This window comes from Acetobacter orleanensis (assembly GCF_001581005.1).
Lineage (GTDB): Bacteria > Pseudomonadota > Alphaproteobacteria > Acetobacterales > Acetobacteraceae > Acetobacter > Acetobacter orleanensis.
In genome coordinates this window covers 1-56,574 of record NZ_LHZV01000063.1, presented here as the reverse complement: position 1 = coordinate 56,574, position 56,574 = coordinate 1, and the positions used below count along the sequence as shown (strand labels likewise).

The following is a 56,574-nucleotide window of genomic DNA, read 5'->3' as shown; positions in this document are numbered from 1 at the left end:
CACTCGCTCCGCATACTGAATCGTCAGAAAAGACCAGCGCAGACGCAGACCCGCGGGGAACAGTCCATTCTGACGATGACGCCGATGATGACGCTGATCCTGAGGATACGGAAAGAGCGTCCCCCAGTGCCATTAAGGAACATCCCCCAGAAAAGAGGGATGTTCGGCAGGACGTGGAGCCCGACACCGATCAGGCGGAGGCAGAAGAGCCTGCACCCGAGCCCCTTACACCGGAAATGATTGCGCGTGATGTCTGGCTAAGAGGTTACCTGACCGAACGCGGGAGAGACGTATGACCTTTCCTGTTTTTCTGGCGGCTCTGGCGTTTGCGTGGCCTTTGCTGGGCGCGGCACTTGTTATGGCGGCACCCACGCCCCGTAGTCGTGAACTTGCCATCTGGATGGTGGGGGCTGGCTGTGTGCTGGCGGTCGCGGTGTTTTTGTTCCCCGCCACAAGTGCTGCTGCCGAGGGGTGGGATGATGACCCTGTCCAACGTGCGGGCCGCGTTATGCTAGCGTTTGGCTTGCTGTTGACGGTGATGGAAAATGGCACCCTGCAAGACCGCCTGCTGCGCGGACTACCGCATATTTCCACGGCGCTGACCGGGCTGGCCTGCGTTGCGCCGGACCCGATTATCGGGTTGGGGATTCTGGAAGCCGCACTGGCCTACGGGGTGTTTGTGTTCAGCCGCCCCGCCGGTCAGGCGCGGGCCGGGTGGGCGCTGGTGCGCACCGGGTCTGTTGGTATTTTCCTTGTTCTGTCCGGGCTGCTGTTGCCGTCTGGCTCCGCGCCTGCGGGGCTGATGATGGCATGTGGGCTGGTCATGCTCGCGGGTCTCACCCCGTTCGGGCAGTCATGGCGTGAGGAAAATGACACCTATCTGTTTCTGCCGTTTGCCGGGGCGGCGCTGCTGCTGTCCATGCGGATGCGCACGCATGGCGGGGAAGCGTTCGAGACGGCTCTGGTTGCCGCAGGCCTCGCCTCTGTCTGGCTGACGGCCTGTGCCGGGCGGTCTGACGGCGGGCAACGGTTGTTCCGCACCTTTCCTTCTGCGCTGGCGCTGATTGCAGTCGGTGCCGGGGCGGATGTGGCGGCCCTGCTGTTTCTGTGCGGCTGGTGTCTGGCTGGCGGTAATCGCTTTGGGCGGTCTTGGGCGGCGCGGGCGCTGGCCTGCTTCCCGCCGGGTGCGCCGTTTGTGGGGTGCCTGCTGCTGCTATCCATGCTGAGCGACTGGTCATGGAGTATCACGGTGCTGACGGTGGCAGGCATTCTCTGCGCGGTGGTGCGGTCTGTCCCCGTGGAAGGCTTTACGCAGGATTTGTGGCCGGAGGATGCAGCGGGCCGGGTGGCCTGTTCCGTGCTGGTGCTGACTGGATTTCTGGTGCCGCTGGCCATGATGCTGGGAGCGTTCTGATGGATGCCGTAAGCCTGATTCGTTCCGGGCAGGAGACGGAAACCCCATGGCGCTTCCGGCTGGATGAGCTGGGCTGGCGAGATATGGTGACAGCCCTCGGGCAGGACACGCTGCCCTTTGCCGGGTTGTGGTGTGATGGAGCCGATGTGCATGCCCTGTTCATGCCTTCTCCCACCCAGCCACTGGCCGCCACGCTGGCGCTGGAAAATGGACGCTATCCAGCACTTTCCCCCGCGCGCGCCGTCTCCAGCCTGTATGAACGCATGGCTTATGACTTGTATGGCGTGGAAGCCATGTGGGCGGTTGATGTGCGCCCGTTGGTGGACCATGAGGTCTGGTCCGCCACAGCGCCACTTGACGCTTCGCCCGGTCTTGCCGGAGGGCGCAAGGGGCAGATCAGCTTTCAACCCTCGGAAACTCTGTTAGCCGCAGGCGGTGTGACTGGCGGCGTTGGCCCGGCAACAGGGGGAACGGAAACGTCCTTGCATGTTGCGATGGCTGTTTCTGGTGAGACTATTGTGGCGGCGGAAACGGTATCCGGCTACGCGCATCGCGGGCTTGCGGCCCGTTGGCGGAATAGTCGGCTGGAGGATGCCTGCCGACTCAGCGGGCGCGTGGTGGCGGGCTGCTCTGTGGCGCATCAGGCTGCGTTCTCGCAGGCTGTTGAGGCCGCCTGCGGAAGTAAGGTCGGGCCGGAAACCGCGCTTATCCGCGTGGTGCTGATGGAACTTGAGCGTATTCTGCTGCATCTGCACACACTGGCAGGACTGGCGCGGGGTGCCGGAGCGCTGCTGGTGGCGTCCCGCTGCGCATGGTTCAGGGAAAAGCTTTTGGCGCTTTCCGCACCCGTTATCGGCTCCCGCCTGTTGATGGACCATTGTGTGCCCGGCGGCACCAGACTGCGTGAAGCAACGGGGCTGGGGGATTTATGCACCAGTCTGGCCAAGCTGGGGGATGAGATTTATCCCGGCCTCGCCACACTCTGGCAGACCTACCCGGCGCTGTCCGTGCGGTTGAGTGGCGTAGGGCCAGTGGATGCCGCTTTGTTGGACCGTGTGGGGCTGGATGGCCCCGTGGCACGCGCAGCCGGGCGGGACTGTGACGGACGGCGAACACAGCGCGTTTATCAGAGCCTCTGGCGGCTCACAGCCGGGCGGCAGGGCGGCACAGCGGAAGACCGCGCGCTTATTCTGCTGGATGAAATTGGGGAAAGCCTGCGGATGCTGGGTGAGGCTGGCCCCCGGTTGGGGCTGACCGCTGGCGGCCGTGTGGACCTCTCACCAGACGCAGGCGAGGGGCTGGGAATGGCGGAAGGCCCATGGGGCACCGTGCTGTATTGGGTGCGCCTGCACGCAGGCCGCGTGGCGCAGGTTTTTGTGCATGATCCCGCCCCAGCAGCCCTGATGGTGTTTGAAGCCGCGCTACCGGGGCAGGATTTGGCAGATTTGGGACTTTTACGGCAGTCCCTCGGCGTCAATGCGGCGGCTCTGGATGGCTAGAGAACAGGACAGGAAGGGTGTGCAGTCATGGGACTGATCCGCGCAGTATTTGATGCCGCGTTCCGGCAGGGTGGCACACGCCTGAAACCTGTCGGGCCGCGCTGGCCGCTGCTTCTGTTCCACATTGATACAGGCGGCTGCGGTGGCTGCGGGATGGAATTGGAAGCTCTGGCATCTGGGCCGTATGACATGGAAGGCGCAGGCTTTGGCTTTGTGCAATCCCCCCGCACAGCGGATGTGCTGCTGGTTACGGGTGCGCTTACCCGGACAATGGCTCCGGTAGTGGACGCCGCATGGCAGGCCATGCCGAAACCCAAGGGGGTGATTTGTGTGGGGGGCTGCGCCGTGGATGGCGGCTATTTCCCGGAAAATTATTCCGTGCTGGGCGGTCTGGACCGCAAGGCGGCGATAGACCTACAAATTCCCGGCTGCCCGCCGTCCCCCCAGCAGGTGCTGGACGGACTTTGTTCCCTGTTCAGGCAGCGGGTGCGCGGTGCGGGAGGCCCTCAGGCTGAGGGCTCGTCCTCAACGTCTTCCTGAAGGTCCTCGGCAGCTTTTTTCAGCTTGAGAAAGCTGAAATGGCTCAGCGGGAGCAAAACCATATAAATCACGCCAGCGGCAGCCAGAGCGGCCCACGGATCAGCCACCAGAACGGCGGTATAGGCTCCGGTGCCCAGCATAACGGGCAACACATACTGCGCCGGGACCTTAAAGTTTTTGAAGGACCAGACCCGCAGCGTGGACACCAGCAGAAACGCCGTGCTGATAAGGGTCAGGGTAGGGAGCCACGGCAAGCGTGTCAGCCGATAAAGCCAGTCTATGCCCAGTTTTTCAGCTTCCAGCCCCAGAAACATCGGGAACAGCGCCAGACCCGCGCCAGCGGGAGCCGGAACGCCAGTAAAGAAGTTGCTGGCGTATTTCGGTTTGTCTTCCTCACCGTCCAGCGTCGTATTAAAGCGAGCCAGACGTAGCGCCATACAGACTGTAAACATCAGACACGGCAGAAACGCGTAACGGCCCCCATCCTGCAACGCCCAGAAAAACAGCAGGAAGGAGGGGGCCACGCCAAAACAGACAAAGTCTGAAAGACTGTCAAACTCCGCGCCAAACCGTGTGGACCCGCGCAGCAGGCGCGCAATGCGCCCGTCCAGACCGTCAATAAACGCTGAGAGCAGCAGAGCTAGTCCGGCTGCCTGAAAGCGCCCTTCCACAGCAAAACGCATGCCGGTCAGGCCGGAACACAGCCCCAGCATGGTCAGAATGTTGGGGATGAGCCGGTTGAAGGACGGCCCGCGAATTTTGGTCCGCACACGTTTACGCAGCCGTTTGCGGCGGAGCCCACGGGGCGAAAGCGGAGCCTGAGAAGGGGGCGCAGCGGGGAGTTGCGCTGGGGTCTGCGGATCTGTCACGGGATCAGAGGCGCGCCATAACGGTTTCACCACCCACCATGGTCTGGCCGACGGACACCAGAGGTTCAACACCCGGCGGCAGATACAGGTCGGTGCGGGAGCCAAAGCGGATCAGCCCGAAGCGTTCGCCAGCTTCCATTTTTGCGCCTTCAGACACACTGCACACAATGCGGCGGGCAATCAGGCCAGCAATCTGCACAACCGCCATCATCCGACCGTCTGGCAGGGTCAGGCTAAGTGCGTTGCGCTCATTCAGTTCAGATGCCTTATCAAGGCTTGCGTTCAGGAACTGGCCGGGATGGTAGGCAATGCGCGTGACAGTGCCAGCGGCAGGCATCCGGTTGATATGCACATCCAGCACGGACAGGAAGGTGGCAATGCGCCACACCGGGGCGGTGCCCATACCCAGTTCAGCCGGGGGAGCAATTTTTTCTACAGACACAACGCGGCCATCCGCGGGGGCAACGGCAACGTCACTCCGGGCCGGGGTTGTGCGTTCCGGATCCCGGAAGAAATAGAGGCAGAAGCCAAAGAACAGGCCGCTGGCGGTGCCGGCATGGCGCAGCAGCGGGCAGGACAGCTTTTTGCCTAGAAAGCGGGTAACCAGTGTGGTCGCGCCAGAGGCCAGCAGGAAGGGTCTTGCTTCCGGATGGGGAGGGGCCAGAACGAGTTTGAAAGAGTCGATCAGGGACATGGTGGGGTCCTCATACAAAAAGCCGGGGTGTGGGAAGAAAACAGGGGAACGTGCCAGACGTTCCCCTGCGCCGGGGATGGATCAGACCAGACCGGCCAGAGTTTCCCGCACGGCAGCAAAAGCGGCATCGGCAGCGCTGGCATCCGGGCCGCCAGCCTGCGCCATATCACGGCGGCCTCCGCCACCCTTGCCACCCATGGCGACACTGGCTGCGCGGACAAGCGCCACGGCATCGACCTTGTCCGTCAGTGCCGGGGCCACAGCAGCGACAACGCTGCCTTTGTCATCAGCCGTGGAAATCAGCACCACAACATCCGCATTCCCCTGTTTGAGGATGGTTTCCGCCAGCCCCTTGAGTTCACGCGGGGCGGTTTCTCCCACATTGCGGGTGGATAGACGGGCTGCCCCTACCTGTTCCACGCCAGCAGCTTCAACAGAGCCAGCGGCCAGCTTGCGCTGAAGCGCGGAAATCTGCCGCTCCATAGCGCGGCGTTCTTCCAGCAGCAGGGACAGGCGTTCCGGCGCTTCGGTTACGCCAACTTTCATCATGGCGGCCATCTGCGTCAGGCGCTGTTCATTAGCAAGGGAGAGCGCTTCTGCTGCGGTGCCCGCCACGGCTTCAATACGCCGCACACCAGCGGACACGCCACTTTCAGACGTAATGCGGAAATGGCCAATATCTCCGGTACGGTCCACATGCGTGCCGCCGCAGAGTTCCAGAGACCATGCGGCCTTGTTCTCATCCGGGCCACCCATAGAAACAACACGGACTTCATCCCCGTATTTTTCGCCAAACAGGGCCATGGCGCCTTCTTCCACCGCCTGTTCCGGCGTCATGGAGCGGGTCACCACTTTTGAGTTTTCACGCACCCGGCGGTTCACTTCCGCTTCGATCTCTGCCAGTTCTTCCGGTGTAATCGGGCGCGGCTGGCTGACGTCAAAGCGCAGACGGTCCGGGCTGTTCAGGCTGCCTTTCTGGGCAACATGGTCGCCCAACCGGCGGCGCAGGGCTTCATGCAGCAAGTGCGTTGCGGAATGGTGCGCGCGAATAGCGGAACGGCGGTCATGGTCCACCGTAGCGGTCACGGCTTGACCGGGGCGCAGGGTGCCCTCGGTCACGGTGCCGTAGTGGACAATCAGGTCGCCCGCTTTTTTCTGGGTGTCCGTAATGGCAACGCGCAGGCCGGAGGCTGTCAGAAAGCCGGTATCTCCGGCCTGACCGCCACTTTCCCCATAAAATGGTGTCTGGTTGAGCAGCACAGCGACTTCCGTGCCAACGGGGGCTTCTTTCAGGAAGCTGTTCTTGGCAATAACAGCCTGAACTTCACCATCCGCCTGTTCCGTGGTGTAGCCAAGGAATTCGGACGCGCTGAATTTATCCCGTGCTTCAAACCAGATGGTTTCCAGTGCGGTATCACCAGAGCCGACCCATGCGGCGCGGGCGCGCTGGCGCTGCTCGTTCATGGCCGCGTCAAATCCGGCCACATCTACCGTGTGGCCGCTGCTGCGCAGCGCATCCTGCGTGAGGTCCAGCGGGAAACCGAACGTATCATACAGGCGGAAAGCAACATCACCCGGCAGAGCGGCTCCGCTGGACAGTCTGGAGGTTTCTTCCTCCAGCAGGCCAAGGCCACGGTCCAGCATGGCTTTGAAGCGTTCTTCCTCATTGCGCATGGTTTCACGGATCAGCGCTTCACCCTGCACCAGTTCCGGATAGGCACCGCCCATCTGCTGGATCAGGGCCGGGAGCAGCTTGTAGAAAACCGGCTCCGTGGTGCCCATCATATGCAGGTGGCGCATAGCGCGGCGCATGATGCGGCGCAGCACATAGCCACGGCCATCTTTGGAGGGCAGAACGCCATCCGCAATCAGGAACGCCGTGGAGCGCAGATGGTCGGCCACAACGCGGTGGCTGGATTTAAACGGACCATCCGCAGCCTGATGCGTGACCTCAGCGGAGGCTTGAATCAGGGAGAGGAAGGTATCGGTGTCATAATTGTCGCGCTTGCCCTGCATGATGGCGGCAAAGCGTTCCAGCCCCATGCCGGTATCAATGGATGGGCGGGGCAACGGGGAGCGTACACCCGGCGGGTCTTCAAAAAACTGCATGAAGACCAGATTCCAGATCTCCACAAACCGATCACCATCTTCATCCGGGGAGCCGGGCGGGCCACCGGGAACATCCGGACCATGATCATAGAAAATTTCAGAACAGGGACCGCAGGGGCCGGTATCTCCCATCCGCCAGAAATTGTCTGACGTGGGGATGCGGATAATCCGGCTGTCATCCAGTCCGGCAATGGAGCGCCAGAGCCCAGCGGCTTCTTCATCGTCCGCATAGACGGTGACGAGGAGCTTGTCCTTGGATAGGCCGAAATTGCGGGTAATGAGAGTCCAAGCCAGTTCAATCGCTTCGGGTTTGAAATAATCACCGAAGGAGAAGTTGCCCATCATCTCAAAAAAGGTGTGATGGCGGGCCGTGTAGCCCACATTGTCCAGATCGTTATGCTTGCCGCCAGCCCGAACAACCTTCTGCGCGGTTGTCGCGCGGGAGTAGGGGCGCGTTTCCTGCCCGGTAAAGACGTTTTTGAACTGCACCATGCCTGCATTGGTGAACAGCAGAGTGGGATCATTGCGCGGCACCAGTGACGACGAGGGCACGATCTGATGCCCTTGTCCGGCAAAATACTCCAAAAAGGTGGTGCGGATATCGTTTGTTGTGAGCATGGCGTGAGGCAGACGGTCCTGAAACTGGTTGGGCGCGTGATCTCCCTTGTCAGCAGCCTTCTACGGAGTAGTCCGGAAGGGGGATGACGCAGGAAAAGTCCTCACGGCCAGGCAAAAAGCAACAAAGCTTCCTTAACCCGCTGCCAGATGTAGCGCACACGGCGCGGCTCTGAAAGGGGTTAGCGCGCGGGGCGGGGAGATGTGGGTGTTATGGCTCCGCACTGGTGTTTTGGGGTGACTCTGGAAAGGCAATGGCGCTTTCCGCCAGTTCTTGCACGGAAGCTGGGGGCTTTTCCCGAAAAACCATTTTCTGGCTGAGGTTGAAATTGGCGAACATTCCCGCCAGAGAGCCTGCGGCCAGTGCCAGCACAGGATACGTCACACAGAGCGGCACAGTGTAAAACAGGGTGTAAACCGTGCCACGGTTAAGCAGAAAGCCAAAACTGTTGGCTAGCAGGAACCTTAGCCATTGCAGCACTGGATGGTCATGCTGGCCCGCCCCCTTGAAGGTCCATAGGCGGTTGAGCATCCAGTTGAGGGTTGCGGCCACAAAATAGGCCACCAGTGTTGCAGCTGTCAGCCCGATAACGGTGCGGAGTGCGTACACCGTTCCCGAATCCCACAAAAACCCCAGCCCGCCCACTGTGCCGAATTTCAGCAGGCGAATCAGTTTTGCCCGCGTGTCTGAATCGGAGGGTGAGGCCGGGTTGCCCGGCAGAGGGGATGATGGAGTGGAGGATGTCACGCAACAAAATCCCTCAGGCTGGACGGGGGAGTAAAGCAAAAAAAAGGGGCACCCGAAGGTACCCCTTTTTCCGATCACAAGGAACCGGTCGATTAGTGGAGGATGATTTCCACGCGACGGTTCTGAGGCTCACGGGTGTTCGGGCCGGTCGGCACCAGCGGATGGGCTTCGCCATAACCGTGGATGTCGATCGCGCTAGCCGGCACGCCGTCACGGATCAGTTCTGCCTTCACGCTGTTAGCGCGACGCATGGACAGACCCATGTTGTACTTTTCACCGCGGGGACCGGGGTGAGCAGCAGAGCTATCGGTGTAGCCGTTAACTTCGATGCGGGTCGTCTGAACGTGGGTGGAAGCCTGAGCAGCTTCTGCCACGATCTGGCGAGCGCGGGCAGTCAGAGCAGACTTATCCCAATCGAAGAACACCAGGTAGGAGCGAGCCGGCAGCGGAGCCGGAGCTGCTACAACCGGAGCCGGCGGCGGCGGCGGCGGAGCCGTATCGAACGCATAACGCAGGCCCAGGATGAACTGGTGGTTGAAGCGGTGATCGAAGTTCGTGTTGCCACGACCATGACGACCGTTTGCATAGTTAGCGGTAGACGTGAAAGCACCGTCAGAGAAGGAGCCCGGCTGACCGATCATGCGGTATTCCGTGGTCACCTGGAAGCCCGGGATGCCCGTGTCGTAAGCTGCACCGACGATGCCCTGATAGGCGAAGCCACCGTTCGTGCCGCCAAGACGGCTGGTGTTGCCGTTAGCGAAGTTGGTGGTCGTCGGGTTGTAATGCTGCCACAGGTAACCTGCACCAACACCAACAAACGGGGTGACCGGAGCGTCGATCCCGAACTGCTTCAGGTCGATGTCATACAGCACGTTGACGAAGCCACCGTAAGACTGGTCGCTGCCGCGTGTGCTGCCCGGAACTTTCGTGCCGCCCTGATGGTTAATCTGGGAGTAGTTGTAGACGCCTTCGATTTCAGCGCGCAGACCGTTGCCGAAGCCCCAGCCGAATGCACCGAAGCCGGTGAAGCCGTCATGGTGACGGAACTGAGATGCAGAAGTGTTCTGAGCACTGTCAGCACCGCCAGCAAAGCCAGAAGTGTGAGCGTGCTGGTTCTGCACCAGATTGTAACCACCGCCCAGATCAACATAAGGGCCTGTGATCGTGGTGGCGAATGCGGCCGCCGGAGCCGCTGCCATCAGTGTCGTTGCGAGTAACGCCGTGCGGAGACGCATTTTTTCGTCCTCAATTATTTCATCTGTTCGACCCTGCCGCCAACCATTCAGCGGGCAGGCCCAGCAAGATGCCTAAAGCCGTATAAAACGATCGGTTCCCAAATAGAAACCCGCAGCTTCGTGCTCTTAGTGATTAGAAGCCATAACCGTGTTTTATTTGCAACAGTTCATTTCGGTATCCCAAGATGCTTCTGCTGCATGTTTAACTATTCAGCTCAAGACTGCTTGCATTCAACATTGCCTGTTTGCAAATGCCGGGCCTGTCTCGTGTCTGAATAAGGCGGAATTGCGGCGCGTTTGTCCAAATGGGGCAGCGCGCCGCTCAAAGCGGCGGTTTTCTAGGCTTTGCAGCCATCTTCCACGAGCAAATCATGCACCGTTTCAGCCGGGACATCCCGGCTGGTGAAGGCCCTTCCGATTCCGTTCACAAGAATAAAAGAGAGGCGCCCATCCTGCATTTTCTTGTCTCGCTGCATGTGAGCTATCAAATCTGCCACGCGAAAGCTGTATGGCAGGTCAGTAATACTTGCAGGCATCTTCATGGCGCGCAGATGGGCTTCGACGCGGGCCAAATCTTCCGGTGGGCACAGGCCAAGCCGGACAGAGAGTGCGAAAGCCAACCGTAGCCCGATAGAGACGCCTTCTCCATGCAGCAGGCGGCCGTCATACCCTAGTTCCGCTTCCAGCGCGTGGCCAAAGGTGTGGCCAAGGTTGAGCAGGGCACGACCATTGCTGGCCTGAGACTCCCGCTCATCGGCCGCCACAACGCGGGCCTTGAAGGCGCAGGCCTGCCGGACCGCTTCCGTCAGCGTGTCAGGGTCGGCAGAAAGGACGGAGTCTCCGTTTTTCTCGCACCATCCAAACAGCGCTGCATCACCAATCAGGCCGGATTTCACGATCTCTGCATAGCCTGCCACCAGTTCCCGATGGGGGAGTGTGCTGAGGGCGGACACATCGGCCAGCACGCAGAGCGGTTGATGGAACGCCCCCAGCAGGTTTTTACCCCAGCGCGTGTTGATGCCGGTTTTGCCTCCTACCGATGAGTCCACCTGAGACAGCAGGGTGGTGGGGATTTGCACAAACGGCAGACCACGCAGCGTGGTTGCGGCCACAAAACCGGCAAGGTCCCCCACCACGCCGCCGCCAAGGGCGATGATGGTAGTGCGGCGCTCGACACCCTCTTTCAGAATGGCATCGGTCAGGGTCTCATACGTGCTCAGGCATTTGGACTGCTCACCGGGGGCGACTGTCAATGCGCGAGACTCTATGCCGGTTTCCCGCAAGGACTCCTGCAAGGCGGGGAGATAGAGGGCCGCGACATTTTCATCTGTGATGATAATGGCTTTCTTCTGCGGCAGCACCGGGGCCAGAAGCGCTCCGGCCCGGCTGATCAGATTGGTGCCGATCACCACATCATAAGCCGCATGTTCAAGTGTGACGGGCAGGCGCACGGGCCTGCGGGAAAGAGCAAGGCTTTCAATGACTCGGGTCGTGCTGTGGTCCACGTTGTGGTCTCCGCAATCAACAATCACATCGGCTTCGGCATAGATGGGGTGGCGCACCGTCATCAGGCGGGCCAGCACATCACGCGGCGAGGCTTCATTTAATAAAGGGCGATGCGTACGGCCCTGCACACGGCGCAGCAGCACCGGTAGCGGGCAGCGTAGCCAGACGGACATGGCGCGGGCACGGACCAGCGCACGGGTGCTGGCGTTCATAAACGCGCCGCCACCGGTGGCCAGTACCATGGGCGGGCCTTCTAGTAGACGACGAATGACCCGTCGTTCACCATCGCGGAACGCGGCCTCACCATACAGGCGGAACACATCGGCAATGGAGCAACCGGCGGCGCGTTCTATTTCTACGTCCGCATCCACAAACGGCAGGCCGAGCCGTGTGGCCAGACGGCGGCCAATGGTGGTTTTGCCGGCGCCCATCAGACCAACAAGAACAATGCTGCGGCCGGAAGGAATGAGGCTGGTTGCAGGCCAGCGCCCCACTCTTTCCAGATCAAGGGGAATCGGTGGGCTTTCCGCAGCGTCGGGGGGTGGGTACGAGATACGTGATGACATGAAACGCAGCTTACCATAGAGCAGGAAGAACGTACCTATTGAGTTGTTATGGAGCCAAAACATATGAACCGCGTGGTTCTTCTGGTTGCTGCCGTTATCTGCGTTGCTTTTGTTGGAGGGCTGACAGCCCTTGGTTTGTCCGGCCATCCGCCAGTGCCGCAGGCTGTGCATAGGGACATTCCGCTAGCCGCTGCGCCTGTTGCCTCGCCTGCTGCAGCACTTGTGCCCGTGCCGCCTGCCGGGCCTTCCGTAACCCCGGCCGGGACGGCTCCCGCCGCGGGCGCACAGCCTGCCACTTCGGCTCCGTCTGCCGCTGCTCTGGTTCCTGCTGGTCCGGCTGGCCCGGTTGTTACCGCGACACCCGCAGTGTCGGCTCAGGTGCCTGCTTCCGCGCCTGCTGCTGCGCCGGCCCCCGCACCGTCTGCTGGGAAAACTGCTCCGGCAGCGGCTCCCGTGCCTGTTCCGGCGTCTCCCGCGCATCCGTGAGCACGGACGCCCGCGGCACAGATCTGTTTCTGGAAATGCTGGCGGCTGAACGGGCCGCCGCACCCAACACTCTGGCCGCGTACACGGCGGACCTAACAAGCTGTGAGGAGTCTCTGGCTAGCCGGGGCGAGTCTCTTCTGCATGCCAGCGCCACAGGGCTGGCGGACTGGATGGCGGATATGGGCCGAAGCGGGCAGGCCCGCCGCACGGTGGCCCGCAGATTGTCCTGCATTAAACAATTCTATCTGTTTCTGCTGCGGGAAGGACTACGGGCCGATAATCCGGCAGCGCATCTCGATGCGCCTCGGCCTGAAGCTTCGCTGCCGCATTTCCTTTCCGAATCGGAGGTTGTAGCCCTCATTGAGGCCTGCGCGGTCTCGCCAGAGGCATCGGAGGCCAAGCGGCGGCGCGGTCTGGTCGCACGGGCGGCGCTGGAACTGCTCTATGCGTCCGGCTTGCGGATTTCAGAACTCCTCTCCCTCCCGCGAGAAGCCCTTGCCGGTGAACGGCAGATGTTGGTGGTGCGCGGGAAGGGCGGTCGGGAGCGGCTGGTGCCGCTGTCTGACAGCGCGCGTGAGGTCGCACAGGCTCTGCTGGCGCTGGATGCACAAAAAGCCAGCCCGTATCTGTTTCCGGGGCGTGACCCGAAAAGAGCACTGACCCGGCAGGCTTTTGATAAAATTCTTTATGAAGTGGGCTTACAGGCTGGGTTGGACCCGGCCCGGCTTTCACCCCACGTCCTGCGCCACTCCTTTGCCACGCATCTGCTAGCTCATGGAGCGGACCTGCGGGCTTTGCAAATACTGCTGGGGCACGCCGATATCGCCACCACGCAAATCTATACGCATGTGCAGACAGAGCGGCTGAAGCAGGCGGTGGAGTCTTTCCATCCGTTGTCATCTGAGAACGTCAGACAGGGCGAAAAAACGGCATAAACGACACACCATGCACGAAGTGGCTTGGTTTTACGTGTGGCTGTGCTATCCGCTTGGCCATGCGTCAGTTCCTGGATTTCGAGAAGCCCGTCGCCGAACTTGAAAACAAGATCGACGAGCTGCGGCAAATGACCGACCCCGACGGGGTCAATATCGCCGAAGAAACGGCTCGCCTTTCAGAAAAGGCGGAGAAGCATCTTCGTGCCATTTATGCCAAGCTCACCCCTTGGCAGAAAGTGCAGGTGGCGCGCCATGCGCAGCGCCCGCACGCTCAGGACTATATCAACACCCTGCTGACCGACTTCACGCCGCTGGCGGGGGATCGGCTGTATGGGGATGATAAAGCCATTGTCGGTGGCATGGGCCGCTTTGATGGCCAGCCTGTGGTGGTGATTGGCACGGAACGTGGTTCCGACCTTGAAACCCGTCTGGCCCATAATTTTGGCATGGCCCGCCCGGAAGGCTACCGGAAAGCCCAGCGCCTGATGAAGCTGGCTGGACGCTTTAACCTGCCGATTCTCACCTTCATTGACACCGCAGGCGCATGGCCCGGCATTGATGCCGAGCAGCGCGGTCAGGCGGAAGCCATCGCCACCTCCATTGCGGTCTGTCTGGAGGCCCCGGTGCCACTGATTGCTACCGTGATTGGTGAAGGCGGTTCAGGAGGTGCTGTGGCCCTTGGTGCGGGGGATCGGGTGATGATGTTGGAAAACGCCATCTACTCCGTTATCTCGCCCGAAGCGTGTGCCTCCATTCTGTGGCGTGACCCGAAACAGGCCAGCACGGCGGCGGAAACACTGCGGCTGACAGCCCAAGATCTGTCCCGCCTCGGGCTGATTGACCGCATTATTCCCGAACCTGTAGGCGGTGCGCAGCGTGACCCGCAGGCCGCTCTGGCCTCCGTGCATGATGCGCTGGCAGAAGAACTTAAGGCGCTCACTCCGCTGGCTCCGGCTCGGCTGAAGGAACTGCGGCGCGAGAAGTTCCTCGCCATGGGGCGTGAAAACCTGTCCTGAACGGACAGGCCTTAACGCTTTATGCTTTAAGATTTCAGGGCGGCAGTTCCCCTTCCACGGGAGCGCCGCCTTTTTCTTTGAGCAGATCATGAATAGCCTGCGCGGCTTTTTCCACGTCTGCCTTGTCCTGCCCTTTGGCGACCAGCGCCACACCCCGCCGACCATCTTCCCGGTGGAAAGGGTAGGAGCCGAGATCAAGGTCTGGAAAGCTGTTCTGAATTGCCTCCAGCCCTTCCGCCAGCGTGCCTTCAAACAGGGAAGTGGTGTGCCATGTGCGGGAAAAGACCGGTGCTCCCTGTTTAAGGGTTGGGGCAACGGCTTCAAACATGGCGCGCATGATACGCGGCACACCGGCCATCACATGCACATTGCCAATGGTAAAACCGGGCGCAATGGAGACGGAGTTGGGGATGGGTGTTGCGCCACGCGGCAATTTCGCCATGCGCTGACGGGCAGCATTGAAATTTTCCGCGCCAAAATGCTGTTCCAGAAGCGTGAAGGTCGGCGGGTGGATTTCCCATGGCACACCAAACGCCTCGGCCACGCAGGCGGCAGTAATGTCATCATGCGTGGGGCCAATGCCGCCAGTGGTGAAAATTTCATCAAACCGGGCGCGGAGTTCCGTCACCGTTTCAACAATTGTTTCACGAATATCAGGAATAACGCGGATTTCTCGCAGGGGAATGCCGAGTTCCCCAAGCCGGGTGGCCAGAAACTGAATATTGTCGTCTCGGGTGCGGCCGGAGAGAATCTCGTTGCCGATCAGAATGAGGGCTGCGGTGCGACGCATGAAAAACCAGTCCTTTCAGCGTGGTCCCGTGGGTGGGAGCAGGCGGCTTAAGGAAAAATGAGCCGGTGCTTGCTTGTGGTCAATGGCCTCATAACGATGCAGGCGCGCAAAGCCGTGCGTGTTTTTGGATTGACCGGGAGCGGTGCAGTTCATAGCTTCCGCACCATGTCCGAAAACCATTCAACCTCCGAACCCGTTCTTCCCCGCGCATGGCCTTTTGAGGAAGCGCGAAAACTTGCCGAGCATGTGGATGCCCGCGCCGCCACCAAGCCAGACGAGGCCGCAGGCCCCGCGTTGCTGGAAACCGGCTATGGCCCGTCCGGTCTGCCGCATATTGGCACGTTTGGGGAAGTGGCGCGGACCTCTTGGGTGCGTCAGGCCTATACGGCGCTGACAGGCCGCCCGACGCGCCTGCTGGCATTTTCGGATGATATGGATGCCCTGCGCAAGGTGCCGGACAATGTGCCGAACCGTGATCTGCTGGAAAACTATATCGGCCAGCCGCTCTCCCGCGTGCCGGACCCGTTTGGCACGCACGAGTCGTTTGCCGCACACAACAATGCCCGTCTGTGCAGCTTTCTGGACAGTTTCGGCTTCGAATATGAATTTGCGTCTTCCACCACGTACTACACATCAGGCCGGTTTGACGCCGCGCTGAAGCGGGTGCTGGAAGTGCATGATGAAATTCTGGCGGTTATTCTGCCCACGCTCGGACCGGACCGTCGGGCGACTTATTCTCCCGTTCTGCCGCTGCACCCGCGCACGGGTGAGGTGATGCAGGTGAAAATGGACGCCATAGACGCCGCAGCGGGCACTGTCCGCTGGACCGATGCGGATGGTGAGACCTTTGAAACTCCGGTGACGGGCGGCCACGCCAAGATGCAGTGGAAGGCCGACTGGGCCATGCGCTGGTATGCTCTGGGTGTGGATTATGAAATGTCCGGCAAGGACCTGATTGACAGCGTGCGTCTGTCAGGCCGCATCTGCCGTATTCTGGGCGGGACGGCTCCGGCTGGCCTGACCTATGAGCTGTTTCTGGATGAAAACGGCCAGAAGATTTCCAAATCCAAGGGCAATGGCCTCTCGGTTGAGGAATGGTTGCGTTATGCGCCGCAGGAAAGCCTCGGCCAGTTCATGTTCAACCAGCCACAGCGCGCCAAACGGCTGTTTTTTGATGTGATTCCTAAAACGGCGGATGACTATCTGACGCATGTTGAAAAAGCCAAGGCGCTTCAGGCCGAGGACAGTGACAGCGTGGACCTGAAGGCCAATCCGGCTTGGTTCATCCATAAAGGCCATATCCCGACGGATGCAGGCAGCCCGGTGCCGTTCGGCATGTTGCTGAATCTGGCGAGCGTAGCCAATGCGGAAACGCCGGAAGTGCTGTGGGGCTTTATCCGGCGGTATGATCCTACCGTCTCGCCGGAAAGCCACCCGATGCTGGCTAACCTCGTCAGCCACGCTATCGCGTACTACGCGGATTTTGTGCGCCCAGCCAAAACCTTCCGTGCTCCGACGGACATGGAACGTGCAGCACTGGTCGATCTGGCGGAGTCCCTGCGTGGATATGAGGGCGAAGCCTCAGACGCGGCCACTCTGCAAAATCTGGTGTTTGAAATTGGTAAGCGCCATGCGTTTGAACCGCTGCGGAACTGGTTTGGCTGCCTGTATGAGGTGCTTCTTGGGCAGAAGGAAGGCCCGCGTTTTGGGGGCTTTATCGCCCTGTATGGCGTGGCGGAAACGGTTGCGTTGATTGACGCGGCGCTCCTGCGCGCGCCGCAGGCGTAAACGCGCACTCTTGTCGTCAGGGTGAAGAACATGTCGTCATCACCACAAGGACAGATGCCGGGCCAGCAGCCGAACTGTCAGGGATGGCGGAAATGGCTGAAGCATCTGCCGCATCTGATCGGCCTGCTGCTGATGGTAGCCGCTATTGGCGTGGTGCAGCATGAGTTGCGCCACCTGCGTCTGGCGGACATCAAACAGGCGATGCTGTCCATTCCGGGCCACCAACTGTGGCTGGCTGTGGGCTGCACGTTTCTGTCCTACTTCATCCTGTCGTTTTATGATCGGCTGGCCGTTACACAGGTTGGCTATAAGCAGCTTTCTTTCCGTCGCACGGCCTTTGCTGCGTTCTGCTCCTACGTGCTCTCCCACAATCTCGGCTTTTCCGCGGTATCCGGGGCGGCTGTGCGCTATCGGCTGTATCGCAACTGGGGTGTCAGTTCCTTTGCCATAGCCCAGATTATCGCGTTCTGTTCCGCCACCTATCTGCTGGGGGCCGCTGTGCTGATTGGCGGCGTGCTGGTGTGGGAGCCGCAGGTTATTCCTATGGCGGGCAGCCGTGTGCCCAGTGGGGTTCTGGCGGTTGTGGGTGTGCTGCTGTGGCTCTGTGTGCTGGGCTATATCGGCATGGCTTTCCGCGTTCGCACCTTTACGTTCCGGAAATGGACGGTCGATCTGCCCTCTCCCCGGATGGCGGTTGCGCAGACTGTTGTTGCCGCGGCGGATGTTGCAGCGACAGCGGCCATTGCCTATGTGCTGTTGCCGCCCAATGTCGGGGTGGATTACGGGACTTTTCTGGCTATTTACATTGCGTCCTACACAGCCGGGTTGGTTGCCAGCGTCCCCGGGGGATTGGGCGTGTTTGATGGCGCAATGCTGCTCGCGCTCGGGCCATATATGCCCGCGCCGCAAATTCTTGGCGTCGTGCTGATTTTCCGCCTGTTCTACTACATTATCCCGCTCTTTATGGCCGGGATCATGTTTGCAGGGCATGAGCTGTTCCTGCGGGGGGATGATGCTCTCGCGAAGAAGAAGCTCAGGAAGCAGAAAACTCCTGCCGCTGTGCGTATCCGCCCCAGTCAGGTGGTGCGGGAGAGTGAGGCTGATTTCTCCGTGGCGGTAGCCACGGGCACGGTCTCGCTCTGTGGCCTGATGCTTATCTGCCTTGTGCTGCTGGACCCTGTGCCGAAGTTTGGGGTGGTGCAGGAAGGCTTTTTCTCAGCCGCTGGGTCTGTCAGCAATTATCTTCTGTCTCTCATGGGTGTTGCGCTGATTGGTCTGGGCATCGGGCTTTCTCAGCGCGTCACGCTGGCATGGCGTGGCACGCTGGTGCTGCTGGTAACGGCTGCGATACTGACCTTCCTGCGTGGGAACACGGTTCTGGTGCCCATTATGCTCGGGCTTTCGGCCTTTCTGGTCGCCCCGTTCCGCGCCTGTTATTACCGTCACGCACGGCTGTTGAGTGAGCCGCTCTCGGCCTCAACCCTGCTTTGCCTGCTTTTGTTGTTCGGCTCCGTCATTGCGCTGGCCGGTCGGCATGGTGCGGCAAGCTGGTGGCAGATGGTGTTTATCTTCCCGGCCTCCGGTGCCGCCCGATGGACCATTGCGCTGGCTGTGTTGCTGGCGCTGCTGGTGATTGGCCGCCTGATGTGGCCGGGCCGTATTACGGTCCGTGCATGGAATGAGAAAGCGCTCACCCGTTACATGACGCTGGACCACGCTTTGCCAACCATACAGGACCTGAATCCGAAAGGCTTTGTGGCGGGTGAGGCCGGTGAAGCCGTTATTCCGGTCCGTCAGAGTGGCGCGTTTCTTGTCGGGTTAGGGGACCCGGCTGGAGCGCAGGCGGATTGTGTATCCGCCATCTGGCGCATGCGGGATCTGGCGTTGCAGGACGGACTGAAACCTGTGTTCTGGCAGGTCGGCAGTCCGTTTTTGCGCATTTATGATGATATTGGCCTGAGTGTCTGGCCTTTGGAGGATGGCACAGGGCTGCATTTCTGCTATCCGGCGGACGATATTGCTCTCGCCTCTAAATTTGTTGCTACCTATAAAAGCAAGACAGTGGAGTCTCCGGCATCTGCCGGGCAATAAGTTTTTGCCGGACTTCGGAAGAGGCCGGTTTTGCTGGATACGTGCATGTCGGCTCATTTTACTAGCTCACTGTTTAGCGGAGGGGCTGCTCGCGTAGCGACCACCTCTTTTCTACTGGCATTTCCAGCCCTTTTTTCCATCGTCAATCCGTTGGGGGCCGCGCTGATTTTTGCGCAGGCAACGGCAGGCCGGTCGCGGAAGGAAATCTTCGCGCTCGCACGGCTGGTCGCGTTTTATTCCTTTATCCTGATGCTCGTTTCCATCTGGTGCGGCGGCAAGGTGTTGGTGTTTTTCGGCGTGACCGTGGACGCTCTGCGCGTGGCGGGCGGCACGGTGGTTGCCGTGCGCGCATGGAACCTGCTGCAAAGCCCGGAAAGCATGGAAGCGCAAAAGGAAAAGCAGGCCTTGCAGGGCGGTAAGACCGTAATGTCCCCCAATTGGTCTGATGCCGCTTTTTTCCCGCTGGCTATGCCCTTTACCGTGGGGCCGGGGACAATTGCCGTGGCCATTGCTCTTGGTTCAGGCTGCCCGCCGGGGAAGTCCGTTCTGGCCTATGAGGGTGGTGTTACCATCGCCGCCGTATGCGTTGTTTTGATTGTATGGCTTGCCTATTCCGGCTCGGAAAAGCTGGTGTCCATGCTGGGGGTGACCGGCACCCGTATTGTCAGCCGGATGGCCGCGCTGGTGCTGCTCTGCATTGGCGTGCAGATTCTGGCGGCTGGTGTGGAGGGCTTTGCCGTAGAGATGTGGCAGCACATCAAAGCGGCGGGCTGAGACGGGTTTTCAAGCCTTTCTTAAAAGGCAGCGTCACGGGCCCTGTGACGCTGCTTTTTTTTGTGGCCGAATGTTTATTCCGCCGTAATTTGCGTAACGGTGGCCTCTTCCGCATGCAGCAGGGTTTTGAGCCGGTTAAGCTGGGCGGAGGCCTGTTCCGCAAAACCATAAGGCGGTTTGATAACAACTAGCCCCGCACCGTTCAGCCGGTCCGGGTCCACGGGTTTGCGGATCAGCAATTCAGCAACCAGCACGTCCGGAATAGCTGCATCCTGCAAGGCCATATGGAAGGCTCTGACAGGTGTGCGGTGTTTGATGGGATACCAGATGGCAATCATCCCGGTAGGGAAGCGTGCCCGGATGGTGTGGACAGCCTCAAGCAGGCGGCTGAACTCGCCGGGTTCTTCAAACGGTGGGTCTATCAACACCAAACCGCGTTTAGCGGTTTTGGGCGGCAGTAGTGCACGCAGCGCCTCATACCCATCGCGCTCATGCACAAATACGTTCGGGGTGCGGGTAAACTGGCCATAGAGTTTGCGTTTGTCGTCCGGGTGCTTCTCGCAACAAATCAGTTCGTCCTGCGGGCGTAGCATCAAGGATGTCAGCAGGGGGGAGCCGGGGTAGTAGCGGGGGCCACCAGCTTTTTTGACCAGTTCCAGCCACGGTGCGAGGGGGCTGTCTGGCCCTTCCTCATTCAGCAGGCCGATACCGTCTTTCCATTCCTGCGTTTTTTCGGCTTCCTCGCATGTCAGATCATATCGACCAAGGCCTGCGTGCGTATCCAGCACCATAAAGGGACTGGGCTTGCGCAGAAAATGGCCGAGCAGCGAGACCAGAAGCGCGTGCTTCATGCAATCTGCAAAGTTCCCGGCGTGGAAGGCGTGGCGGTAGTTCATACAATACTCTCTTGCGGGGCGAAGCGGGCGGCCATGTCTTCCAGTGGCCAGCGGGGGCGGGGGCGGACAGTGGCGTCATCCGGTTGGGGCAGGCCGCGTTCGGCGGCTTCATGACAGGTTTCCAGAGCAGCCCAGCCGACCATGACGGCGTTATCCGTGCATAGGCGCAGAGGCGGGGCGGCAAACCGCAGTCCCGCGCTGGCGGCAACCTCTTCCAGCCGGGCGCGGAGCACGCTGTTGGCCGCTACACCGCCTGCGGCGACCAGTAATCCGGCTTCTGGCATCATTTTCAGGGCATTACTCACACGGTCCGCCACCACATCGGCCACAGCCTGCTGGAAGGAAGCAGCGAGGTCTGCGGCAAACTGGTGCGGCAGGGGCTCCAGCCCATACGGGGCCAGCTTTTGGGAAAGCGCGGTTTTCAGGCCGGAGAAGGAGAAGTCACACCCCGGGCGGCCCATCAACGGGCGGGGCAGGGGAATGGCCTGCGAGTTGCCGGACTGCGCCAGTTTTTCCAGTGCCGGGCCACCGGGCCAGCCGAGGCCAAGCATTTTGGCGACCTTATCAAACGCTTCTCCTGCCGCATCATCAATCGTGCCGCCCAGTTTGCGGTAGTGGCCCACGCCTTCCACGGCAATGCATTGGCAGTGCCCGCCAGAAACCAGCAACAGCAGGTAAGGGAAGGCCGCGCCACCGGGCACAAGGCCGGGTAGGCGGGCTGTCAGCGCATGGGCTTCCACATGGTTGACGGCAACAAACGGCTTGCCGAGTGAAAGCGCCAGCCCTTTGGCAAAGCTGGCCCCCACAATCAGGCCGCCAATCAGCCCCGGCCCGGTGCTGGCGGCCACAAAGCCGATTTCCTGCGGGGTGAGCCCGGCGTCCTTCAGCGTGGCCTGCACGAGTCCGGGCAGCAGGGCCAGATGGGCACGGGCGGCAATTTCCGGCACCACGCCCCCAAAATCCGCATGGCCGTCCTGCGAGACAATCCTTTGAGCGAGGCACACACCCTCCGCGGAGAGAATGGCGCAGGCGGTTTCATCGCAAGACGATTCGATAGCCAGCACAGGTCCGGCAATAAGGCTGTTTTCTGGCAGCTTCTGGTGGGTCATTGCCATGTGGCTCCGTGGGCTGTGGCAGGAAACAAGTGCTGATATTCCTTGTGTAATCCGGGGGCGAAACGGTCTGCTACGCGTGGCATGCGTCTCTGGGGCGCATGTTTTTCAGACCTTTCAGGTATCATGGCTTCTTGTCCTCTCTCCATTCCCGGTAATAGACACTCTTATGGACTCAGCCTACCCTTCCTCGCCCGCCCCTTCGCCCGCGCTGCAGAAAGTTGCGGCGGAAGCGGCAGCCCGCCAGAAAAAGACCTCCGGGCATGCGTCCCGTCGTCTTCTGCCCCTCCGTGTTGGAACGCGGGGTTCGCCCCTTGCACTGGTCCAGACCCGTGCGTTTCTGACCATGCTCACGCGCTTCTGTCCCGTGCTGCGGGATATGGGGGCGTTCCAGGAGCATCAGATCAACACCACGGGTGATCAGGTGCAGAACCGTCGACTGGCCGAAATTGGCGGTAAGGGGCTGTTTTCCAAAGAAATTCACGAGGCTCTGTCTGACGGGCGCATTGATTTTGCGGTCCATAGCCTCAAGGACCTTGAAACCACACTCCCGCCCGGTCTTGTGCTGGCCTGCACCCTGCGGCGTGAAGATGCACGGGATGCGTTGATCCTCGGCCCCAACCTTGCCCCGACTGACCCGGATGATCCGTATTCCGCCCTGCCGGAAGGCGCGTTGGTGGGGTGTGCCTCTGTGCGCCGTCAGGCCCAGATGCTGCATGCGCGGCCTGACCTGAAATTCGGCCTGCTGCGCGGCAATGTTCAGACCCGACTCGATAAACTGGCCGCCCGCCAGTGTGACGCGACACTGCTGGCGCTGGCTGGCCTGCGGCGTCTGGGTATGGCGGAGCGGGCTTCTCTCGTCCTCTCTCCCACTATCATGGTGCCTGCCGCCGGGCAGGGCATTGTGGGCGTGACGGTGCGTGAAGACGATATTGAACTGCGCGAATTGCTTGCCGCCATTGAAGATTATGAAGCCCGCGCCGTGGCCACGGCGGAGCGCGCGCTGCTGGCCGAGCTGGATGGCTCCTGCCGCACGCCAATTGGCGGCTACGCGCAGCTCATTCCGGTTGTGGCGGGGGAAGAGCCGAAACTGCATCTGACCGGCCTTGTGGCGCGGGAGGATGGCTCCTTCCTGCTCAAACGCGCCATGAGCGGTGCGCCGGAAGATGCGGCGCGGCTGGGTAAGGAACTGGGTGAAAGTCTGCGCACAGACAGCCCTTCCGATATTTTTGAAGACAAGTAAGGCCGCCTGATGCCAGCCACCGGGATACCTCCCGGCGTGCTGGTAACGCGGCCGGAGCCGGGACTGTCCGAAACGCTGGCTGCCGTTTCTGCGGCTGGATGGCGGGCTTATGCCTCCCCGGCCTTATGTATTACGCCGACCAACCTGCGCGCTTTGCCTCCCCGTTTCGCAGCCTGCGTGCTGACAAGCGGACAGGGGGTGCAGGCTGCACAGGCAGCACTCCCCCTCACATGCCCCGTTTACGCTGTAGGTGACCGCACGGCAGACCGCGCTCGCGCTGCCGGGTTTGGTCGTGTGCAGAGCGCACAGGGCGATGCTGAGGCTCTGGCGGCGTTGTTGGTCCGCACCTGCACACCCGCTGACGGACCTCTTCTGCTGCTGTCCGGCGCACGGCAGGGGTTGGAGTTAGCGGCCCATTTGCGGAAGGCAGGGTTCAAGGTGATGCGGCGTGTTGCCTATACGGCCCGCCCGGTAAGGCAGGTGACGCAGGAGGTATTGTCAGCCTTGCAGGCAGGCCGGATTACCCATTGTCTCTTCTTCTCGTCGGAAAGTGCTGCTGGTTGGCTATCGGCACTTCCTGAGGCTGTTCGGCAGAAGGCGAGTCGTACAACGGCCATTGTTATCTCGCGCAAGACGGCGGATGTGCTGAGCGGGGCCGGGTGGACGCATATCGTTGTAGCGCGGCATCCTAATGCGCAGGCCATGATGGACGCTCTTGGGCATCCGTTATTGCGCTGAGGCTTGAGGCTTGTCTGACGCGCGATAGCGGCAGAAATCGTTAGACGTGCAGAGCATCAGATGCAGATCGTTCAGATAAGGCACAAAAAAACCGGCCATCGGGGTGTCCCGAAAGCCGGTTTTCTGAAAACCGTTTCAAACTGAAGCCCGCAGCGTTTTACCGGCGCAGGCCCTCAGTTTGCAGGCCCACAGTTTCAGGCATTACCAGCGGTCTGCGGGAATTCCGCACGTTTGGCCTGCCACAGCGCCACAAAGTCGATCGGCTGGAGCACGATCGGCGGGAAGCCGCCGTCACGCGTTACATCGCTGATGATGTTGCGGGCGTAGGGGAAGATAAGGCGTGGCACTTCAACCAGCAGCATCGGCTCGATCAGCTCCTGCGGCGGGTTGGTCAGGGTGACAACGGCAGCATAGGCCAGCTCGGCAATAAAGACCGTACGGCCCGGAGCGCCACCGTCGGTTTCCGGTGCTTCCTTGGCTTCGGTCTTGATAGCCAGTGTCACTTCATAAACAGACTGGTCGTCCTGAAGTTTGGAGGCCTGAACATCAATGTTCACGGCAATATTCGGCTGGGAGCGCAGTGTGGCAAAAATTTCTGCGCCACCGGGAACTTCAAAGGACAGATCCCGCGTGTATTGCAGGTTAACGGCCAGCGGAAGGGCAGGCGGGGCAGACTGTTCAGAGTCAGACATGGAAAAATAAGCTTTCTTGATCAGGTCACACTGAGGCTTTTAGCGGTAGCATGGTGTTCCGGCTTCGCCAACCATCAGATTAAGACAGAAAAAATTAAAAGCTTTTTCAAGGGATCGCACAAAATCGGACCTGCTGACATCACAGATGCAGATGTTGCCAGTCCCCATTTTCCAGACTGTCACCACACAGCCCCAGCAGAAACCACCAGTGCGAGACAACAAGCGTTGTGCCAGCATCAGGCTGCTGCGCCATAAACTGGCGGAAACGCTGCACGCGGTCCTGCATGACGGCATCACTCTCCGGGGGCGGAGACCACCAGATATCGTCCAGCGCATCAAAATTCAGATGTGGCCAGTTTTCACAGAGTGTGGAGGCTGTTGAGCCTTCATCGCATGAATAGATATGCCGCTCGCGCACAAGCGGCGTGATTTCCGGCGTGATGTTCAGCGCGCGGGCAATGGGGGTTGCGGTCTCCAGCGCACGGGTGAAGGGAGAGGCGAGAATGCGGGTAATACCCGCTCCCGCCAGATCCTGCACAAGACGCTGCGCATGCACGCGGCCCTGCGGGGAAAGAGGGGGGTCAGATAAGCCGGGGTCACGCCCTGTGGCGGTATACAGCCGGTTGAATTCGCTTTCGCAGTGCCGCAGGATAATCATGATTTTAACAGTTAGAGGCAGCCGCCAGATTTCCGCAAGAGGAAGAGCAGTTGTGGCGATGCGCTGTGGCTATGCATTGTATCGGGCGGGGGGCTTCTCTATGTTAGAGAAAGACGGTCTCCTGAACGATAAGGCCGTGCCTGAAGTCCGGGCTGGTCGAACATGGACGTGTGACAGATGGATTTTTCTTTCGGCCATTTTCCGGTCGATCTGATTCTTTTCGCTCTTGTAGCGGCATTTCTGGCTCTGCGGCTGCGCAGCGTGCTGGGCAAGCGGGTTGGCTTTCAGCCGAGCCCCATGCCCGTGCCGCCGCGCCCACAGGCGGCTGGAAAGGTGATAGACGGCAAGGCTGAACAGATTGAGCCCGCCGCGTATGATATTCCAGCACAAGGCACGCGCGTCGGGCAGCTTTTGCAGGATGTGCGGGGGCTGGATAATACGTTTACTCCCCAGCAGTTTCTTTCCGGTGTGCAGACAGCCTTTCCGCAGGTGGTCAAAGCTTTTGCGGAAGGGGACCACGCAACACTGAAAACCCGGCTGACCCCGGCTGTGTGTGAGTCTTTTGAGGCCGCCATGGCGGCGCGCGACGCTGCGGGAGAAAAGCAGCGAAGCGAGATTAAGGCGATTCGCTCTCTCGCCATTGAGGATGTGCGTCTGGTCCGGCTGGATGTCGGCACAGGGGCTTCCATTGATGTGCGTATTGTTTCTGACCAGATTAGCCTGCTGACAGACGCGCAGGGCCAGCCTGTGACCGGGACGGATGCCGTGACCGAATTTTCTGACCTATGGACGTTTGAACGCCTTCTGGGTGTTAACGGCAGTGTCTGGCGTCTCGCTTCGGCGCGGAGTGCGTGACAGCACGGGAGAGGGCTAAACCAGCATCCCCTGCACGCGCGCAGCGGTATAAGGTTGGCCAGCAACAGATTATCCGGGGGGACTGCCTGCGTGCGCTGCGGCGCATGGAGGCGGAGTCCGTCGATGTTATCATCACATCACCGCCCTATAATATCGGCCTGTCCTACCGGAGTTATCCGGATAGGAAGGAAGAGGACGAGTATCTGGACTGGATGCTTGAGGTTGCGCACGGCTTGCGCCGGGTGCTGCGGCCTGATGGTTCCTTCTTCCTGAATATTTCAGGCTCCTCCGCTCAACCGTGGCTACCGTTTGAACTCGCCGTCCGGCTGCGGAACCTGTTTGCGCTGCAAAATCATATCTCGTGGGTGAAATCCATTTCCGTGGGCGAGGATAGCTTCGGCCATTTCAAACCCATGAACAGCCAGCGTTTCCTGCACCGTGGGCATGAGCATCTGTTCCACTTCACCTTGAATGGAGATGTGACGCTGGACCGGCTGAGTGCGGGTGTGCCGTATAAGGATAAATCCAACATCGCGCGCCGCGGCCATGTGCAGGACCGGCGATGCCGGGGCGATGCATGGTTTATTCCCTATGAAACGGTGCGGGACCGGAAGCAGAAATTCGACCATCCCGGCACCTTTCCGGTGGCCTTGCCGGAGCAATGCCTGCTGTTGCACGGGCAGGACGAGGCACAGGTTCTGGACCCGTTTATGGGCACGGGCACCACGCTGTTAGCCGCGCAGCGCCTCGGCTGTTACGGGGTGGGGATTGAAATTGACGCCGAATACGTCGCTATAGCGCGGCAGCGCCTGCGGGATGATCTTGACGCTGCAAAAGCGTGATCATCGACTGTTTAAATGATTTTTATGAAAATAATCGTTTTGACATTTTGATATGTATCAAACACAACCCTGACAACAGCGAATAAAAGCTATGCAGTGTTTCTAAAAACTCAGGAGTTGTGGTGTTGCGCAGATTAATTGCCTCGTTAGTAGGAGTGGGTGTTCTGGCTTATGGCGGAACAATTGCCTTCCTCACCCATTTTGACCATGTGACGGCCCCCGAATTACCTGCGGCTTCTCCTACGCTCAAAGATCCGGTGGCTCTTGCCGCTTTTAATGCTTTGCGGGAATCCCGCTGTGATTACTGTCACGCCACAGGCCGAGATCTGCCTTTTTACTTCAAGCTGCCGCTGGCTAACCAGTTAATGGAAAAGGACCTGCATGAAGGTCTGCGCCATTTCCGTATTGAGCCGGTTCTGGAAGCATTCAAGAACGGTACAGCGCCAACGGAAGAGCAGCTTTCTCGCATTGAGGAAGTGATTACGCAAAACCGTATGCCGCCCACCCTCTATCTGCTCATGCACTGGCATGCGCACCTGTCTGATGGGGAACGTCAGGCCCTGCTGAAATGGGTGGAAGATACCCGCCGCAAATATTACGGCGACACGGGGGCTGCATCCCAGTTTACGGGTGAGCCAGTACGCCCTGTGCCTGCCAGTGTGCCGGTGGATGCCGCCAAGGTCGCGCTGGGCCGCAAGCTGTTCTTTGACAAAACCCTGTCTGGTGACGGCACGCAGAGTTGCGCAAGCTGCCATGACCTGAACCATGGCGGTGTGGACCATCTGGTAACGGCCACGGGCATTGGCGGCCAGAAAGGCCCCATCAATGTGCCGACAGTGTATGATGCGTATTTCAAGATTGCGCAGTTCTGGAACGGTCGTGCGGCTGATCTGGCGGCGCAGGCCGCTGGCCCGGTGATGAACCCGGTTGAAATGGGCTCGCATGACTGGTCAGTCGTTGCGCAGAAACTGGCCGCCAACCCAGATTACGCGCCGCTGTTCCACTCCGCTTTCGGGCAGGATGCGGCGATGGATCAGAACACCATTACCACCGCGATTGCCGAGTTTGAAAAAACGCTGGTGACACCGGACAGCCCGTTTGATGAGTATCTGAAGGGTAATGCCAGTGCCATCAGTGAGCAGGCCAAACGTGGCTATGACAAGTTCAAGAGCATTGGCTGCTCCGGCTGCCATAGCGGGATTGCTGTGGGCGGCGGCGCGTATGAGGCGATGGGTCTGGAAGGCGATTACTTCAAGGACCGTGGCGGCAAGCTGACTGCGGCTGATGAAGGCCGCTATGACGTGACACATAAGGATGAGGATATGTCCCGCTTTGTCGTCCCGACCCTGCGGAACATTGACCAGACTGCTCCGTATTTCCATGACGGCAGCGTGAAGACGCTGGATGAAGCCGTGCGGAAAATGGCGAAATATCAGACGCCGGATGCCGCGATCTCTGATCAGGATGTGAGTGACATTGTTGTGTTCCTCAAAACCCTGACCGGGAAATATGAAGGCCGCTCTCTGGCCGACATGGGCCAGCCGGCCAACGCGCAGTAAAGTGCAGAAAAAGAGAGGGTCCAGCCAGATAAATGCGCTGGTCCCTTGAAAGGCGGCCCTCCGGCAGGTGATAAGCTTGCCAGAGGGCCGTTTTTTTATTTGGAAGGGACACTCAGTGGTCAGGTGCCGCGATCTCCGGGAAGACGAAAAGGCGCTGTGGTCCATGGTGATGCGGGACGTCGCGCCGCTGCATGTGCCGCGTCTCGACGTGCCATCAAATAATGCATCGGAAACGGATGAAGCATCCGAAGAGGATGCCAAAGGCAAACGGCTGGCACTTGCGGCACAGAAAAAGCAGCCTCGGCATAAACGGCAACTGACGACCGTCGCAAGCCCACTCTTCGTCCCGCCTGCCGTCCCGCCCGTCAGGGTACAGCACGCTATCCAGCCTGTGGAAGACATCGGACGACGCTCTCCCGGTGTGGATACCTATAGTTGGCGCACATTTACCGATGGGAGAATGAAGGTTGAAAAGAGGCTGGACTTGCACGGTATGGTTGCAGAGGATGCTTTTCGCCGACTGATGGAATTTATGGATGTTGCCTATCGCTGCGGCCTGCGTTGCGTGGAGGTGGTGACAGGCCTTGGCACCGGACATGAGGGCGGCATTCTGCGGCGCGAATTACCGCACTGGCTGGGGCGCGCGGATATGCGCCACCGGATTCTGGGTGTTGCGTATCCTCATGCCGGAAATAAAGGCTCAGTTCGTATTCTGCTGCGCCGCCGGAAGCGGTAGGGGTTTGTTGGCTGGGGCGTCACGCCAGTGGAGGCTGTTTGTAGAGAGCCAGCGCCGGAGGGCCAGAATACGGTCCAGATCCGGCATCATGTCCGCATAAAGAGCCGCGCAGGGAAGGCCCGCAACAAGGGTCTGATTCTGCTCTCTGGCATGAGCGTGCAGAGTAGGGTCGGCTGCCGCAACCTGCGCCGCATGGCGGAAACGGGCCACGAGGTCCGGCTGGGATAAATTGGGCAGCATCAGCCCGGCCTTCAGGCTGGCCGCAGCTGCCGCTGTTTTCCAGACATCATAGAGCCGCGCAGGGGGGAGACGTCGCCGTTCCTGTTTGAAAATGGTCGTGAAATCAGGGGGGAGCCGCAGGCGTGGTCCAGTAGATGTCGGGAGCACGTTGGAGAACAGAGGTTGGTTGCCCGGTTCTTCATCCTGAAGGGCAGCCATCCGTTCTTCATAGGTTTCATCAAACGGAAGCTGGATAACATCAACAGCCCCGACCTTCAGCGCAGCAATGGCAGCATCGGGCGTGGCGTAACCAGAGACAGGCAGGGGGTGCATCCCCAGAAGGTCCAGCGCCACAAGGGTTGGGAGTTCCGGCCCGGAAAGGGTGGAGACTGCAACACGCACCGGGCGCCCCTGTAGAAAGCTGGTAAAGGTGCGATGCAGGCTGACTTTGCCGATGGCGACGGTTGGCTGACAGCTCATAAACACCGGCAGCCAGCGTTGAGCGTCATAATGCACGCGGGAGTCGCCCCGCAGGGCGGCAATCAGGCCGGAGCCGGGTATGATCAGCCCGGCAGGGGGAGACGCCTGCTCTTGCTGAATATCAAACAGATTACCGCCGGTTACACCGTCCCACCCGGTGGTGAGGCGTAAGGGGAATGGGGTGGCGTATCGAAGGTCATCCGCCAGCACCGGGGCCAGTAAAGTAGCCCACTGGCCACAGATGCTCTCAGCCGTACCACCAACGATCAGGGGGGATGGCACCTTGTTCCCCGACGTGACGGAGCGTGCAGCGCGGAGGGGCAGAAGGCACGAGACGGTGATACCCGATAACCCGGCCAGTATTTGACGGCGCGAGAAGGGGCGGGCGGAAGAGGATTGATCTGGCTGATCAGTGCGCGGCACGTGTGAAAAACCTCCCTGTCATCGTATCTGTCTGAGAGTCCGTTAAGGAGCAGAGCGAGGGACTCAGGGAGTAGAGTCCCAGCCGCCCAGCCAGACCGCACCAGTGATCTGCGGCAAAATTACGGTCGGTCTCTCAGGGCCATTTTACTTCCGGCGGCATGCTCATCAGAATTGCTTCCGTATGGCCGCCGGTTTTCAGGCCAAACAGCGTGCCGCGATCATGCAGCAGGTTGAATTCTACATAGCGACCACGGCGGATCAACTGCGCATCCCGCTGCTCCGGTGTCCATGCTTCCCTCATCCTGTTTCGGATGATTTCCGGGTAGGTTTCCAGAAAGGCAAGGCCAACATCCTTGGTAAAGGCGAAGTCCTGCGCGGTGTCTCCGCTGTCCAGCCGATCATAGAAAATGCCGCCCAGACCGCGCGGTTCATCGCGGTGCGGGAGATAGAAATATTTATCACACCAGGCTTTAAAGCGCGGGTAATATTCCGGGTTGTGGCGGGCGCAGGCCTGCTCAAACCCTGCGTGGAAGCGGGCTGCGTCATCAATTGCCGCAGCACTTTCCGGGAACATGGGGGTAATATCCCCGCCACCGCCAAACCAGCCCTGTGTGGTGATGATCATACGGGTGTTAAAATGCGCGGCAGGCACCAGCGGGCTGCACATGTGCGCCACAAGACTGATGCCGGTTGCAAAAAAGCGCGGGTCTTCCGACGCACCGGGAATGGTGGCTGCGAATTCGGGAGAGAATGTGCCTTCCACGGTGGAGACGTTCACGCCCACTTTTTCAAAAACGCGGCCGCGCATGACGCTCATAATGCCGCCGCCGCCGGGAGTGCCATCCTGATTTTGTCGGTCCCAGCTTTTGCGCTCAAACCGTCCTGCGGCCTCGTGGCCGGGCAGAATGGGCGTGTTCTGCTGCACGGCGTCCTGCTCAATGTGTTCAAACGCCGCGCAGATTTTATCGCGCAGTGTTTCAAACCACTCTTTTGCGTCTGTTTTCAGGGCGGTATGGGCGGGCAGAGAATACGCTTTGGTGGGGGTCATAGCCGGGTCTTTTTTCCTCTCACGCACGGGTGGAGGCTCACCCGCGCCTGCTCAGGGGTCTAGAGGTGCGCCATCCTGACGATCATTGCAAGATCATGCTGTTCATCGTTAAACACGACAACACTGTTCTGTGCGGCGTTCTGGATGCCGTATCTGGCGGAGGTAAGGGGGAGCGGATGGCAGGCACACCATCTTGTCTGGAGAGCACTTGTCAGGATCAGGCGCATGAAGAGCCCGATACCGCAGACGGGTCCGCATCAGGCCGCACAGCGCAGACGGCTCGGGCTTTTGTGCGTGACTATATGGCGTTTCTGCTGCCGCGAGACCTGAATAGTCTCTGGACCATCGGGGCCATGCTGATGGCTGTTCTGGTGCTTATGCTGCTGAGCGGATTGACGCTGGCGCTCACCTATACGCCCGATGCCTCACTGGCTTTTTCCTCTGTTGAAACGCTGGAGCGGCGCGTGCCCTTCGGCTGGCTCCTGCGCAGCCTGCACATGACGGGAGCCACGTTTTTTATGGCGGCCCTGTATCTGCATGTGTTCCGGGGGCTGTGGTACGGGTCATACCGTGCGCCGCGTCAGGGTCTGTGGAGCGTTGGCACAGTGTTGCTGATTCTGGTGATGGTGACGGCTTTTGCCGGATATGTCCTGCCGTGGGGGCAGATGTCCTATTGGGGCGCGGATGTGGCGGGTAAGGCTGTTGGCGCAATCCCGCTGGTTGGCAATACGCTGGAAGGTGTGTTTCTGGGCGGGGAGTCACCCGGCACGGCCACCCTGCACCGGATGTTTGTGCTGCACTTCACGCTTGCTTTTACTATTGTCGGGCTGGTGCTGCTGCATGTGGCCATTCTGCATAGGCGGGGCAGCACCAGCCCCTCTGGCGCTGCGGGGCAGGACAGGGCGCGGATGCTGCCGTTTCATCCCTATTTTACGGTCAAGGATGGTCTGGGTGTTGTGGTGCTGGCCATTCTGTTCACGCTGGTTATGTGTTTCTGGCCCGGTCTGGTGACAGAGGCGGCCAATTACCGCCCTGCCAACCCCCTGCATACGCCCGCGGATATTGAGCCGGAATGGTATTTTCTGCCGTTTTACGGAATGTTGCAGGCTGTGCCGTCCAAGTTTTTCGGGCTGCTGGTGTCTGGAGGTGCTGTGGCTATCCTGCTGGTGGTGCCTTGGCTGGATCGTGGCACGGCAGCGACTTTTGCGGCGGGTCGTTGGGGTGGGTTGCGCTGGCTGCCGCGTGTGGCGCTTGGGGTGCTGGTTTGTTCCTGCGTGTTGGCCGGGCTTGCCGGGCGGCACCATGTGCAGGGTGTCTGGCTGCTGCTCGGGCGTTTGGCAACGGTAGGGTATTATCTGTATTTCCTCGGCTTTCTGCCGTTCTACAGTCGGCTGGTGGGGCGGGAGGCGCGGTCTTGATGGCAACGCGGATGTCGCCCATAGCGCGGCCGTTTACGCGGATACGGTCTCTTGCAGCATTGATGCTGCCTGTGCTGGCCGGGGCTGGTGTGTTTGCCTCGGTTGCGCAGGCTGCTCCGCCCCCCGGAACGCCTGCTCATGCGCCCGCGCAGAACTGGTCTTTCAAGGGGCCTCTGGGGCATTTTGATTTGGCGGCGGTGCAGCGTGGCTATGCGGTGTTCGCCGGTGTTTGCGCCTCCTGCCACAGTCTGACGCAGGTGCAGTTTTCTGATCTCGGCGCAATGGGGCTCACGTCAGATCAGGTGGCAGCCCTTGCAGCCTCTTGGCAGGTTGCGGCGGGCAGGGATGCGGAAGGGCACCTCCGCCACCGCAAAGCCACGCCGGATGATATGCTGCCCCGCCCCTATGCGGATGCCGACGCGGCGCGTGCGGCCAATCGCGGCGCGGTGCCGCCGGACCTCTCCCGTATTACGCAGGTCTATCCCGGTGGGGCTGACCGTGTGTATGCGTTGCTGACGGGCTACAAGCCTGCGCAGACATTACCCCTTGCAACGGGGCCGGATGCCGCGGTGCGTCGTGTTCCCGCACGACCAGAAACCGGCTTCGTCAACCCCTATGCTATCGGCCATATCACGGCCATGCCGCCGCCCTTGCGGGACAATGCTGTGCCCTATGCGGATGGTACCCAGCCGACCGCGCAACAGGAAGCGCGGGATGTCACAACTTTTCTGGCATGGGTTTCCATACCCCATGCGGATGATAAGCGCAGGCTGGGGGTTGGGGTTGGGCTGTATCTGTGTTTTCTCGCCTGTCTGCTTGTTATCCTGAAACGGAGAATCTGGTCTCATGTCACAAAATGAAGTTGTGGAACCCATCATCGGTCTTATTGGCGGGTCCGGCCTGTATGATATTGACGGGCTGGAAGAAAAAGAATGGCGGACGGTTGAAACCCCGTGGGGGCTACCGTCTGATCAGCTTCTGTTTGGCAGACTGGACGGTGTGCGCTGCGTGTTCCTGCCGCGTCATGGCCGGGGCCACCCCATTCCGCCCAGCCGTCTGAATTACCGCGCCAATATTGCGGCCCTGAAGATGTCTGGCGTGACGGACATTGTCTCACTCTCTGCTGTCGGGTCTTTGAAAGAAGAGTTGCCGCCCGGCCATTTTGTGATTGTTGACCAGTTTATTGACCGCACGATCTGGCGGGAAAAAAGCTTTTTTGACACCGGCTGCGTGGCCCATATTTCCATGGCGGACCCACTCTGCGCCCGCATTGGGGATGTGCTGGAAGAGCAGGGCCGCGGGCTCGGGCTTGATGTGACACGGGGCGGGACCTATCTGGTTATGGAAGGCCCGCAATTTTCCACCCGTGCGGAAAGCAACCTGTATCGGTCATGGGGCTGCTCCGTTATTGGTATGACCAACATGCCGGAAGCCTCCTTGGCGCGGGAAGCAGAAATTTGCTACGCGACCGTCGCTATGGTGACGGACTATGATTGCTGGCATGAAGACCATGATAACGTGACGGTAGAAAGCGTTGTCAAAACCATGCAGGGCAACTCGGCCAAAGCCAAAGCATTGGTGAAGGCTGTGATTCCCGCTCTGGGCCAGCCACGCGGCCTCTGCTCCGCAGGGTGTGACAGAGCGTTGGAATACGCCCTGATTACCGCCCCGGATGCGCGGGATCCTGCGCTGCTCACCAAGCTGAAAGCGGTTGCTGCCCGCGTGCTGTAAAGCGGATATCCGGTAGGCTCTCTTGCACGTCTCACCAAAACGGGCGAATGCTAACCGAAAGAATGGAATGGCTTTTCGCACGTGACGATTTCTGAACATCTTCGCTCTTCAACCCGCCCGTTGGCCCTTGTAACCGGGGCTGCGGGTGGCATTGGTATCCCGCTTGTCAGTCGTCTGGTGGCGGCTGGATACCATGTTCTGGCCCTCAGCCGGAATGGAGGGGAGGGCGCGCAGCCATTTGTCACGCCGATGGCGTGTGATCTGACAAAGCCGGAGCAGATTGAGCAGATTGTCGGCCAGATTGCGGCCCTTGCTCGCCCGGTGCAAGCGCTGGTGCATTGCGCCGGGCTGATTGTGCCGCAGCGTATGGGGGGCACAGATACCTCCGCTGTGGCCAGCCAGCTTGCCGTTAATCTTGAAGCCCCCATTCTGCTGACCATGAAACTGCTGCCCCATATTCCCTCGGGCGGGCATGTGGTCTTCATCAACTCCATGGCGGCGCTTGTGCCGTTGGAGGGCAGCAGTATCTACACCGCCAGCAAGTTCGGGCTGCGGGGCTTTGCGCTTTCTCTGGCGCAGGATGTGCGGAAATGCGGCATCCATGTCTCTTCTGTGTTTCCGGGCGCGGTCGATACGCCCATGCTCAAGCGCGAGATTGATAATGGTGGCTCACCATTGAATTTTGTGACCGCTCCCGCCACGGCGGATGGTATTGCCGCGATTGTCATGGGTTTGCTGTGCCGCCCCCGCGCGGAGGTGTTCTGCCCCAGTTCAGACGGTATTCTGGCTCAGCTTATGCTGATGATGCCGCGCGTCTGGCGGCTGATCCTGCCAATCCTGCTGAAAAAGGGCCGTAAGGGGTTAAAGAAATATCTGGACGGGCAGGTGGGGCGGTAAGGGGTTAAGCCGCTTTCTTCCTGATCAATCAGGACGTTTTTTATGTCCCGGTTTTGTAAAGAATTGAGTTTAACAGGCTGAGAAACGAAAACCCCCACTGTGTCGCTTTGGTGTGCGGGCAGCGTGGCGGAGGGGGCGTGATTACGCATTCACGGACCAGACAAGGCTGCATTTTTTTGTGCAGCGTGTGCAGCTTGTCGCAAGGAGAGGTCAAGCTGCGGCAACGCTCATGCTGTGCTGAGAGAGTGCTTTAAAAAAGACGCATCAGTGGTACACGCACAATAAAAATTGTGACATACGCGTCTGAAAAAATCAGCGTTTGACTAGACTTTTAGGAAAACAACAATGGTGGAGGGAGTTGGATTCGAACCAACGTAGGCGTACGCCAGCGGATTTACAGTCCGCCCCCTTTAGCCACTCGGGCATCCCTCCGGGTTGTTGAGGGAGGACTTAGAGGTCAGGCAGCCTGTTGTCAACACTCTGTTTTCATTCTCTTTGCCCTCTTGGGACAAAAAACTTTGCAACCGATGGCTGGACAGCATCCTTCTCAGGCGTGAAAGGTGCCATTCAGCAGCTTTTTGAGCAGGAGAGACAGTTGAGCAAGCATGTGACAGCCAGACGGCACACCCCGCGTTCTCTGGCGGCGCTGGACGCCCCCATTGTCGCGCTGACAGCCTACACCACCCCCATGGCCCGCCTGATGGACCCGCATTGTGACCTCCTGCTGGTGGGAGATTCTCTGGGTATGGTGGTGTATGGCATGGACTCAACGCTGGCTGTTACGCCTGAGATGATGATTGCCCACGGGCAGGCTGTGGTGCGCGGTAGCCAGAACGCCTGCGTGGCGGTGGATCTGCCTTTTGGCAGCTACCAGCAAAGCCCGCAGCAGGCCTTTGCGGTCTCTGCTGAAATCATGGCCAAGACCGGCGCTGGCTGCGTTAAGCTGGAAGGCGGCGTGGAAATGGCTGAAACCGTTCACTTCCTGACGCAGCGTGGCATTCCCGTTATTGGCCATATCGGCCTGAAGCCGCAGGCGGTGCATACGCATGGCGGTTTCCGCACTGTCGGGCGTGGGGATGAAGCCGAGCAGATTATGCAGGATGCAAAAGCGATTGAGGCTGCTGGGGCTTTTTCCATAGTGATTGAAAGCACCATGGAGCCACTGGCGCGTGAGATTTCAGAAAATCTTTCCGTGCCGACAATCGGGATCGGTGCGTCCCCGGCCTGTGGCGGCCAGATTTTGGTTGGGGAAGATATGCTCGGACTTTTCTCTGATTTCACCCCCCGTTTTGTCAAACGCTTTGCCGCGATTGGTGAGCAGATTGACAGAGCGGTGGCGGACTATGCCGCCGCCGTGCGGGATCGGAGTTTTCCGGGGCCGGAACAGTGTGTCGGGATGCCGAAAAAAGACTCCTGAAAACCCGTTCAGGAATAAGTCTGTTTGCGGATGGTTTTGAAATCATCCGTTGTGCTTTGGGGAGAGAAAGATTTTTTCTCTCCCCCAAAATGACGAAACAAAGAGTATAGAAAAGAAGATTTCCTGCCTTCGTTTGCTGTGTATGAGGCAAGCGAAGACAGGATAGGCCGGGTTATTGGTAACGGTTCAGCCACCAGCCGTACGGCGGAGGCAGAACATCAGCAGGCTGCTTTTTATGCACGGCGCGGGCGGCGGTGTAAGGCCAGTGCGGATCGGCCAGAAGCGGACGGCCGAGTGACACCGTATCCAGCGTGCCGGTGCGGATCAGAGCATCAGCCTGCCGACCTTCACTGATATACCATGAGGTAGAGACGGGGAGCCCGGTTTCCTGCTTTATCTGGTGTGCATAAGGCGCGATGAAGGCGGGGCCCCATGGAATTTTTGCTTCCGGTGTGCAAAAGCCGATACTCACATCCAGAAAATCAAGCCCGCTGTCTTTGAGTTTTTTAAGGAGGCTGACGGAATCGCGCAGGTTTTCTTCGTCATGACCATTGAACTCAATCACGCCAAAGCGGATGGTAAGAGGCAGATTTTCCGGCCAGACTTCCCGCACGGCAGCCAGTGTTTCCACCAGAAAACGTCCGCGATTTTCAACAGAGCCACCATACTGGTCCGAGCGTTTGTTGGCGTCTGGTGAGAAAAAGCTTTGCGCCAGATACCCGTGCGCAAAATGGAGCATCAACCACTGGAAGCCAGCATCCCGCGCGCGTTCCGCGGCTTTGACAAAATCCGTTTTGACACGGGCAATATCTTCCAGCGTCATTTCCGTGGGCGTGCGCGGGAGGTTGGCACCAAACGGAATGGCGGATGGTCCAATGGGTTGCCAACTGCGCGGGTCGCTTTCGGGCAGATGGTCATCGCCTTCCCACGGCACGTTCGCGCTGGCTTTGCGGCCCGCATGGGCAAGTTGAATCCCCGGCACAGCGCCAGCTTTGCGAATGGACTCGACAATCGGCGCAAAGGCGGCGGCCTGTTCATCATTCCATAAGCCAAGGCAGTTGGGGGTAATCCGTCCTTCAGGAGAAACACCCGTTGCTTCCACCACCACCAGACCAGAACCACCTCGGGCAAGGCCCGCGTAATGCACATGGTGCCAGTCATTCGGCAGTCCGTCCTGCGCCATATACTGGCACATGGGGGCTACGGTAATACGGTTGCGCAGAGTGACATCTTTTAGGCTATACGGGTCAAAGAGTGTTGGCATCGATCAAAACCTTTTTTCAGACGAGGTCAGGTGAATGAATAGTTCGATATTAGTCGAACTATAAGATCGTGCAAGAGGGTATGGCAGGGAAAACGTATGAAGCAGTATGAGCATCCTCCGGCAGACGCGTTTGACCTGACGACAATCCTGCACGCCTTGTCTGACCCTTATCGGTTGTCCATTGTGCAGAAACTCTCGGTTTTGCAGCCGCAGCCCTGTGCGCCGCTGCAGGGAGACAGGCCGAAATCTTCGGTGTCGCATCACTTTACCGTGCTGCGTAAAGCAGGACTGGTACGCACGGTGGTGGTGGGTGTCACCCATATGAACAGCCTGCGCGATGCGGAGCTTGAGGCGCGTTTTCCCGGTTTGCTAACCACCATTCTCGCTGCCGCTGCGCGTGAGGCAGCCCAGCCCGCTAAAAGCTGACGCGACGTTCTGACAACCCTGTGGCCTGATGGAATTGCTGCTCACATTGGCGGGGTGGGCAAGGTGGATTGGCGTTTTGAGCAGGTAGCGCGGTAGAGGTGCTGTGAGTGTCTGCTTCCGTCGGTATGCGCCTCTATGCTTATATGGCGCAAAGACCGTGAAGATTAAGGCTGATCTTCTGATGTCCCGCTCGCGCTGTTGAGAAGAGGGACAGCCTGCCCGCCCGCGTGGGCGCTGCTTGCCAAAACCTGCACCCCCAAAACATGCCAGCCGGAAGCGTTCTGATAGAGCAGAGGCGCGCCACTACTACCGTGTGTGCCAGCGCAGTCATGTGTGAACAGCAGATTGCCGCTTTTGTCATATGTCAGGCCGGTCATATGGCAATGCAGGTCAGCCGTGATGACATCGGGCATATTCTGCTCGTAGCCGCCCAGCACAACGGGCATGTCGGGTTTGATATCTTCGGGTTTTGTGCTGACGTGAAAAACCTCATCCGGGCGGGCAACCGGGTGGTCTAGCACCAGCGTTGCATGGTCCAGCCCAGCACTCTGGCCTTCCTGTTCAGGGGTGTAGCCGGGGGGCACAATAAAACGGATAACGCGAGCATGGGCTGTAAAATGGTCGCCACTATAAGCGCGCAGAAAATGCACGCTGCTAGGCTGAATGAAGTGTCTGGGTTGTGTGAGCCAGAGGCAATGGGCCGCTGTTTCCACCAGCACGGGGCTGATGAGGAAGCCAGTGCAGCGTGAGCCCAGTTCTGTCTGCACACGGCCAATGGCGGACCACGGAGCCTGCACGCTGGAGACGCGCTGTCTGGGGTCCGCAAAGGGTGTAACCCCGGCCAGATGTGTCCGGTAGTCCGGCCCGGACGCCTTCGCTGGTAAAGCAAGGGCCAGAGCCAGCATCATAAGCGAGGATGCCGCGATAAGCCGCGCAGCACGTCGCGTAACCGGAGCGGTCACGCCAAGCCGCTCAGCCAGTGTCTTTGCAGGCAGGAAAGTGCCTGTCCGCAAAGAAGGCTGAAGAGGGTGCCGCTTAGTCTGCATAACCTTGCGGGTGGTCTTTGCGCCATGCAAAGGCGGTTTCCACAATGCGGTCAATATCCGTGAATTCAGGAGCCCAGCCGGTGGCGGCCATTAGGCGTTTGGGGCTGGCGACCAGACAGGGCGGGTCACCGGGGCGACGATCCCCTGCCTGCCATGGCACCTCCAGCCCGGTCACACGGGCGACGCTTTCAATAACTTCCCGGTTGGAATTACCGCGGCCTGTGCCGACATTGAACGTAACACTTTTCTCGTTCAACAGTGGCAGAACGGCCAGATGCGCGCGGGCGAGGTCTGTCACATGCACATAGTCACGGATGCAAGTGCCATCCGGCGTGGGGTAATCCTGCCCGAATAGAGTCAGAGCAGGGCGACGGCCAAGGGCGGCGTCAATCACCAGCGGAATCAGGTGCGTTTCAGGGCGATGGTCTTCACCCGCGCGGCCTGCGGCGTCAGCCCCAGCAGCATTGAAGTAGCGCAGGCAGGCGCTTTTCAACCCGTGAATCCGGTCAGCCCAGTACAGGGCGCGCTCCACCATATATTTGCTCTCACCATATGGGGAGCCGGGGTCAACAGGTGTGTCTTCACTAATCGGTTCGTCCCCGGCGGAGCCGAACAGGGCCGCGGTGGAGGAGAACACGAACCGCTTGATACCATGGCGCACGCACGCATCAATCAGCCCGAAGCCAATACCAGCGTTAGCGGACATATAGAGCATCGGGTCCTGCATGCTCTCACCCACCAGTGAAAGAGCCGCAAAATGCAGCACGCCATCCCACGGGCCATCAGCCAGAACACGGTTCAGGCAGTCCAGATCTGCCAAATCCCCATGAACAAACGTGGCGGCTTCCGGCACGGCAGAGCGGTGGCCCGTGCGCAGGCTGTCAAACACCACAACGTCATGCCCATCATCCAGCAGAGCAAGAACAACGTGGCTACCTACATATCCGGCGCCACCAGTAACAAGAAAACGAGCCATGAAAGCCTATACTCATATCATTATAAAAGATGGAGAAACTCTAAGGTGTTTGTCACCAAAGAGGCAAGGTGAAGGCTGTTTTTTCAGAGGGCTTTCAAACTTTTTATGGTCTCAGAACGGCTTGAGCAGGCGGTCCAGATAATCCAGTTCCTGTTGTGGGCGGGTGCGGTCGGAATCACGGCGGCGGAGTTCCTGCTCAATTTCCCGCGCGCGCTGGCGGGCAACATTATCGGGGATATGCGTGCCGTCATCCGGTGCCTGATCCCCGCCTTCACCCATGCGGCGACCCAGCGGGTCACGCTTGTTCTTGCCGTTCTCTTCACCACCGTTTTCCTCGGCATCATCCGAGGGAGTAGTCCCGTCATCCCCTTCATCCGCGCTGCCTTGGCCTTGCGATTCTTCGCCCGGACCGCCGGACTGGCCACCGCTATTGCCGCCAAATGCGGGCAGGAAGCTGGGCATGGTATTCTTGCCGTTATCCTTCATGCTGTCCTGCATCTGCTGGCGGCTTTTCCGCAGGGCATCCAGCACTTTTTCTTCTGCCGTGGCGGCTGCGGCGTCATCCCCGTCGGCAAGCGCCTTGCGGGCGTCGTGCATGCTTTTCTGGGCGTCTGAAAAAGCCGGAGGGGCTTTGCCGGTCAGGTCCTTGAACTCATCTTTCAACTCATCCAATGCACGGTCGAGCGCATGTTGGGTGGCGCGATCTGTACGGCGGGCCGCGGCCTGCGCTTCCGCTCTGGCCGGGTCCAGCGGGGGTGCTGGCGTATCCCCTCCACTCTCGGGGTGATGTGGGCCAGCCTGTGGGGCAGGGACATTCTGGTCGGTGCCGGGGGGCACGGGGAGGCCGAGTCTGCGCAACAGTTCGGCTGTAGACATGGCACCGTAATCTGCATCACCCTCTTCATCCGCATCCATACCGTTCTGTTTGCGGGACTGGGCGCGGAGGGTTTCATCCAGACGGGACTGGGCGTGGTCAAGCAGGGAGGCTTCCTTGCCCGTCAGGTCGCGCAGGGCGGCGGCCTGTTCCCGCGCTTTCTGCTGGGCCACCATCTGCTGCGCCATAGCCGCCATATCTTGCGGGGTGGCGTTGCGCATGCGCTCCGTGGCGTCTTCCATCTGTTGCAGGCGTTGCAGGGCATCGGCGGAATGGCCGTTGGCGGCATCACGCTGCAACTGCTGCATCAGGCGGGAAAAGGCCTTGTCGCCCGCTTTGGAGAAACCGGGCAGGTCTGGAATGGCGGTGTGGTCCCGCATGGCCTGTGCCGCAAGCGCCTGCATTTTGCGGGCAATGGCGTCTTTCAGTGTTTTCAGCCGGGCTTCCAGCTCCTCCCGCGCTTGCGGGGATTGCTGGCCGTTCTCCCGCATATGCTGTAACTGTTGGGCCACGGCGGCCTGTGCGGCCCGCACGTCAAGGGACGCCTGAGCACTGGCATCATCCCCCTTGCGGCGGTCTTCAATATCCAGCGCCAGATCCCACAGCAGGTTTGTCGTGCTGGTGCGGGCTGTTTCCGTGTCCACCTCTTTGTTGTCCAGCATGGCGACAAGACTGGTCAGGGTGAGGAACATGCCGGTGTGGTCATTAATCGGGCCGGGCGTTTCCCCAAGAGCGGCGAGGTCCGTTGCTGTCTCACTCCGGCTTTCACGCCCCAAAGCAAAACGTTTACGCAGGTCCAGCACGGCGCGGGCCACGGGCGAGTGGAAGACGCGCGCGCCCAGCCGGAACGTGGCGGGTTTGCTCTGTCCCTTATGTCCGCTAACGGCGGTGGCAACCACGTTGCCTGTAACCTCTTCCCCCGCCCACGGGTCGTCTGACAGATCGGGGGTTATCACGCCTTTTGCGGATTTGGGGTGGCCGCTGAGGGGCAGCGGCACAGTCAGCGTGCGCGCTGGCCCGCGCCCCGGATGCACCAGATGCAGGTCAACCGAGAGTGATGCCAGCCCGTAGGCATGCGCCGCTTCGTAAGGCAGGCGGGTGCGCCAGTCTGCTTTGCCAGCGCCGGGGTTGGGGCCCCATGCGGCGGTGGGGGCTGCGTCCGGCAGAACCGTTATGGGCCAGCGGGCCAGAGTGCGCCCGCGCCCTGCTACGCGCAGAAGGCCACTGTGGCGCAGGGTGACTTCCATTTTCCAGCTTTGCCGGTCTAGCGTCTGGCGGGCTTCATCCTGCATGATCAACCCGCCCCCGCTGCGCAGGACGGGGTGGGAGGACAGACCGGTGACAATCACCGTCAGCCGCGCGCCTTCAGGCACGGAGGGGGCTGGGGCATTGGGGCTTAGAAAAACCGGGGCTTCTGGAGCGTAAGCCGGGGGGGTAATCCATGCTTCCACATGCGCAAGCGGCACGTCCGGGTCATCCCGGCCGGGAATGAAAGCCGCCAGAATCCGGCCGGGAGCGGAGGGGCCAGCCATAACTCCGGTGCCCGCCAGCGCGGCCAGCAGCGCCACTCCGGCCCAGCGCCGCGCCGCACTGGCAGGCAGCAGACGTGGCCACCCGGCGCGTAGCGTGCCCAGCGAGGCCAGCACCCGTTGCTGATGCGCCTGCCACAATGGCTGAGGTTGGCCTTTTCTGGCACCAGCGGGCTGGTCTGTCAGCGTTGCAAGTGGGCGATTATGAAGGGCGGAGGCGTGTTCAATACGGCGGTCAATAGCATCCGCCGTTGGTGTCTTCAGGGTGGACAGGTCATGATGCAGCCGCCAGCCACACAGGCTGAGCCAACCCGCAACGACGACAAGACGTAATCCATCCGGCAGATGTTGCGGCAGGCGGAGAAGCCCCGCAACCCCATACACCCCCAAGAGAGCCAGAGTCGGTTGCAGGGCGGGCCAAAGCTGTTCCGTGCGCAGCACAAAGCCGGCGTGCTGGCGGGCGGTAGCCAGCCGGGCCGCCAAAGCTCCCCCTTGCGCTGTGGAGGAGGCCAGATCCTGTTTCAGGTCGGCCGGGTTCATGCGGTTCCGGCAAGGTGGGAGGGCACGCGCTCATCCTGCCACAAGGCGTCCTGCGGCTGGCGGGGGCGGATGACGTGCCATGTGCCTTTGTCCACCAGCACCTCTGCTGCCAGAGGGCGGCTATTGTAGGTGGAACTCATCACAGCCCCATAGGCTCCGGTGTCCAGAATGGCGAGGCGCGCTCCGCGCTGCATGGGTGGAAGCTGACGGTCCCGCGCGAAGGTATCACCACTTTCGCACACCGGGCCAACCACATGGGTCGGGATGGCGGCCAGAGTCGCATCATGCGGGCTGAGGGGAACAAGACCATGCCACGCATCATACATGCTGGGGCGCAGCAGGTCATTCATCGCGGCGTCCAGCACAAGGAAGGGGGCTTCATCACCCCGAGACTTGTTCAGAATAACGGTGCTGAGCAAGAGCCCGGAAGGACCGACGGGCCAACGCCCCGGTTCAATCGCCAGACGGACATCAAGCCCACCCAGCTCTGCGCGGATTGCCCCGGCCAATGCTTCCGGCTGGCCTTCCGGCTCGTTCCGGTAGGAAATGCCAAGGCCGCCCCCGCAATCCACCACGTCCACAGTCTGGCCAGCGGCCCGCACCGTGCGCACGAGGTCAGCAATACGGGCATACGCGGCGCGATAGGGGGCGACAGAGAGAATCTGGCTGCCGATATGGGTGGAGAAGCCCGCCGCACGGATGCCCGGCAGGCTGGCGGCGTGGGCGTAGAGCGCCGCAGCGTCATCATACGGAATGCCAAACTTGTTGGCGGCCAGCCCGGTGGTGATCTTGGCGTGCGTTCTGGCGTCCACATCCGGGTTTACGCGTAGGGTGATGGTAGCCTGTTTGCCAAGTTTGCTGGTAATGCTGGAAATAATTTCCAGTTCCTCAGCACTTTCCACATTGATCTGCCCGATGCCCAGACCAATGGCCTGTTCCAGTTCCGCATCGCTTTTACCAACCCCGGAAAACACGATGTGGTGGGCGGGAATGCCTGCCTTAAGCGCACGGGCCAGTTCGCCACCACTGACAATATCCGCGCCGAATCCCTCTTCCCGCAGCAGGGAGAGGACAGCGAGATGGTCATTGGCTTTCACCGCGTAATAGATGGAGGCGTTCAGCCCCGCATCCTGCATCGCCTGCCGCATGCGGTGCATACGGGCGCGCAGCGTGTCACCGCTCAGAACCCAGCAGGGGGTGCCGACCTTATCCGCAATGTCGTTAAGGGCAACGCCGTCCAGCATCAGGCCGCAAAGCGGGTCCATGTCCAGATACGGACGGCTGGCGAGCAGCTCCGCAACAGAGGGGTCTGGGTCATGAAACGTCACGTCATCGGCCATGGGGCGTTTGAGCCTTGATAAGGAGAACTGCTCCGGCAGCCGGTGGGCAGGGCGGCTCTGCCCGGCGCGGAGCGCATCTGGTCCGTTATACCGCCAGCCTGACAGATTGCCAGCCATCCTGCCAGCATGAGCAGGATGGTTGGGTCAGATCAGTCTGCTGGGGGGTAGGTCTGCGGATAGGTGATTTTATCCTGCGGGCCGGGAGCATGAGGAGAGCCTTTCTTGCCGCAGCCGCTTAGCGGCAGGGCCAGCATCACGAGTGCCAGAAAACTGACAACCATCCGGATGTTCATGCTCAGGCTCCTTCGCTTGTGGCCGCAGGCTCGGCGTCCAGTGCCGCCAGCCATCTGCGGGCTTCACGCTGCACATTGCTGCCTGCTGTGCCGCCCTCGCTGGTGCGGGAGGCAATGGAGGCATCGACCGTCAGCACGGAATAAATATCGTTCGTAATGCCGGGTTCTTCCGCCTGCATGTCCGCCAGAGAAAGATCGGCCAGACCAATTCCTTTTTCTTCTGCTTTGGCGACGAGACGGCCTGTGACGTGATGCGCGGTGCGGAACGGCACCTTCAGCACCCGGACCAACCAGTCAGCAATGTCGGTCGCGGTGGAAAAGCCGGAGCCAGCCAGAGCGCGCATCTGGGCCGTATTGGCCGTCATGTCCCGCACCATGCCATCACACGCGGCAAGGGAGAGGGCTGCGGCATCAGTCGCGGTAAAGACGGGTTCTTTATCTTCCTGCATGTCCTTGGCGTAGGCCAGCGGCAGGCCTTTCATCACCGTCAGCAGGCTGACCAGACTGCCGGTAATACGGCCTGTCTTGGCGCGCACCAGTTCCGCCGCATCCGGGTTGCGCTTCTGCGGCATGATGGAAGAGCCGGTGGTGAAGGCATCGGACAGCCGGATGAAGGAGAAGGGCGAGGAACACCAGATGACAATCTCTTCCGCCAGACGGGAGAGATGCATAGCCATGATGGACAAAGCCGAGAGATATTCCAGCGCGAAGTCCCGATCCGAGACGGAATCGAGGGAGTTTGCGGTCGGGCGGTCAAAGCCCAGCGTGCGGGCTGTCATCTTCCGGTCGATGGGGAAGGAGGTACCTGCAAGAGCGGCGGAGCCCAGCGGACATTCATTCAGGCGTTTGCGGGTATCCGCCAGACGGCCCCGGTCACGCGCCAGCATTTCCACATAAGCCATCAGATGGTGGCCAAAGGTCACGGGCTGGGCCGTTTGCAGATGGGTAAAGCCGGGCATGGGGTCAGACGCATGCTCTTCCGCCCGGCGGGCGAGGGCGCGCATCAGGGAGGCCACCTGCTGGTCCAGCCCGTCCAGTGCATCGCGCGTCCATAGCCGGAAGTCGGTGGCCACCTGATCATTCCGGGAGCGGGCGGTGTGCAGGCGTTTGCCCGGTTCCCCGATGCGTTCGGACAGACGTGCTTCGATATTCATGTGAATATCTTCCAGCGCTTCCGAAAATTCAAAACGTCCGGCTTCAATATCCTTGCCGATGGCCGTCAGACCCTCGCGGATGGCGACTTCATCTTCAGCAGAGATAATGCCGGTGTGGGCCAGCATGGCCGCATGGGCCAGAGACCCTGCAATATCCTGCTTCCACATGGCTTTATCAAACCCGATGGAGGCATTGATGGCCTGCATGATCTGGGAGGGGCCACCGGCAAAGCGGCCGCCCCACTGCATGTTGGCATCTGCTTTGGCCCCGGCTTTGGCTGCGGTGGCCCCGCTGGTGGTGTCCGTGCTGTTCTGGCTGCTCAGAGACATGTCATGCCCCAACCCGTATCCTTAAAACTGACTGTGTTCTGCATCCGGTGGGTCTGGCCTGTGGCGGTTGGCCCTGTGGATGCAGCCTGCAAAGGCAGCACCCTACTGATGCACGCGCTGTGGCGCAAACCGGGAGGATACGCCATGCTCCCCTTATCGCCTGTTGTGGGGGCGGGGCAGCCCTGCTACGCGGCATGGGTTTTCGCAAGGCTGGATCATCCCTATCTTGCGTAGGCAAGGGGAACAGGATTCCAAGGAGTTCAAGACTATGAATGCAACGAACAAGCTTACGACCTACGGCGTGATTGATCCCGGCCCGAATGTGCTGCTGGAAGTGACCAAAGCTGCCAGCCCGATTGATGCCGTGAAGAAAATTGAAGAGAAAATGCGCGGCGCCGGGTATGTGGCAGCCCGCTCCTATGATCTGGGCGGCGAAGACTCGCTGAACGGGGCAGACCCGGTCTATCTGGTGTATGACCTGACGGACGCGGAACTGGATGATGAAGGTCTGACGGGTGAAGATGCCGGTCTGGTCCGCGCGCAGGCTGATGAAGCCGGTGTGGTGGTCTCTTCCGCCAAAGGCTGAGCCGGGCGCATTTTCGGCACGGAGCCGGAATGCTGAGCAGAAGGCCGCCCGGTATGTCCGTGGTGGCCTTTTTGCGTTTCTGATGCTGATGCAGGCGTTGGGTGCGGTTTGCCTGTGCATGATAAAAACGAGTGGGCACAACAGGATTTAAAGGAACGCAGAATGACTGGCAGCAACACAGAAGCAGCAGGTTTTGCCGTTTACGGAACGGATCAGGGCGGCCCGTTTGTGCTGGTGAGCGACCATGCAGGCCGCGCTGTGCCGCCTGCTCTGGAGGACTTGGGCGTGAGTGCGGAAGACCGCGCGCGTCACATTGGCTGGGATATCGGGATTGACGGTGTCGGGCGGCATCTGGCCGCTTTATTACCTGCCGTGCTGATTGAGCAGGTTTATTCCCGGCTGGTTATTGACTGTAACCGCGCCCCCGGCCACCCGACCTCTATTGTGACAGTGAGTGACGGCACGCCTGTGCCCGCGAACGAAGGACTAACGCCGGAGCAGATTGCCTTTCGGCACACTACTATTCTGCACCCCTATCACGCCCGGATTACGCAGGAACTGGATGCTCGTGTGCAGGCTGGCAGGCCGACAGTGGTTGTTGCATTGCATAGCTTCACCCCGGAAATGCGGGGCTTTAAACGCCCGTGGCATGCAGGGATTTTGCATAATCATGATACGCGTCTGGCGCACATCATGTTGGACCTTCTGCGGCAGGAAGGGCTGACCGTGGGGGATAATGAACCCTACGCCCTAACTGATACGTCCGATTACACCATCCCGCTGCATGGTGAAAAACGGCAGCTCCCGCATGTGGAAATCGAAATCCGGCAGGATCTGATTGCGGATGAAAAGGGGCAGAAAGAATGGGCGGACCGGCTGGCGCGCCTCCTGCCGCAGGCTTGGGCGCAGTTCTGCAAAACCTATGGCACAGCCGGTGTGACAGATGCGCCTGCCATGCAGGATAACAAGCAGAAAGCCGATCTTTCCCGAGATCAGATGCAGATTCAGGTGCGGTTGTAACGGGCGTCCGGGGTGCGGCGAGGGGCTGTGTTCTCGTTTGTTCGGTTGTGTCTCGGCCTCTTGCACCTGTGAGCTTTGCGCTTACTGTCTTGTATCGTTTACCGTTCAACTTTAGTGGGTCTCTGCTCATCGCGGGGGTGTGCTGGTCCCACGTCCTGAGAGTTCCGAGAACCGCATGACCAAAACGCCTGATTCCGATTCTGCTCCGTTACAGATCATTACAGGTAAGGCGCGGCTGGCCGGGGTGCTGGGTTGGCCGGTTTCACACTCCCGCTCTCCCGCGCTGCATAATTACTGGCTGCGGCGTTATGGCATTGATGGTGCCTATGTGCCGCTGCCTGTCAGGCCGGACCAGTTTGAGGCTGCTGTGCGGGGTTTGCAGGCTGCGGGTTTCCGGGGCGCGAATGTCACCATTCCGCACAAGGAAGCCGCCTGCGCGCTGGCGGATGAACTGGACCCGTCTGCGCAGCGGGCCGGAGCAGTCAATACACTGGTGTTTGAGGCCGATGGGCGGATTCGCGGCCTCTCGACAGATGGCAGCGGTTTTGTTGCCAGTCTTGAAGCCAGCGGCTTGCGCCTTCCGGCCTCTGGTCGGGCTTTGCTACTGGGGGCGGGAGGGGCTGCGCGGTCTGTCGCGGCGGCGTTGCAGGACGGGGGTGTGCAGGTAGCTGTTACCAACCGCACGCAGGAACGGGCGGACACGCTGGCGAGACTTCTGCCGGGGCTGGAGGTTGTGCCGTGGGCCGAGTGGGAAGCCGGACTTGGCGGGTATGATCTGCTGGTGAATACAACCTCTCTCGGGATGGAAGGGGGGCCGGACCCGCTGTTTTGCCCGTCCCTGAAAGCCGCCTCTCAGGCGCTAGTTGTGGCGGATATTGTCTATGTGCCGCGCCAGACACCTTTGCTGGCCGAAGCCGCGCAGCAGGGCTTGAAAACGCTTGGTGGGCTGGGGATGCTCCTGCATCAGGCGCGTCTGGGGTTTCGGGAATGGTTCGGGCAGGACCCGGTGGTGGATGCGCAAACCGAAGCAGCCCTTACCGCCAGTTTGTGACGGCGCACCATGCGCGATCAGCCCCCTAAAAAAGCGGGGGAAAAAGCAAGGCTGCTGGAAATTTGGTTGCCAGAGAGCGTGCGTGGCGTAAGGCACAGTCAGTAGCTAAAGCGCAGTAAGAGTAAGCAGGGGCCGACTTCCGCAATGAAAGTGATCGGACTGACAGGTGGCATGGGCATGGGCAAAAGCACCGTGGCGGCCCTGTTTCAGCAGGCCGGTATCCCGGTTTTTGATGCGGACGCCACAGTGCGCCAGCTTCAGGCCGACCATGGCGCGGCCCTTGGCCCGATTGCCGTACTAGTGCCGGAAGCCGTGACCAACGGGCATCTGGATAGAGCCGTGCTTCGGCGGGCTGTTGTAGAGCGGCCCGGTCTACTCCGCCAGTTGGAGGTAATCCTGCACCCCATGGTGCGGGCGGCGCGTCAGGATTTTCTGACCCAGCACCGGCGGCAGGGCGCGCGCTGTGTGCTACTGGATATCCCCTTGCTGTTTGAAACCGGCGGCCAGCGGTTGTGTGACCATGTTTTGCTGGTTTCAGCGCCTCCGCGCTTGCAGGCGGACCGTGTGGCCCGCAGGCGCAGTCTGCCAAAAGCCGAGGCTCGAAAACTGATAGCCCGCCAGATGCCGGATGCCAGAAAGAGACGTCTGGCAGATACGGTGATAGAAACAGGGGTGGCCTTGAGCGCCACGCGGCGGCAGGTTCGCGCATTGATTAAGGGTTTGAACGCATGAAACGCTCCATCCTGTTTGATACGGAAACCACAGGACTGGACCCGGCCACCGGGGACAGGGTGATTGAAATTGCGGCCTTGGAACTGGTGGGAGACCTGCCCACAGGCCGCAGCTACCGGACCCTGATTGACCCGGAGCGGGACGTGCCGGAGGAAGCCTCCCGCGTGCATGGCTTTACGGAAGCGGACCTTGAAGGACAGCCGAAATTTGCCGACATTGCGGATGCCTTCCTCAGCTTTATCGGGGATGACCCGCTGATTGCCCACAATGCCCGCTTTGACTTTGGCTTTCTGAATGCGGAACTCAAGCGGGCCGGGCGTAAGCCACTGGATATGGGCCGCATGGTGGACACGCTGGACATGGCGCGTGAGCGCTTTCCCGGCATGCCCAACAGTCTGGACGCGCTGTGCCGGCGCTTTGGGATTGATCTGTCCGCCCGAACCACCCACAACGCGTTGCTCGACTGTAAGCTGCTGGCCGATGTGTATGTGGAACTCATGGGCGGCCGCCAGCACGGGCTGGGTCTGGTAGCGGATGGCAGTCACGGCCATGCGGTGATGTATGAAGCCCCTGTTAACCGCCGGATTGTACGGGTCGTGCCTACTCAAGCAGAACTGGAGGCACACCGGGCTTTTGTGGAAGACCTCAAGGAAGCGGTGTGGACTGCACAATAAAGACTGGAAAAACTTTTTAAGCAGGTTGCAGCCTTTATGGTCTTGCCGTGTTTCTTCTTTCTGTAAAACATGCCAATACGAAAAGGCGGTGCATCTGGGTTCTCCAGATTTTGGCGGCCGTCATCCTGAAGCAAGGAGCCTGTTGATGCGCTCTGCATCCCTTCACATTGCGACTGCCCTGGCCTTGTGCAGCACGTGGTCCCTGACGGCCTGCGCTCAGTCACCGCTTGGGCCTGTAACGGGTGAAGTCTCGTTTCACACCAGCTCGGCCGATCTGGGCGTCGGCTATACGTGGGGGCATGGTGTTCTGACTTATGGCGGCCGGACTTACCCGTTCTCCGTCAGTGGTGCATCCGCCGCGGCTGTTGGCTATTCCTCTGGGGATAGCGTTGGCAAGGTCTACAACCTTCAGCGCATTGAAGATTTCCCCGGTACGTTCTGGGCACTGTCTGGTGAGGCGACTGTGGGCCGTGGCGTAAGCGGCGAACTGATGGAAAATGACAACGGTGTGCGGATTCGTCTTGATTACACGCGGGATGGTGCGCGGATTGCCGCTTCTCCGTCACGCCTGACCATCCGAATGCTGAAAACACCAACGCAGCCTCCCGCTGACCATACGGACAACGTAAAAGCCAGTTCTGCCGCCCGATAAGGCTTTTTACGCAGGGTTTAGAGGGCGGGGTTTAGCAGCCATTAAGCAGTTTAGTGGCTGGTGAGCAGCCGCACTGTTTTCTGAATAATCTGCTTTTCTTCAAATAGGGCTAGGGCGCGCTGTCGCCCTGCCTGCCCCATGCGCTTGCGTAGGGGCTCATCTTCCACCAACTGCCGTAAGGCAGCGGCCAGCGGTGCAACGCGGGCTGGCGGCACCAGCAGCCCGGTTTTTCCCGCCACAACCTGTTCGCGCGGTCCGCTGATATCCGTGCTGACCACGGGCAGGCCGGTCATCATCGCCTCGATAATTGACATGGGCAGCCCTTCAAAATGGCTGGGTAGCGTGAAGATATCCGCCGCCGCCAGAATGGCTGGGGTATCCGCCCGGTAGCCCAGACATTTCAGACGTGGACCAAGCGTGGCCTGTGCTTCTGCAAAGCAGGTGTCCAGCGCCGCCCCGTGGTCGGAGGTCAGGCGTTCCCCTACCACCCAGAGTTCAGCTTCCGGCATGCTGCGCATGGCCTCTAGCAGTTCAGGGTAGCCCTTATGGCGCACCAGACGGGAGACGACGACAATAACAGGCGTGGTCTCTAACGTGCCCAGTTCCTGCCGGATGCGGGCGCGGGCTGCCGGGTCTGGCCGGAAGCGCGCACTGTCCCGCCCATTGCCAATAGCGACAGGATTGCGGGTAATGTGGAGCCGCCGGGCATCCTCCGCTTCCTCCTGCGAGACGGTGAGATACACATCCGTCATGCGGCCGCAGAAAAACTCCAGCGCCAGCGCCAGCCCGCGCCGTAAAACAGAGCCGGGCTGATTGAACAGAAAGCCGTGGCAGGTATAGGCAATGCGCGGCACACCACACATTCTGGCGGCAATACGCGCCAGAATACCGCTGATGGGCATATGGGCATGCACCATATCCGGCTTTTCACGCCGGATGAGGCTTACCAACGCCCAGAAGGCCCGGGCCTGCGCTGTGGGGGAAAATGACCGCGCAAAGGGGAGTGTTTCCACCCTGAACCCCTCCTGCCGGGGGAGGGCCGTCAGCGGCCCATCCGCGCACACGCCGATCACCTCATGTCCCTCTTCACGCAGAGCGCGCATGAGGGGGAGAAGAAAGTGGTTTAATGAAAAATCGACATTCGTGATTTCGAGAATTTTCACGCGCGGCGTTACTCAGTCATCAGCGTAAGGGCCCAGCGAACCGGGCGCATGGGAGGTTTGGCTGGCGGTTCCGCTTTGGCGGTCGTGCCGGGGTCCGCGGTTTGCGCGGGAGCATCGGTCTTCGCGGTAGATCCAACAGGGTGCGCCTCGCCCGAAGCTTCCTCTGGTGTTGCAAACAGGGTCTCAGCCATGCTCGGCAATTTGTCCGGTAAGGCTTGTCCGCTGCTGGCCTGCTGATCCGCTTTCTGATCCGCCGCGAGGGTGCTTTCGGGGGGAGTGTTGTCGGGAGTGGGGCTGTCAGGGGCGGTGCTGTCAGGGGCGGTGCTGTCAGACTGGTCGTGTGCGCTATCAACCGGGGGCGCGTCACGCAGCAGGGGGCTGAAAAATGCCTCCTCGCTGTGCTGTGTGTCCTCGTGGCCGGATGTTCGTGCCGGGTAAACGCTGCCCTGTTCCGAGGCAGTAGCAGTTTGTTCATCCAGATAGGCAGCGTTATCGGATGGAGCGGCATGGTCTGTTGCGTCTTCTGCGGTGTGACCGTACTCCATCAAGTGTGGCTCGGCGTACGGTGTTGCTTCGTCTTCTGCGGCAGCGTGCTCTTCAGGCGGCTCCGGTGCTTCGGGCGGGCAGAGGACAATTTGCAGCGTGTCCACCCGCTCGCCGCTACCCAGATAGACGCTGTCTTCCAGATAAGCAGGCACGTTGGCTTGAAACAGCCAGCATTCTTCGTGTGTATAAAGCAGGAAGCCGTGTTCAACTTCTTCTACGGTAATTTCCGGGTGCAGGTGGAAACGCACGCAGAAATCCCGGCTTTCCGTGCCTTCCAGAGCTTCCGCGCCGCGCAGGGTCTGGCCGTCTTTCCCCAGATAAAGCTGGCGGGAATAAACCCCGCCACCCTGCGGTTTATATCCGTCATGCGTCATGTGTAGCCAGTGCGCGCCGTCCTGCGAGGCCTGCGCACGGGTAACGGTGGGCCTGCGCGCCATGCGCCCGCTCTGGTCCCGCTGGAAAGGAGAAAGGCTGGGTATGTCCAGCACGGAATGGGCGGCGGGAAAGCGGAGAGCCTCGGCCCAGCCGCGTTGCGTGCTGGCACCGCAATTAACAATAATCCGCTGCCGACCAGAGGAAAACTCAAAGGACAGCATGCCGGCGTGGGCCGTGCTGTCATACCCATCGGGTGCCGGGCCTGCGGCATCGGCAAACAGCATGGCGCGGCCACTGGTCAGGCGGATATAGCCGCTTTCCGGCTGGCTGGCAGCAACCACGCGCCCGCGGGAGGCGCGGTTGAGCACCTGCTCAATAAGCTGCGGGTCTCGCTCCCGGCTGCCGTTAAACAACATCAACCCGCCATCGCCATGTCGCATGGCGCGCAGGGCCGGGGCCGCACGGTCTGCCGCTTCCATCAGGCGGGTGGGCACTGGCAGGCGTGCGGTCTGGAGGATGCTGAGCATTTCCGCCAGTTCTCGCACGGCCTGAAACTGGTCTTCCGGGCAGCGGGTGATGTGGCTGCCGTCTGCCAGAAACTGCTGGTCAATTTCCTGATCAATCAGCCGGAGATAGCGTGACAGAAACTCCGGATGGTCTGGAATAGCAACGGCGACGGCCAGCAGGCCTTTCAGGGCCGTGAGCGCGCGCCAACCTCGGGCTTCCTCCGGCATGAGAGCCATGATGGAGCGGGCTTCCATAATCAGCGCGGCCATCAGGTTCTGCCGGAAGTGGTCATCCGCGGCGGCGGCAAAAAATTCGTAATAGGACAGCCATGCCGCAAGGCGCGCGCCGGTAATGGAGGGGTCCGCAATCGGGCGTTCGGACACGGGCTGGCCAATCCAGATAGCCACCATGCTGCGGGCTTTGACGCGGGCTGATTCCGCGCCAAGTTCCCGCAGGTCTCGCAGCCATGTAAAGCCCTGTAGCCAGCGGCGATAGGCTTCGGGCCAACTCGGGCTATCCCACTGTAAATGCTGGAGGTTGCGCACAACGCCTTCAAACAGGCTTTGGTTGCGCACCAGACGTTCCCCCACTAGAGGGTCTCCCGGCCAGAGGTCACGTAATGTCAAGGCGGGTGCTGCGGGCACACGGCTAAAACCACCCAGCGGGTTCCGCATGGCGAAGGTCAGACGGGCATCACGGGTCCAGCGGCGCAGGGGCATCAGGCAGGGAGTGCTCCGAAGTGAGAGGGCGGAGAAAGCGGCAGGTCTGTCAGGCGTGATAAAGTCCGGTGGAAGAACGCGAAATGATCTGCATCACACCTTGGTCGGAGCGCGCAGGGCTTCAATAGCGGCAGCATAGTCCGGCTGCGCATAAATAGCGCTTCCGGCAATCAGCACGTCCGCTCCGGCTTGCGTTGCCAGAGGGGCAGTGTTTGCATCAATCCCGCCATCCACAGCCAGACGGATATCGCGGCTTGTGGCCGTAATCATCTCCCGCAGGCGGCGGATTTTGGGGAGTTGGCTGGTCAGAAATTTCTGGCCGCCAAAACCCGGATTGACACTCATAACAAGGATGACGTCCACCAGATCCAGAATTTCACTCACGGCTTCAGGTGGTGTGGCGGGGCAGAGAACAATGCCCGGCTTGGCACCAAGCGCGCGAATATGCTGGAGCGAGCGGTGCGCGTGCGGTCCGGCCTCGATATGGATCAGGATATGATCCGCTCCCGCTTTAGCAAAGGCTTCCAGATACGGGTCGGCTGGTTCGATCATCAGATGCACGTCAAACGGTAGCGTGCTGTAGGGCCGCAGGGCTTTAACCACCTGCGGGCCAAACGAGATGTTGGGCACAAAATGCCCGTCCATCACGTCCAGATGAATCCAGTCGGCCCCCGCACTGGCGACAGCCTGAACTTCCTCGCCCAGACGGGCGAAGTCGGCGGCGAGAACACTGGGGGCAATCAGGGGGCGGGATACAGCGTGCATGATTTTGTTATCCGCAATCCCGCCGTCTGACGCAACTGTTGTTAAATCTGCTTTACAAGATTGTTACGCTGGCACCATGAAGCGGGCCGCGAAAAACCCGTCCATGCTCCCTTTGTCTAGCCAGAGGCCGGGGTGTGTGCGCAACCAGCCTTCCGGTGTGAGCGCCTCTGGCAGAAAGGCGAGTTCCTCCGCCGTAAAGGGGGAGGGGATGAGGCCCATCTCTTGTGCGGCGCGGGCACGGGCCGGGCCTTCCTCATCCTGAAGAGAGCACACAGCGTAAATCAGCCGCCCGCCGGGGCGGAGCATGGATTTGGCAGCGGCCAGAAGGCGGTCCTGTCCTTCTGTCAGCGCGATCAGGTCTCGCGGGCGTTTGACCCACAACACATCCGGATGGCGGCGGGCCGTGCCGGTAGCGGAGCAGGGGGCGTCCAGTAGAATGGCGTCAAACAGCGTATCCGGTTTCCATGTGGTGGCATCGTCCTGCACAATCCGCACAGGGTAGGCCAGCCGTTCCATGTTTTCCTGAAGACGTAGCAGACGGGTGGGGTTTTGCTCGACTGCGGTCACCTCCGCGCCAGCGGCGGCAAGCTGTGCGGTTTTCCCGCCGGGGGCAGCGCACAGGTCAGCCACACGCTCGCCCGGTTTTGCTGCCAGAAGCCGGGCCGGGAGAGTGGCCGCGGCGTCCTGCACCCAGAAAGCACCTTCCGCATAGCCCGGCAACTCCGTCACGCGGGTGCCAGCAGGCAGACGGATGGAGCCGTTAGGCAGGTCCACCCCACCTTCCGGCGCGGTTGCGCCGGGGCGGAGGGTAATGTCCAGCGGTGCTTCATGGCTGATACCCTGAGCAATGGCGCGCGCGGCGCCTTTACCCAGCGTATTCCATGAACTCCATAGCCATGAGGGGATGTTCAGGCGGGGCTGGTCCAGCCCTTCCAGCAGGCTTTCACCCTGATCCGCCACCTTGCGCAACACGGCGTTGGCCAGCCCGGCAAAAGGTGCCAGCTTGCGGCGGCGCAGCAGGGAAACCGTGGTGCCGACGGCGGCATGCGGCGGTGTTTCCAGAAACAGCAGTTGCGCGCAGCCCATCATCAGCGCGATGCGCACCGGCTCAGGCGGTTCCTTACGCAGGAATGGTTCCAGCAGGGTGCGCAGGGTGCCCATGTGGCGCAGGGTGGCGGCGGCCAGACGATGTGCCGCTGCACGGTCCCGTGCTGGGGCCTCATGCTCATTGGCGGAGCGGGACAGGCTGGTTTCCAGCATGCGCCGGTGTTCCACCACGCCGCACAGAATATCAAACGCAACGTCCCGCGTGGGGTCGGCAGGCTGGGGGGCGTTGTTCCGGCGTGCGGGGCTGCGTTTGGGGTTACGGGGGC

Annotated in this window: 53 protein-coding genes and 1 tRNA gene (1 of these 54 only partly in view); 29 read left to right on the top strand and 25 right to left on the bottom strand. The window is 60.5% G+C overall.

Annotated elements, in window-relative coordinates; translation table 11 throughout:
* The 4 genes in view from AD949_RS14295 to AD949_RS08710 are tightly spaced (at most 27 nt apart) and all read left to right on the top strand, a layout consistent with a single transcriptional unit that may run on beyond the window.
* Window positions 1-296 carry the 3' portion of a DUF2339 domain-containing protein gene (locus tag AD949_RS14295; protein ID WP_052944527.1) on the top strand. The gene continues 913 nt to the left of window position 1, outside the view, so only the last 296 of its 1,209 coding nucleotides appear in the window; its start codon lies off the left edge, out of view; the stop codon is at window positions 294-296.
* The gene (locus AD949_RS08720; protein WP_048835210.1) at window positions 293-1,414 is read left to right on the top strand and encodes a hypothetical protein; all 1,122 of its coding nucleotides are present in this window, start codon (window positions 293-295) and stop codon (window positions 1,412-1,414) included. The genes AD949_RS14295 and AD949_RS08720 overlap by 4 nt, the downstream gene beginning before the upstream one ends.
* Entirely contained in the window at window positions 1,321-2,913 is a 1,593-nt protein-coding gene (locus AD949_RS08715; protein ID WP_244463294.1) for an NADH-quinone oxidoreductase subunit D-related protein, read from the top strand. The genes AD949_RS08720 and AD949_RS08715 overlap by 94 nt, the downstream gene beginning before the upstream one ends.
* Window positions 2,914-2,940: 27 nt before the next feature.
* Window positions 2,941-3,453, top strand: coding sequence for an NADH-quinone oxidoreductase subunit B family protein (locus AD949_RS08710; RefSeq protein WP_048835212.1), 513 nt, complete (start codon window positions 2,941-2,943; stop codon window positions 3,451-3,453).
* Here AD949_RS08710 and AD949_RS08705 read toward each other — a convergent pair.
* From AD949_RS08705 to aroB, 6 genes are all read right to left on the bottom strand, one after another.
* Window positions 3,420-4,322 (bottom strand): CDP-alcohol phosphatidyltransferase family protein, encoded by a 903-nt coding sequence (locus AD949_RS08705; RefSeq protein WP_048835304.1) that lies wholly within the window; start codon window positions 4,320-4,322, stop codon window positions 3,420-3,422. The genes AD949_RS08710 and AD949_RS08705 overlap by 34 nt on opposite strands.
* Before the next feature lie 4 nt (window positions 4,323-4,326).
* Window positions 4,327-5,016 carry a phosphatidylserine decarboxylase gene (locus AD949_RS08700; protein WP_048835213.1) on the bottom strand — a complete coding sequence of 230 codons (690 nt, stop codon included), beginning with the start codon at window positions 5,014-5,016 and terminating at the stop codon, window positions 4,327-4,329.
* 81 nt (window positions 5,017-5,097) lie between these two features.
* On the bottom strand, window positions 5,098-7,743 hold the full coding sequence (gene alaS / locus AD949_RS08695; protein ID WP_048835214.1) for an alanine--tRNA ligase: 2,646 nt from the start codon (window positions 7,741-7,743) through the stop codon (window positions 5,098-5,100).
* Between the two features lie 208 nt (window positions 7,744-7,951).
* Entirely contained in the window at window positions 7,952-8,488 is a 537-nt protein-coding gene (locus AD949_RS08690; protein WP_371277351.1) for a GtrA family protein, read from the bottom strand.
* Window positions 8,489-8,580: 92 nt separating this feature from the next.
* On the bottom strand, window positions 8,581-9,723 hold the full coding sequence (locus tag AD949_RS08685) for an OmpA family protein (protein WP_048835215.1): 1,143 nt from the start codon (window positions 9,721-9,723) through the stop codon (window positions 8,581-8,583).
* A 338-nt stretch (window positions 9,724-10,061) separates the two neighbouring features.
* A complete protein-coding gene (gene aroB / locus AD949_RS08680) occupies window positions 10,062-11,795 on the bottom strand; it encodes a 3-dehydroquinate synthase (RefSeq protein WP_082064633.1) in 1,734 nt (577 codons plus the stop codon).
* 63 nt (window positions 11,796-11,858) lie between these two features.
* Here aroB and AD949_RS08675 point away from each other — a divergent pair, with 63 nt between their 5' ends.
* Genes AD949_RS08675 through AD949_RS08665 form a run of 3 tightly spaced genes read left to right on the top strand, consistent with a single transcriptional unit; the run spans window position 11,859 to window position 14,232 of the window.
* Window positions 11,859-12,281, top strand: coding sequence for a hypothetical protein (locus tag AD949_RS08675; protein WP_082064623.1), 423 nt, complete (start codon window positions 11,859-11,861; stop codon window positions 12,279-12,281).
* Window positions 12,278-13,216, top strand: coding sequence for a tyrosine recombinase (locus AD949_RS08670; RefSeq protein ID WP_257007522.1), 939 nt, complete (start codon window positions 12,278-12,280; stop codon window positions 13,214-13,216). Before AD949_RS08675 ends, AD949_RS08670 begins: the two co-directional genes overlap by 4 nt.
* Before the next feature lie 59 nt (window positions 13,217-13,275).
* Window positions 13,276-14,232 carry an acetyl-CoA carboxylase carboxyltransferase subunit alpha gene (locus AD949_RS08665; protein ID WP_048835217.1) on the top strand — a complete coding sequence of 319 codons (957 nt, stop codon included), beginning with the start codon at window positions 13,276-13,278 and terminating at the stop codon, window positions 14,230-14,232.
* 34 nt (window positions 14,233-14,266) lie between these two features.
* Here the strand turns inward: AD949_RS08665 and AD949_RS08660 are convergent, their stop codons facing one another.
* Window positions 14,267-15,022, bottom strand: a complete 756-nt coding sequence (locus AD949_RS08660; RefSeq protein ID WP_048835218.1) for a competence/damage-inducible protein A — start codon at window positions 15,020-15,022, stop codon at window positions 14,267-14,269.
* A gap of 165 nt (window positions 15,023-15,187) precedes the next feature.
* Between AD949_RS08660 and AD949_RS08655 the strand changes: the two genes are divergently transcribed.
* From AD949_RS08655 to AD949_RS08645, 3 genes are read left to right on the top strand one after another with little or no spacing between them, the layout of a single operon-like run.
* Entirely contained in the window at window positions 15,188-16,810 is a 1,623-nt protein-coding gene (locus AD949_RS08655) for a lysine--tRNA ligase (RefSeq protein WP_048835308.1), read from the top strand.
* A 30-nt stretch (window positions 16,811-16,840) separates the two neighbouring features.
* Window positions 16,841-18,901, top strand: coding sequence for a lysylphosphatidylglycerol synthase domain-containing protein (locus AD949_RS08650; RefSeq protein ID WP_052944529.1), 2,061 nt, complete (start codon window positions 16,841-16,843; stop codon window positions 18,899-18,901).
* A 45-nt stretch (window positions 18,902-18,946) separates the two neighbouring features.
* Window positions 18,947-19,675, top strand: a complete 729-nt coding sequence (locus AD949_RS08645; RefSeq protein ID WP_048835220.1) for a MarC family protein — start codon at window positions 18,947-18,949, stop codon at window positions 19,673-19,675.
* Between the two features lie 74 nt (window positions 19,676-19,749).
* Here AD949_RS08645 and AD949_RS08640 read toward each other — a convergent pair whose 3' ends face one another.
* Both AD949_RS08640 and tsaD read right to left on the bottom strand, forming a co-directional pair.
* Window positions 19,750-20,571, bottom strand: coding sequence for a 23S rRNA (adenine(2030)-N(6))-methyltransferase RlmJ (locus AD949_RS08640; protein WP_048835221.1), 822 nt, complete (start codon window positions 20,569-20,571; stop codon window positions 19,750-19,752).
* The gene (tsaD, locus tag AD949_RS08635) at window positions 20,568-21,680 is read right to left on the bottom strand and encodes a tRNA (adenosine(37)-N6)-threonylcarbamoyltransferase complex transferase subunit TsaD (protein ID WP_082064634.1); all 1,113 of its coding nucleotides are present in this window, start codon (window positions 21,678-21,680) and stop codon (window positions 20,568-20,570) included. Before tsaD ends, AD949_RS08640 begins: the two co-directional genes overlap by 4 nt.
* Before the next feature lie 172 nt (window positions 21,681-21,852).
* On the opposite strand from tsaD, the gene hemC reads away from it, so the two are divergent.
* Entirely contained in the window at window positions 21,853-22,926 is a 1,074-nt protein-coding gene (gene hemC / locus AD949_RS08630; protein ID WP_048835309.1) for a hydroxymethylbilane synthase, read from the top strand.
* 9 nt (window positions 22,927-22,935) lie between these two features.
* Complete coding sequence (locus AD949_RS08625) at window positions 22,936-23,664, top strand: uroporphyrinogen-III synthase (protein ID WP_048835223.1); 729 nt, start codon at window positions 22,936-22,938, stop codon at window positions 23,662-23,664.
* 194 nt (window positions 23,665-23,858) lie between these two features.
* Here the strand turns inward: AD949_RS08625 and secB are convergent, their stop codons facing one another.
* On the bottom strand, window positions 23,859-24,356 hold the full coding sequence (secB, locus tag AD949_RS08620) for a protein-export chaperone SecB (RefSeq protein WP_048835224.1): 498 nt from the start codon (window positions 24,354-24,356) through the stop codon (window positions 23,859-23,861).
* Window positions 24,357-24,495: 139 nt separating this feature from the next.
* Window positions 24,496-25,014 carry a histidine phosphatase family protein gene (locus AD949_RS08615; RefSeq protein WP_048835225.1) on the bottom strand — a complete coding sequence of 173 codons (519 nt, stop codon included), beginning with the start codon at window positions 25,012-25,014 and terminating at the stop codon, window positions 24,496-24,498.
* Between the two features lie 177 nt (window positions 25,015-25,191).
* Between AD949_RS08615 and AD949_RS08610 the strand changes: the two genes are divergently transcribed.
* The 4 genes from AD949_RS08610 to AD949_RS08595 all read left to right on the top strand — a co-directional run bounded on the left by AD949_RS08610 (window position 25,192) and on the right by AD949_RS08595 (window position 29,006).
* Window positions 25,192-25,869 (top strand): Tim44/TimA family putative adaptor protein, encoded by a 678-nt coding sequence (locus tag AD949_RS08610; protein ID WP_048835226.1) that lies wholly within the window; start codon window positions 25,192-25,194, stop codon window positions 25,867-25,869.
* Window positions 25,866-26,711 (top strand): DNA-methyltransferase, encoded by an 846-nt coding sequence (locus tag AD949_RS08605; protein WP_048835227.1) that lies wholly within the window; start codon window positions 25,866-25,868, stop codon window positions 26,709-26,711. Before AD949_RS08610 ends, AD949_RS08605 begins: the two co-directional genes overlap by 4 nt.
* Before the next feature lie 125 nt (window positions 26,712-26,836).
* Window positions 26,837-28,270 carry a cytochrome-c peroxidase gene (locus tag AD949_RS08600; protein WP_048835310.1) on the top strand — a complete coding sequence of 478 codons (1,434 nt, stop codon included), beginning with the start codon at window positions 26,837-26,839 and terminating at the stop codon, window positions 28,268-28,270.
* 115 nt (window positions 28,271-28,385) lie between these two features.
* Window positions 28,386-29,006 carry a Smr/MutS family protein gene (locus tag AD949_RS08595; protein ID WP_244463296.1) on the top strand — a complete coding sequence of 207 codons (621 nt, stop codon included), beginning with the start codon at window positions 28,386-28,388 and terminating at the stop codon, window positions 29,004-29,006.
* Here the strand turns inward: AD949_RS08595 and AD949_RS08590 are convergent.
* Window positions 28,971-30,128 (bottom strand): response regulator transcription factor, encoded by a 1,158-nt coding sequence (locus AD949_RS08590; RefSeq protein WP_048835229.1) that lies wholly within the window; start codon window positions 30,126-30,128, stop codon window positions 28,971-28,973. The genes AD949_RS08595 and AD949_RS08590 overlap by 36 nt on opposite strands.
* A 133-nt stretch (window positions 30,129-30,261) precedes the next feature.
* On the bottom strand, window positions 30,262-31,176 hold the full coding sequence (gene hemF, locus AD949_RS08585; RefSeq protein ID WP_048835230.1) for an oxygen-dependent coproporphyrinogen oxidase: 915 nt from the start codon (window positions 31,174-31,176) through the stop codon (window positions 30,262-30,264).
* Between the two features lie 140 nt (window positions 31,177-31,316).
* On the opposite strand from hemF, the gene AD949_RS08580 reads away from it, so the two are divergent.
* The 4 genes from AD949_RS08580 (at window position 31,317) to AD949_RS08565 (ending at window position 35,222) form a co-directional block, all read left to right on the top strand.
* A complete protein-coding gene (locus tag AD949_RS08580) occupies window positions 31,317-32,594 on the top strand; it encodes a cytochrome b (RefSeq protein WP_371277356.1) in 1,278 nt (425 codons plus the stop codon).
* 62 nt (window positions 32,595-32,656) lie between these two features.
* Entirely contained in the window at window positions 32,657-33,454 is a 798-nt protein-coding gene (locus tag AD949_RS08575; RefSeq protein ID WP_048835312.1) for a cytochrome c1, read from the top strand.
* Window positions 33,441-34,325, top strand: a complete 885-nt coding sequence (locus AD949_RS08570) for an S-methyl-5'-thioadenosine phosphorylase (protein ID WP_048835231.1) — start codon at window positions 33,441-33,443, stop codon at window positions 34,323-34,325. Before AD949_RS08575 ends, AD949_RS08570 begins: the two co-directional genes overlap by 14 nt.
* An 81-nt stretch (window positions 34,326-34,406) precedes the next feature.
* Window positions 34,407-35,222: an SDR family NAD(P)-dependent oxidoreductase gene (locus AD949_RS08565; protein ID WP_244463299.1), complete on the top strand. Its 816-nt coding sequence runs from the start codon at window positions 34,407-34,409 to the stop codon at window positions 35,220-35,222.
* Between the two features lie 346 nt (window positions 35,223-35,568).
* On the opposite strand, the gene AD949_RS08560 is transcribed toward AD949_RS08565, so the two are convergent.
* A tRNA-Tyr gene (locus AD949_RS08560) sits at window positions 35,569-35,654 on the bottom strand.
* 163 nt (window positions 35,655-35,817) lie between these two features.
* On the opposite strand from AD949_RS08560, the gene panB reads away from it, so the two are divergent.
* Window positions 35,818-36,639, top strand: coding sequence for a 3-methyl-2-oxobutanoate hydroxymethyltransferase (gene panB, locus AD949_RS08555; protein ID WP_048835314.1), 822 nt, complete (start codon window positions 35,818-35,820; stop codon window positions 36,637-36,639).
* Between the two features lie 172 nt (window positions 36,640-36,811).
* On the opposite strand, the gene AD949_RS08550 is transcribed toward panB, so the two are convergent.
* The gene (locus AD949_RS08550) at window positions 36,812-37,903 is read right to left on the bottom strand and encodes an NADH:flavin oxidoreductase/NADH oxidase (RefSeq protein ID WP_048835232.1); all 1,092 of its coding nucleotides are present in this window, start codon (window positions 37,901-37,903) and stop codon (window positions 36,812-36,814) included.
* A gap of 96 nt (window positions 37,904-37,999) precedes the next feature.
* Here AD949_RS08550 and AD949_RS08545 point away from each other — a divergent pair, with 96 nt between their 5' ends.
* Window positions 38,000-38,329, top strand: coding sequence for an ArsR/SmtB family transcription factor (locus AD949_RS08545; RefSeq protein ID WP_048835233.1), 330 nt, complete (start codon window positions 38,000-38,002; stop codon window positions 38,327-38,329).
* Window positions 38,330-38,493: 164 nt separating this feature from the next.
* Here the strand turns inward: AD949_RS08545 and AD949_RS08540 are convergent, their stop codons facing one another.
* The 6 genes from AD949_RS08540 to argH all read right to left on the bottom strand — a co-directional run bounded on the left by AD949_RS08540 (window position 38,494) and on the right by argH (window position 46,411).
* Window positions 38,494-39,375 carry a trypsin-like serine peptidase gene (locus tag AD949_RS08540; RefSeq protein ID WP_244463300.1) on the bottom strand — a complete coding sequence of 294 codons (882 nt, stop codon included), beginning with the start codon at window positions 39,373-39,375 and terminating at the stop codon, window positions 38,494-38,496.
* Entirely contained in the window at window positions 39,365-40,351 is a 987-nt protein-coding gene (galE, locus tag AD949_RS08535) for a UDP-glucose 4-epimerase GalE (RefSeq protein ID WP_048835234.1), read from the bottom strand. The genes AD949_RS08540 and galE overlap by 11 nt, the downstream gene beginning before the upstream one ends.
* 111 nt (window positions 40,352-40,462) lie before the next feature.
* Complete coding sequence (locus AD949_RS08530; protein ID WP_048835235.1) at window positions 40,463-43,294, bottom strand: DUF4175 domain-containing protein; 2,832 nt, start codon at window positions 43,292-43,294, stop codon at window positions 40,463-40,465.
* On the bottom strand, window positions 43,291-44,634 hold the full coding sequence (gene lysA, locus AD949_RS08525; RefSeq protein WP_048835316.1) for a diaminopimelate decarboxylase: 1,344 nt from the start codon (window positions 44,632-44,634) through the stop codon (window positions 43,291-43,293). The genes AD949_RS08530 and lysA overlap by 4 nt, the downstream gene beginning before the upstream one ends.
* Window positions 44,635-44,783: 149 nt before the next feature.
* A complete protein-coding gene (locus AD949_RS14230) occupies window positions 44,784-44,927 on the bottom strand; it encodes a hypothetical protein (protein WP_167334765.1) in 144 nt (47 codons plus the stop codon).
* A gap of 2 nt (window positions 44,928-44,929) precedes the next feature.
* The gene (gene argH, locus AD949_RS08520) at window positions 44,930-46,411 is read right to left on the bottom strand and encodes an argininosuccinate lyase (protein WP_082064624.1); all 1,482 of its coding nucleotides are present in this window, start codon (window positions 46,409-46,411) and stop codon (window positions 44,930-44,932) included.
* Window positions 46,412-46,414: 3 nt separating this feature from the next.
* On the opposite strand from argH, the gene AD949_RS08515 reads away from it, so the two are divergent.
* The 7 genes from AD949_RS08515 to AD949_RS08485 all read left to right on the top strand — a co-directional run bounded on the left by AD949_RS08515 (window position 46,415) and on the right by AD949_RS08485 (window position 51,126).
* Complete coding sequence (locus AD949_RS08515; RefSeq protein ID WP_048835236.1) at window positions 46,415-46,645, top strand: hypothetical protein; 231 nt, start codon at window positions 46,415-46,417, stop codon at window positions 46,643-46,645.
* A 34-nt stretch (window positions 46,646-46,679) separates the two neighbouring features.
* Complete coding sequence (locus AD949_RS08510; protein WP_048835237.1) at window positions 46,680-46,997, top strand: hypothetical protein; 318 nt, start codon at window positions 46,680-46,682, stop codon at window positions 46,995-46,997.
* 162 nt (window positions 46,998-47,159) lie between these two features.
* Window positions 47,160-48,017, top strand: a complete 858-nt coding sequence (locus AD949_RS08505) for an N-formylglutamate amidohydrolase (protein WP_082064625.1) — start codon at window positions 47,160-47,162, stop codon at window positions 48,015-48,017.
* 175 nt (window positions 48,018-48,192) lie between these two features.
* Complete coding sequence (locus AD949_RS08500) at window positions 48,193-49,068, top strand: shikimate dehydrogenase (RefSeq protein ID WP_048835238.1); 876 nt, start codon at window positions 48,193-48,195, stop codon at window positions 49,066-49,068.
* 144 nt (window positions 49,069-49,212) lie between these two features.
* Window positions 49,213-49,800: a dephospho-CoA kinase gene (coaE, locus tag AD949_RS08495; protein WP_048835239.1), complete on the top strand. Its 588-nt coding sequence runs from the start codon at window positions 49,213-49,215 to the stop codon at window positions 49,798-49,800.
* Window positions 49,797-50,474 carry a DNA polymerase III subunit epsilon gene (gene dnaQ / locus AD949_RS08490; RefSeq protein ID WP_048835240.1) on the top strand — a complete coding sequence of 226 codons (678 nt, stop codon included), beginning with the start codon at window positions 49,797-49,799 and terminating at the stop codon, window positions 50,472-50,474. Before coaE ends, dnaQ begins: the two co-directional genes overlap by 4 nt.
* 145 nt (window positions 50,475-50,619) lie before the next feature.
* Window positions 50,620-51,126 (top strand): hypothetical protein, encoded by a 507-nt coding sequence (locus AD949_RS08485; RefSeq protein WP_244463301.1) that lies wholly within the window; start codon window positions 50,620-50,622, stop codon window positions 51,124-51,126.
* 50 nt (window positions 51,127-51,176) lie between these two features.
* On the opposite strand, the gene AD949_RS08480 is transcribed toward AD949_RS08485, so the two are convergent.
* From AD949_RS08480 to AD949_RS08465, 4 genes are all read right to left on the bottom strand, one after another.
* Window positions 51,177-52,289 (bottom strand): glycosyltransferase family 4 protein, encoded by a 1,113-nt coding sequence (locus AD949_RS08480; RefSeq protein WP_048835241.1) that lies wholly within the window; start codon window positions 52,287-52,289, stop codon window positions 51,177-51,179.
* 8 nt (window positions 52,290-52,297) lie between these two features.
* Window positions 52,298-54,436: a heparinase II/III family protein gene (locus tag AD949_RS08475; protein ID WP_048835242.1), complete on the bottom strand. Its 2,139-nt coding sequence runs from the start codon at window positions 54,434-54,436 to the stop codon at window positions 52,298-52,300.
* 93 nt (window positions 54,437-54,529) lie between these two features.
* Window positions 54,530-55,201: a ribulose-phosphate 3-epimerase gene (gene rpe, locus AD949_RS08470; RefSeq protein WP_048835243.1), complete on the bottom strand. Its 672-nt coding sequence runs from the start codon at window positions 55,199-55,201 to the stop codon at window positions 54,530-54,532.
* 63 nt (window positions 55,202-55,264) lie between these two features.
* Window positions 55,265-56,574, bottom strand: a 1,310-nt coding sequence (locus tag AD949_RS08465) for an RsmB/NOP family class I SAM-dependent RNA methyltransferase (RefSeq protein ID WP_061504653.1), incomplete at its 5' end; no start/stop codon positions are given.

Excerpts from the sequence above, each read along its gene's own strand:
- AD949_RS08710 (WP_048835212.1), top strand. The coding sequence starts at position 2,941 with ATGGGACTGATCCGCGCAGTATTTGATGCCGCGTTCCGGCAGGGTGGC.
- AD949_RS08575 (WP_048835312.1), top strand. The coding sequence starts at position 32,657 with ATGCTGCCTGTGCTGGCCGGGGCTGGTGTGTTTGCCTCGGTTGCGCAG.
- hemC (WP_048835309.1), top strand. The coding sequence starts at position 21,853 with ATGGACTCAGCCTACCCTTCCTCGCCCGCCCCTTCGCCCGCGCTGCAG.
- AD949_RS08540 (WP_244463300.1), bottom strand. The coding sequence starts at position 39,375 with ATGCAGACTAAGCGGCACCCTCTTCAGCCTTCTTTGCGGACAGGCACT.
- AD949_RS08665 (WP_048835217.1), top strand. The coding sequence starts at position 13,276 with ATGCGTCAGTTCCTGGATTTCGAGAAGCCCGTCGCCGAACTTGAAAAC.
- hemF (WP_048835230.1), bottom strand. The coding sequence starts at position 31,176 with ATGACCCCCACCAAAGCGTATTCTCTGCCCGCCCATACCGCCCTGAAA.
- AD949_RS08570 (WP_048835231.1), top strand. The coding sequence starts at position 33,441 with ATGTCACAAAATGAAGTTGTGGAACCCATCATCGGTCTTATTGGCGGG.
- AD949_RS08505 (WP_082064625.1), top strand. The coding sequence starts at position 47,160 with ATGACTGGCAGCAACACAGAAGCAGCAGGTTTTGCCGTTTACGGAACG.
- AD949_RS08660 (WP_048835218.1), bottom strand. The coding sequence starts at position 15,022 with ATGCGTCGCACCGCAGCCCTCATTCTGATCGGCAACGAGATTCTCTCC.
- AD949_RS08650 (WP_052944529.1), top strand. The coding sequence starts at position 16,841 with ATGTCGTCATCACCACAAGGACAGATGCCGGGCCAGCAGCCGAACTGT.
- tsaD (WP_082064634.1), bottom strand. The coding sequence starts at position 21,680 with ATGACCCACCAGAAGCTGCCAGAAAACAGCCTTATTGCCGGACCTGTG.
- AD949_RS08685 (WP_048835215.1), bottom strand. The coding sequence starts at position 9,723 with ATGCGTCTCCGCACGGCGTTACTCGCAACGACACTGATGGCAGCGGCT.
- AD949_RS08640 (WP_048835221.1), bottom strand. The coding sequence starts at position 20,571 with ATGAACTACCGCCACGCCTTCCACGCCGGGAACTTTGCAGATTGCATG.
- dnaQ (WP_048835240.1), top strand. The coding sequence starts at position 49,797 with ATGAAACGCTCCATCCTGTTTGATACGGAAACCACAGGACTGGACCCG.
- AD949_RS08510 (WP_048835237.1), top strand. The coding sequence starts at position 46,680 with ATGAATGCAACGAACAAGCTTACGACCTACGGCGTGATTGATCCCGGC.
- AD949_RS08610 (WP_048835226.1), top strand. The coding sequence starts at position 25,192 with ATGGATTTTTCTTTCGGCCATTTTCCGGTCGATCTGATTCTTTTCGCT.
- galE (WP_048835234.1), bottom strand. The coding sequence starts at position 40,351 with ATGGCTCGTTTTCTTGTTACTGGTGGCGCCGGATATGTAGGTAGCCAC.
- AD949_RS08545 (WP_048835233.1), top strand. The coding sequence starts at position 38,000 with ATGAAGCAGTATGAGCATCCTCCGGCAGACGCGTTTGACCTGACGACA.
- AD949_RS08530 (WP_048835235.1), bottom strand. The coding sequence starts at position 43,294 with ATGAACCCGGCCGACCTGAAACAGGATCTGGCCTCCTCCACAGCGCAA.
- AD949_RS08615 (WP_048835225.1), bottom strand. The coding sequence starts at position 25,014 with ATGATTATCCTGCGGCACTGCGAAAGCGAATTCAACCGGCTGTATACC.
- AD949_RS08500 (WP_048835238.1), top strand. The coding sequence starts at position 48,193 with ATGACCAAAACGCCTGATTCCGATTCTGCTCCGTTACAGATCATTACA.
- alaS (WP_048835214.1), bottom strand. The coding sequence starts at position 7,743 with ATGCTCACAACAAACGATATCCGCACCACCTTTTTGGAGTATTTTGCC.
- AD949_RS08675 (WP_082064623.1), top strand. The coding sequence starts at position 11,859 with ATGAACCGCGTGGTTCTTCTGGTTGCTGCCGTTATCTGCGTTGCTTTT.
- AD949_RS08475 (WP_048835242.1), bottom strand. The coding sequence starts at position 54,436 with ATGCCCCTGCGCCGCTGGACCCGTGATGCCCGTCTGACCTTCGCCATG.
- AD949_RS08550 (WP_048835232.1), bottom strand. The coding sequence starts at position 37,903 with ATGCCAACACTCTTTGACCCGTATAGCCTAAAAGATGTCACTCTGCGC.
- AD949_RS08625 (WP_048835223.1), top strand. The coding sequence starts at position 22,936 with ATGCCAGCCACCGGGATACCTCCCGGCGTGCTGGTAACGCGGCCGGAG.
- AD949_RS08515 (WP_048835236.1), top strand. The coding sequence starts at position 46,415 with ATGCCCCAACCCGTATCCTTAAAACTGACTGTGTTCTGCATCCGGTGG.
- AD949_RS08720 (WP_048835210.1), top strand. The coding sequence starts at position 293 with ATGACCTTTCCTGTTTTTCTGGCGGCTCTGGCGTTTGCGTGGCCTTTG.
- AD949_RS14230 (WP_167334765.1), bottom strand. The coding sequence starts at position 44,927 with ATGAACATCCGGATGGTTGTCAGTTTTCTGGCACTCGTGATGCTGGCC.
- AD949_RS08485 (WP_244463301.1), top strand. The coding sequence starts at position 50,620 with ATGCGCTCTGCATCCCTTCACATTGCGACTGCCCTGGCCTTGTGCAGC.
- argH (WP_082064624.1), bottom strand. The coding sequence starts at position 46,411 with ATGTCTCTGAGCAGCCAGAACAGCACGGACACCACCAGCGGGGCCACC.
- AD949_RS08655 (WP_048835308.1), top strand. The coding sequence starts at position 15,188 with ATGTCCGAAAACCATTCAACCTCCGAACCCGTTCTTCCCCGCGCATGG.
- aroB (WP_082064633.1), bottom strand. The coding sequence starts at position 11,795 with ATGTCATCACGTATCTCGTACCCACCCCCCGACGCTGCGGAAAGCCCA.
- rpe (WP_048835243.1), bottom strand. The coding sequence starts at position 55,201 with ATGCACGCTGTATCCCGCCCCCTGATTGCCCCCAGTGTTCTCGCCGCC.
- secB (WP_048835224.1), bottom strand. The coding sequence starts at position 24,356 with ATGTCTGACTCTGAACAGTCTGCCCCGCCTGCCCTTCCGCTGGCCGTT.
- coaE (WP_048835239.1), top strand. The coding sequence starts at position 49,213 with ATGAAAGTGATCGGACTGACAGGTGGCATGGGCATGGGCAAAAGCACC.
- AD949_RS08700 (WP_048835213.1), bottom strand. The coding sequence starts at position 5,016 with ATGTCCCTGATCGACTCTTTCAAACTCGTTCTGGCCCCTCCCCATCCG.
- lysA (WP_048835316.1), bottom strand. The coding sequence starts at position 44,634 with ATGGCCGATGACGTGACGTTTCATGACCCAGACCCCTCTGTTGCGGAG.
- AD949_RS08645 (WP_048835220.1), top strand. The coding sequence starts at position 18,947 with ATGTCGGCTCATTTTACTAGCTCACTGTTTAGCGGAGGGGCTGCTCGC.